Origin of the sequence: Salinarimonas sp., assembly GCF_046292825.1 — a bacterium.
Classification (GTDB): Bacteria; Pseudomonadota; Alphaproteobacteria; order Rhizobiales; family Beijerinckiaceae; genus Salinarimonas.
Window position 1 is genome coordinate 1 of sequence record NZ_JBKBQG010000034.1, and the last position, 45,445, is coordinate 45,445.

The 45,445-nt window shown below is 71.8% G+C and carries 44 protein-coding genes; 20 read left to right on the plus strand and 24 right to left on the minus strand.

What is annotated here, in order from left to right:
• Nucleotides 1-658: 658 nt before the first annotated feature.
• The 11 genes from ACK4UM_RS15165 to ACK4UM_RS15215 form a co-directional block, all read right to left on the minus strand.
• On the minus strand, nucleotides 659-2,194 hold the full coding sequence (locus ACK4UM_RS15165) for an alpha/beta hydrolase (RefSeq protein WP_409800658.1): 1,536 nt from the start codon (nucleotides 2,192-2,194) through the stop codon (nucleotides 659-661).
• Nucleotides 2,195-2,204: 10 nt separating this feature from the next.
• Nucleotides 2,205-3,062, minus strand: a complete 858-nt coding sequence (locus tag ACK4UM_RS15170; RefSeq protein WP_409800660.1) for a C40 family peptidase — start codon at nucleotides 3,060-3,062, stop codon at nucleotides 2,205-2,207.
• The gene (locus ACK4UM_RS15175; protein WP_409800662.1) at nucleotides 3,059-4,576 is read right to left on the minus strand and encodes an ABC transporter ATP-binding protein; all 1,518 of its coding nucleotides are present in this window, start codon (nucleotides 4,574-4,576) and stop codon (nucleotides 3,059-3,061) included. Before ACK4UM_RS15175 ends, ACK4UM_RS15170 begins: the two co-directional genes overlap by 4 nt.
• A 33-nt stretch (nucleotides 4,577-4,609) precedes the next feature.
• The gene (locus tag ACK4UM_RS15180) at nucleotides 4,610-5,623 is read right to left on the minus strand and encodes a BMP family protein (RefSeq protein WP_409800664.1); all 1,014 of its coding nucleotides are present in this window, start codon (nucleotides 5,621-5,623) and stop codon (nucleotides 4,610-4,612) included.
• 104 nt (nucleotides 5,624-5,727) lie between these two features.
• Nucleotides 5,728-6,114, minus strand: coding sequence for a hypothetical protein (locus tag ACK4UM_RS15185; protein WP_409800666.1), 387 nt, complete (start codon nucleotides 6,112-6,114; stop codon nucleotides 5,728-5,730).
• 172 nt (nucleotides 6,115-6,286) lie between these two features.
• Nucleotides 6,287-8,323, minus strand: a complete 2,037-nt coding sequence (locus ACK4UM_RS15190; protein ID WP_409800668.1) for a copper-translocating P-type ATPase — start codon at nucleotides 8,321-8,323, stop codon at nucleotides 6,287-6,289.
• A 140-nt stretch (nucleotides 8,324-8,463) separates the two neighbouring features.
• The gene (locus ACK4UM_RS15195; RefSeq protein ID WP_409800670.1) at nucleotides 8,464-8,751 is read right to left on the minus strand and encodes a DUF411 domain-containing protein; all 288 of its coding nucleotides are present in this window, start codon (nucleotides 8,749-8,751) and stop codon (nucleotides 8,464-8,466) included.
• Between the two features lie 278 nt (nucleotides 8,752-9,029).
• Nucleotides 9,030-9,566 (minus strand): DUF305 domain-containing protein, encoded by a 537-nt coding sequence (locus ACK4UM_RS15200; protein WP_409800672.1) that lies wholly within the window; start codon nucleotides 9,564-9,566, stop codon nucleotides 9,030-9,032.
• Between the two features lie 61 nt (nucleotides 9,567-9,627).
• Nucleotides 9,628-10,029 (minus strand): hypothetical protein, encoded by a 402-nt coding sequence (locus tag ACK4UM_RS15205; RefSeq protein WP_409800674.1) that lies wholly within the window; start codon nucleotides 10,027-10,029, stop codon nucleotides 9,628-9,630.
• 65 nt (nucleotides 10,030-10,094) lie between these two features.
• The gene (locus tag ACK4UM_RS15210) at nucleotides 10,095-10,487 is read right to left on the minus strand and encodes a DUF305 domain-containing protein (protein ID WP_409800675.1); all 393 of its coding nucleotides are present in this window, start codon (nucleotides 10,485-10,487) and stop codon (nucleotides 10,095-10,097) included.
• A gap of 82 nt (nucleotides 10,488-10,569) precedes the next feature.
• Complete coding sequence (locus ACK4UM_RS15215; RefSeq protein ID WP_409800677.1) at nucleotides 10,570-11,187, minus strand: LysE family translocator; 618 nt, start codon at nucleotides 11,185-11,187, stop codon at nucleotides 10,570-10,572.
• Nucleotides 11,188-11,331: 144 nt separating this feature from the next.
• Between ACK4UM_RS15215 and ACK4UM_RS15220 the strand changes: the two genes are divergently transcribed.
• A complete protein-coding gene (locus ACK4UM_RS15220) occupies nucleotides 11,332-11,799 on the plus strand; it encodes an Lrp/AsnC family transcriptional regulator (RefSeq protein WP_409800679.1) in 468 nt (155 codons plus the stop codon).
• A gap of 243 nt (nucleotides 11,800-12,042) precedes the next feature.
• On the opposite strand, the gene ACK4UM_RS15225 is transcribed toward ACK4UM_RS15220, so the two are convergent.
• Complete coding sequence (locus ACK4UM_RS15225) at nucleotides 12,043-12,717, minus strand: DUF1028 domain-containing protein (RefSeq protein WP_409800681.1); 675 nt, start codon at nucleotides 12,715-12,717, stop codon at nucleotides 12,043-12,045.
• Between the two features lie 119 nt (nucleotides 12,718-12,836).
• Between ACK4UM_RS15225 and ACK4UM_RS15230 the strand changes: the two genes are divergently transcribed.
• Entirely contained in the window at nucleotides 12,837-13,130 is a 294-nt protein-coding gene (locus ACK4UM_RS15230) for a hypothetical protein (protein WP_409800683.1), read from the plus strand.
• A gap of 30 nt (nucleotides 13,131-13,160) precedes the next feature.
• Here the strand turns inward: ACK4UM_RS15230 and ACK4UM_RS15235 are convergent, their stop codons facing one another.
• Nucleotides 13,161-13,754 (minus strand): hypothetical protein, encoded by a 594-nt coding sequence (locus ACK4UM_RS15235; RefSeq protein ID WP_409800684.1) that lies wholly within the window; start codon nucleotides 13,752-13,754, stop codon nucleotides 13,161-13,163.
• A 109-nt stretch (nucleotides 13,755-13,863) separates the two neighbouring features.
• Here ACK4UM_RS15235 and hrpB point away from each other — a divergent pair, with 109 nt between their 5' ends.
• The 5 genes from hrpB to flhA all read left to right on the plus strand — a co-directional run bounded on the left by hrpB (nucleotide 13,864) and on the right by flhA (nucleotide 20,256).
• Nucleotides 13,864-16,332, plus strand: coding sequence for an ATP-dependent helicase HrpB (gene hrpB, locus ACK4UM_RS15240; protein WP_409800686.1), 2,469 nt, complete (start codon nucleotides 13,864-13,866; stop codon nucleotides 16,330-16,332).
• Between the two features lie 432 nt (nucleotides 16,333-16,764).
• On the plus strand, nucleotides 16,765-17,346 hold the full coding sequence (locus ACK4UM_RS15245; RefSeq protein ID WP_409800688.1) for a TIGR00730 family Rossman fold protein: 582 nt from the start codon (nucleotides 16,765-16,767) through the stop codon (nucleotides 17,344-17,346).
• Nucleotides 17,322-17,759, plus strand: a complete 438-nt coding sequence (locus tag ACK4UM_RS15250; protein WP_409800690.1) for a hypothetical protein — start codon at nucleotides 17,322-17,324, stop codon at nucleotides 17,757-17,759. Before ACK4UM_RS15245 ends, ACK4UM_RS15250 begins: the two co-directional genes overlap by 25 nt.
• A gap of 85 nt (nucleotides 17,760-17,844) precedes the next feature.
• On the plus strand, nucleotides 17,845-18,003 hold the full coding sequence (locus ACK4UM_RS15255; protein WP_409800692.1) for a DUF3309 family protein: 159 nt from the start codon (nucleotides 17,845-17,847) through the stop codon (nucleotides 18,001-18,003).
• A gap of 126 nt (nucleotides 18,004-18,129) precedes the next feature.
• Nucleotides 18,130-20,256 carry a flagellar biosynthesis protein FlhA gene (flhA, locus tag ACK4UM_RS15260; protein ID WP_409800694.1) on the plus strand — a complete coding sequence of 709 codons (2,127 nt, stop codon included), beginning with the start codon at nucleotides 18,130-18,132 and terminating at the stop codon, nucleotides 20,254-20,256.
• An 18-nt stretch (nucleotides 20,257-20,274) separates the two neighbouring features.
• On the opposite strand, the gene ACK4UM_RS15265 is transcribed toward flhA, so the two are convergent.
• From ACK4UM_RS15265 to araD, 3 genes are all read right to left on the minus strand, one after another.
• Nucleotides 20,275-20,904, minus strand: coding sequence for a glutathione S-transferase family protein (locus tag ACK4UM_RS15265; protein ID WP_409800696.1), 630 nt, complete (start codon nucleotides 20,902-20,904; stop codon nucleotides 20,275-20,277).
• Nucleotides 20,905-21,028: 124 nt separating this feature from the next.
• Nucleotides 21,029-21,745 (minus strand): ribonuclease activity regulator RraA, encoded by a 717-nt coding sequence (locus tag ACK4UM_RS15270; RefSeq protein WP_409800698.1) that lies wholly within the window; start codon nucleotides 21,743-21,745, stop codon nucleotides 21,029-21,031.
• 15 nt (nucleotides 21,746-21,760) lie between these two features.
• The gene (araD, locus tag ACK4UM_RS15275; RefSeq protein ID WP_409800700.1) at nucleotides 21,761-23,494 is read right to left on the minus strand and encodes an L-arabinonate dehydratase; all 1,734 of its coding nucleotides are present in this window, start codon (nucleotides 23,492-23,494) and stop codon (nucleotides 21,761-21,763) included.
• 481 nt (nucleotides 23,495-23,975) lie between these two features.
• Here araD and ACK4UM_RS15280 point away from each other — a divergent pair, with 481 nt between their 5' ends.
• Nucleotides 23,976-24,260, plus strand: coding sequence for a GIY-YIG nuclease family protein (locus tag ACK4UM_RS15280; RefSeq protein WP_409800702.1), 285 nt, complete (start codon nucleotides 23,976-23,978; stop codon nucleotides 24,258-24,260).
• A 434-nt stretch (nucleotides 24,261-24,694) separates the two neighbouring features.
• Here the strand turns inward: ACK4UM_RS15280 and ACK4UM_RS15285 are convergent, their stop codons facing one another.
• The 3 genes from ACK4UM_RS15285 to ACK4UM_RS15295 all read right to left on the minus strand — a co-directional run bounded on the left by ACK4UM_RS15285 (nucleotide 24,695) and on the right by ACK4UM_RS15295 (nucleotide 28,845).
• A complete protein-coding gene (locus ACK4UM_RS15285; RefSeq protein WP_409800704.1) occupies nucleotides 24,695-26,662 on the minus strand; it encodes a TRAP transporter permease in 1,968 nt (655 codons plus the stop codon).
• 98 nt (nucleotides 26,663-26,760) lie between these two features.
• The gene (locus ACK4UM_RS15290) at nucleotides 26,761-27,702 is read right to left on the minus strand and encodes a TAXI family TRAP transporter solute-binding subunit (protein ID WP_409800706.1); all 942 of its coding nucleotides are present in this window, start codon (nucleotides 27,700-27,702) and stop codon (nucleotides 26,761-26,763) included.
• 51 nt (nucleotides 27,703-27,753) lie between these two features.
• On the minus strand, nucleotides 27,754-28,845 hold the full coding sequence (locus ACK4UM_RS15295) for an Ldh family oxidoreductase (protein ID WP_409800708.1): 1,092 nt from the start codon (nucleotides 28,843-28,845) through the stop codon (nucleotides 27,754-27,756).
• A 155-nt stretch (nucleotides 28,846-29,000) separates the two neighbouring features.
• Between ACK4UM_RS15295 and ACK4UM_RS15300 the strand changes: the two genes are divergently transcribed.
• Nucleotides 29,001-29,756 (plus strand): FadR/GntR family transcriptional regulator, encoded by a 756-nt coding sequence (locus ACK4UM_RS15300; protein WP_409800710.1) that lies wholly within the window; start codon nucleotides 29,001-29,003, stop codon nucleotides 29,754-29,756.
• A gap of 246 nt (nucleotides 29,757-30,002) precedes the next feature.
• Here the strand turns inward: ACK4UM_RS15300 and ACK4UM_RS15305 are convergent, their stop codons facing one another.
• Nucleotides 30,003-30,380: a nuclear transport factor 2 family protein gene (locus tag ACK4UM_RS15305; RefSeq protein ID WP_409800711.1), complete on the minus strand. Its 378-nt coding sequence runs from the start codon at nucleotides 30,378-30,380 to the stop codon at nucleotides 30,003-30,005.
• Between the two features lie 150 nt (nucleotides 30,381-30,530).
• On the opposite strand from ACK4UM_RS15305, the gene fliF reads away from it, so the two are divergent.
• The 6 genes from fliF to ACK4UM_RS15335 are packed head-to-tail and all read left to right on the plus strand — an operon-like array spanning nucleotide 30,531 to nucleotide 37,223.
• Nucleotides 30,531-32,195 carry a flagellar basal-body MS-ring/collar protein FliF gene (fliF, locus tag ACK4UM_RS15310; protein ID WP_409800713.1) on the plus strand — a complete coding sequence of 555 codons (1,665 nt, stop codon included), beginning with the start codon at nucleotides 30,531-30,533 and terminating at the stop codon, nucleotides 32,193-32,195.
• Complete coding sequence (locus tag ACK4UM_RS15315) at nucleotides 32,195-32,854, plus strand: hypothetical protein (RefSeq protein ID WP_409800715.1); 660 nt, start codon at nucleotides 32,195-32,197, stop codon at nucleotides 32,852-32,854. The genes fliF and ACK4UM_RS15315 overlap by 1 nt, the downstream gene beginning before the upstream one ends.
• A 23-nt stretch (nucleotides 32,855-32,877) precedes the next feature.
• Nucleotides 32,878-34,284, plus strand: a complete 1,407-nt coding sequence (locus ACK4UM_RS15320) for a MotB family protein (protein ID WP_409800717.1) — start codon at nucleotides 32,878-32,880, stop codon at nucleotides 34,282-34,284.
• On the plus strand, nucleotides 34,281-35,486 hold the full coding sequence (locus tag ACK4UM_RS15325) for a chemotaxis protein (RefSeq protein WP_409800719.1): 1,206 nt from the start codon (nucleotides 34,281-34,283) through the stop codon (nucleotides 35,484-35,486). Before ACK4UM_RS15320 ends, ACK4UM_RS15325 begins: the two co-directional genes overlap by 4 nt.
• A complete protein-coding gene (locus ACK4UM_RS15330; protein WP_409800721.1) occupies nucleotides 35,483-36,718 on the plus strand; it encodes a flagellar hook-length control protein FliK in 1,236 nt (411 codons plus the stop codon). Before ACK4UM_RS15325 ends, ACK4UM_RS15330 begins: the two co-directional genes overlap by 4 nt.
• Nucleotides 36,654-37,223 carry a transglycosylase SLT domain-containing protein gene (locus ACK4UM_RS15335; RefSeq protein ID WP_409800723.1) on the plus strand — a complete coding sequence of 190 codons (570 nt, stop codon included), beginning with the start codon at nucleotides 36,654-36,656 and terminating at the stop codon, nucleotides 37,221-37,223. Before ACK4UM_RS15330 ends, ACK4UM_RS15335 begins: the two co-directional genes overlap by 65 nt.
• On the opposite strand, the gene ACK4UM_RS15340 is transcribed toward ACK4UM_RS15335, so the two are convergent.
• Entirely contained in the window at nucleotides 37,224-37,754 is a 531-nt protein-coding gene (locus tag ACK4UM_RS15340) for a gamma carbonic anhydrase family protein (RefSeq protein ID WP_409800725.1), read from the minus strand.
• A gap of 97 nt (nucleotides 37,755-37,851) precedes the next feature.
• On the opposite strand from ACK4UM_RS15340, the gene murJ reads away from it, so the two are divergent.
• Nucleotides 37,852-39,426 (plus strand): murein biosynthesis integral membrane protein MurJ, encoded by a 1,575-nt coding sequence (gene murJ / locus ACK4UM_RS15345; RefSeq protein WP_409800727.1) that lies wholly within the window; start codon nucleotides 37,852-37,854, stop codon nucleotides 39,424-39,426.
• Nucleotides 39,427-39,561: 135 nt separating this feature from the next.
• On the opposite strand, the gene ACK4UM_RS15350 is transcribed toward murJ, so the two are convergent.
• Nucleotides 39,562-39,921, minus strand: coding sequence for a helix-turn-helix domain-containing protein (locus ACK4UM_RS15350; protein WP_409800729.1), 360 nt, complete (start codon nucleotides 39,919-39,921; stop codon nucleotides 39,562-39,564).
• Nucleotides 39,922-40,270: 349 nt separating this feature from the next.
• Between ACK4UM_RS15350 and ACK4UM_RS15355 the strand changes: the two genes are divergently transcribed.
• Nucleotides 40,271-40,549, plus strand: coding sequence for a c-type cytochrome (locus ACK4UM_RS15355; protein ID WP_409800731.1), 279 nt, complete (start codon nucleotides 40,271-40,273; stop codon nucleotides 40,547-40,549).
• Nucleotides 40,550-40,555: 6 nt separating this feature from the next.
• Here ACK4UM_RS15355 and ACK4UM_RS15360 read toward each other — a convergent pair whose 3' ends face one another.
• The gene (locus ACK4UM_RS15360) at nucleotides 40,556-42,007 is read right to left on the minus strand and encodes a ferric reductase-like transmembrane domain-containing protein (protein WP_409800733.1); all 1,452 of its coding nucleotides are present in this window, start codon (nucleotides 42,005-42,007) and stop codon (nucleotides 40,556-40,558) included.
• A gap of 180 nt (nucleotides 42,008-42,187) precedes the next feature.
• On the opposite strand from ACK4UM_RS15360, the gene ACK4UM_RS15365 reads away from it, so the two are divergent.
• The 3 genes from ACK4UM_RS15365 (at nucleotide 42,188) to ACK4UM_RS15375 (ending at nucleotide 44,347) form a co-directional block, all read left to right on the plus strand.
• Nucleotides 42,188-43,024 carry a cyclase family protein gene (locus ACK4UM_RS15365; RefSeq protein ID WP_409800735.1) on the plus strand — a complete coding sequence of 279 codons (837 nt, stop codon included), beginning with the start codon at nucleotides 42,188-42,190 and terminating at the stop codon, nucleotides 43,022-43,024.
• 64 nt (nucleotides 43,025-43,088) lie between these two features.
• On the plus strand, nucleotides 43,089-43,703 hold the full coding sequence (locus ACK4UM_RS15370; RefSeq protein ID WP_409800737.1) for a DUF1214 domain-containing protein: 615 nt from the start codon (nucleotides 43,089-43,091) through the stop codon (nucleotides 43,701-43,703).
• Nucleotides 43,700-44,347, plus strand: coding sequence for a hypothetical protein (locus ACK4UM_RS15375; protein WP_409800739.1), 648 nt, complete (start codon nucleotides 43,700-43,702; stop codon nucleotides 44,345-44,347). The genes ACK4UM_RS15370 and ACK4UM_RS15375 overlap by 4 nt, the downstream gene beginning before the upstream one ends.
• On the opposite strand, the gene ACK4UM_RS15380 is transcribed toward ACK4UM_RS15375, so the two are convergent.
• Nucleotides 44,331-45,008, minus strand: a complete 678-nt coding sequence (locus ACK4UM_RS15380) for an HAD hydrolase-like protein (protein WP_409800741.1) — start codon at nucleotides 45,006-45,008, stop codon at nucleotides 44,331-44,333. The genes ACK4UM_RS15375 and ACK4UM_RS15380 overlap by 17 nt on opposite strands.
• Nucleotides 45,009-45,445: the final 437 nt, after the last annotated feature.

Sequence of the window (45,445 nt, forward strand, 5' to 3'; positions counted from 1 at the left end):
CCGACCCGTCGGCTTCGCCGCCGGGCCACCTTCCCCTGAGGGGAAGGAGAGCGGCGGCGCCTTTCGATCTCGGTTCGATGCGCAGGTCACGATGTGTGCGGACGGACACGACGCCCCCTTTACCTTCCCCTCAGGGGAAGGTGGCTCCGGACGCGCACGGCGTCCGGAGACGGATGGGGTCTTTCGACCCGAAGGGTCGAAGGGGCGTTGGGAGCCGCCGTACGTAAGGAGCACTACGACGACGCCCCTTCGCCGCTCGCGCGGCGAAAAACCCCATCCGACCCGTCGGCTTCGCCGCCGGGCCACCTTCCCCTGAGGGGAAGGAGAGCGGCGGCGCCTTTCGATCTCGGTTCGATGCGCAGGTCACGATGTGTGCGGACGGACACGACGCCCCCTTTCCTTCCCCTCAGGGGAAGGTGGCTCCGACCCCGAGCAGGGGTCGGAGACGGATGGGGTCTTTCGACCCGAAGGGTCGAAGGGGCGTCGGGAGCCGCCGTACGTAAGGAGCACTACGACGACGCCCCTTCGCCGCTCGCGCGGCGAATGACCCCATCCGACCCGTCGGCTCCGCCGCCGGGCCACCTTCCCCTGAGGGGAAGGAGAAGGGCGGCGTCTTCTCGGTCACATGCGCAGATCGCGATGCCTGGCTCGGATCCCCTCACCGCCCCGAGAGCAGCGGGAAGGTCGCGCCGAGGGCGTAGGCGAAGACGAGGGCGTTGAGCAGCCCCGGCACCGCCGGGTGGCGGGTGGCGCGGCCGAGGACGGCGCCGACCGCGCCGAAGACGATCATGAAGGCGATGACCACCGGCACGATGATCAGGAGGAACAAAAGCCGCTCGAAATCGAGCGCGACCGCGATCCCGAGCGAGACGAGAATCGCCGCCTTCGTCGCCGGATAGGCTCCGCGCGCCGCGTTCGGCCCGTGCGTCGCCCAGGCATCGGCGAGGAAGAACGAGCCCGTGCCGATCAGGATCGCGGCGATGAGCGGCACCCGGTGCGGCACGGGCGCGAAGGCGGTGAGGAAGAGGTCGATCGGGGCGGCGAAGGCGAGCGCGAAATAGGCGATCGCCGCGAGGCTCGCGAGCGCGAAGGGGCCGAAGGCGATCCGCGGGGCGCAGGGCGCGATCCCCGAAAGCCGGCGCGCGAGGACGAGCGACAGGGCGGTGAGGATGCCGTAGAGCGCGAAATGGGCGACGAGGTAGTCCGCCACCAGAACCGGCAGGATCTGCGTGGGGACGAAGGTGAGGACGACCGGCGTCACCACCAACGGCACGACGAGCACGATCCAGAAGAAGCGCCACGGCAGCCCGCCCCCGGCTTGCATCGGCACGACCGCCGGCAGGAGCCGCGAGAGCGGGCGGGCGAGGAGCACGCTGCCGAGGAGGAGGAGCACGACGAAAGGTCCGCGCCCGTCGAGATGCGCATCGGGCGGGCTTGCCCTGCCGAAGGCGGCGTCGAGCCAGGCGCGGGTCTCGGCGAGCGTGACCGCGCTGAAGAGCACGCCGACATGCTCGACATTGGAGGCGAAGACCGCGCGGCGCGCGGTGCCCTCGGCGAAATCGCCGTAGGTGACGCCCTCGCGCGCGACCTCGCCCTCCGGCAGAGCGAGCGCGACGGCGCGCAAAGCCTCCTCGCGCAGCCGCCCCTCCCATTCGCCCGCGATCACGAGGAGATTGGCGGGCGTCTGCGCGGTCACGGCGGGGGAGAACATCGACACGGCGATCGTCGCGGCGATGTCGTCGACCTCCTGGGCGGTGCGCACCACGATGTCGGAGGCCATGGAATGGCCGAGGATCGCGAGCCGCCCGTCGCCGAGAGCGCGGGCGACCTCCGCGACGCGCCGCGTCTCCTCGACGAGCACGCGCGTCGCGCCCTCGAGATCGTCGACCGAGCCGCCGAGCGGGGTCGGGTTGGCGCCGTGGCCGGCGAAATCGAAGGTGACCGCGATATAGCCCGCCCGCGCGAGCGTCGTCGCGAAGGCGCCCATCAACTGTTGCGAGCCGGCGAAGCCGTGGGCGATCACCACCGCCGGCCCCGGCTGCGTCAGCGGTGCGCGATAGACCCGCGCCGGCGTGCCCGCGATGGTGAGCGGCGCATAGCCGACCCCGCGCGTCGCCTCCGCGAGGCCGATGAGCGAGAGTGCGATCGCGGCGATGCCGAGGAGCGCGAGGAGCGGGTCGAGGAGCCGGCGCATGGCCCTCCCCTCAATCCACGATCCGCCGCCACCCGGTGACCGCGCCGAACGACTTCGCGGCGATGCGCGCGATGGCGCCCTCGAGCGGCTCGGCGGCGACCTTCATGTGGTGGCCGTTCGCGTGCAGAAGCGTGCTCTCGTCGAGGAGGAGGCCGACATGGCCGCTCCAGAAGACGAGATCGCCGCGCCGCGGCGCCCCCCTGCCCTCCTCGATCGGGATCGCCGCCCCGAGGCTTCCCGCCTGCATGTCCGAATCGCGCGGAGCCTCGCGACCGGCGCCCTGGAGCGCGATCTGGACGAGGCCCGAGCAGTCGATCCCGAGGGAGGACTTGCCGCCCCAGAGATAGGGCGTTTCCATGAAGCGCTCGGCCAGGGCGACGAAATCGGGCTCGATGCTGTCGGCGGGCGCGAGATGGGCGCCGTGGACGAAGCCGGCGCCGGGCACCTCGGCATAATCCCCGCTCCAGCCGGAGACCGCGACGCGCGCGCCGAAGGACAGATAGCCCGCAATCGGCAGTTTCAGCGACGGACCGGGATAGAGGAAGGTGCGGATCGCGCTCACGCGGTGCGTCGGCACGGGCTCGGCCGCCCCGAGCGCCGCGCTCGGCAGGTAGCCGACATAGGAATCGCGCGCGAGCTGGACGAAGGCGAAACCCTCCGCGTCCTCCTCGAGCACGCGCACCGCCTCGCCCATCAGCGCCTGCGTGTCGATGCCGGAATCGAGGCGCGGCGCGCGGCGCAGGTCGGCGAGAGGCGCGATCACCCGGCGCAGAACCGGCTCGGCGAAGCGCTGCGCCTCGACGCGGCCTTCGAGCGCGACGTCGGCGAGGTCCGGGCGCGCGAAGGTCAGGCGCGGATCGTGGCTCACGACGACACTCCCGCCATCAGGAGGCCGAGCTCGCCTGCATCGGTCTCCGCCGGCCGCCGCTCGCCGGTGATCTTGCCGCCGCACATCGCGAGGATGCGGTCGGACAGGCTCATGATCTCGTCGAGCTCGACCGAGACGAGCAGGATCGCGACCCCCTGGTCGCGCAGGGCGATCAGGCGGCGGTGGATGAACTCGATCGCGCCGATGTCGACCCCGCGCGTCGGCTGGCCGACGAGGAGCACGCGCGGGCCGCGCTCGATCTCGCGGGCGAGCACGATCTTCTGCTGGTTGCCGCCGGAGAAATTCGCGGTCTTCAGGCGCGGCGCGGGCGGGCGCACGTCGTAGGTCTGCATCTTGGCGGCGGTGTCGGCGATCATGCGCCCGTGCGACAGAACCGGGCCGCTCCCATAGGTGGGATCGTCGATGAAGCCGAGCGCCGCGCTCTCGAAGGCCTCGAAGGTCGCGACGAGGCCGGTGCGGATGCGGTCCTCCGGCACGTGCAGGAGGCCGCGCTTGCGCAGAGCGTGCGGCTCGCGCTCGTGGGGCTCGAGCACGCGCCCGTCGAGCGCGATCGTGCCGTGGGCGATCGGGCGCATGCCCGCGAGCGCCTCGAGCAATTCGCTCTGGCCGTTGCCGGCGACGCCCGCGATGCCGACGATCTCGCCCGCGCGCACGTCGAAGCTCGCGTCGATCACCCGCATGACGCCGAGCCCGTCGGCGACCGAGAGCTCGCGCACGGAGAGGACCGGCGCGCCCGGCGCCGCCGCGCCCTTCTCGACATGGAGGAGCACGCGCCGCCCCACCATCGCCTCGGCGATCTCGGGGGGAGAGGTGCGGGCGGTTTCGAGATGGGCGACCATCTCGCCCCGGCGCATCACCGAGACGCGGTCCGTCGCCGCCATGATCTCGTGGAGCTTGTGGGTGATCAGCACCACCGTCTTGCCCTGCGCCTTGAGCGCGCGCAGGAGCTCGAACAGGCCCTCCGCCTCGTGCGGCGTGAGCACGGCGGTGGGCTCGTCGAGAATGAGGATCTCGGCGCCGCGATAGAGCGCCTTGATGATCTCGACGCGCTGCTGGAGGCCGACCGAGAGGTCCTCCACCAGCGCGTCGGGGTCGATCGCGAGGCCGAAATCGCGCGCGAGGCGGGCGAGCTCCGCGCGCACCTTCGCCTCGCCGCCCGCGAGCATGCGCCCGCCCTCCGCGCCGAGCATCACGTTCTCGACGACGGAGAGCGTGTCCACCAGCATGAAATGCTGATGGACCATCCCGATCCCGGCCGCGATCGCATCCGCCGAGGAGCGGATGCGGATCGGCGCGCCGCGCACGCGGATCTCGCCCTCGTCGGCCTCGTAGAAGCCGTAGAGGATCGACATCAGCGTCGATTTCCCCGCCCCGTTCTCCCCCACGATCCCGTGAATGGTCCCGGCCTCGACGCGCAGGTCCACGGCCTTGTTGGCGTGGACCGCGCCGAAGCGTTTGTCGATGCCGACGAGCTCGATGGCGGGGGCTGTCATGGATCGGTACGCAGGCTCACGCTCGGGGGCCGGTCACATCGACACGGCCGGGCAGGAATTGTCCGACATGTAGTCGTGCACGACGATCTCGCCCGACTTGATCGCCTCCTCGGCCTCGGCGACGCGGGTGCGCATCTCCTCGGTGATGAGCGCCTCGTTGTGCTCGTCGAGCGCCCAGCCGACGCCGCCCTCGGCGAGACCGAGCACCTGCACGCCCGCCTCGAACTCGCCGTTCATGGCGGCCGTGAACAGCTGCTCGGTGGCGTTGTCGACGCGCTTGAGCATCGAGGTGAGGACCGAGCCCGGATGCAGGCCGTTCTGGTTCGAATCGACGCCGATGCCGAGCTTGCCGGCGTCCGCCGCCGCGCGCAGCACGCCGATGCCGGTGCCGCCCGCCGCGTGGTAGACGACGTCCGCGCCCTGCTCGATCTGCGCGCGGGCGAGCTCGCCGCCGCGCACGGGGTCGTTCCAGGCCGCGCCCGTGGTGCCCGTCATGTTGATGATGACGCGCGCGTCCTCGGCGACCGCCTTCACGCCCTGCGCGTAGCCGCAGGCGAAGCGGCGGATGAGGGGGATGTCCATGCCGCCGACGAAGCCGAGCACGTCGCTCTCCGACGCCATCGCCGCGATCATGCCGACGAGATAGGAGCCCTCGTGCTCCTTGAAGACGTAGGAGGCGACGTTCGGCAGGTCGACGACGCTGTCGATGATGGCGAACTGGGTCTCGGGGAACTCGGCCGCGACGCGCTCGATCGCCGAGCGATGGGCGAAGCCGACGCCGAGGATCGGCGAGAAGCCGTCGCGGGCGAAGCGGCGCAGCGCCTGCTCGCGCTGGGCGTCGTTCTGCGGCTCGAAATCGCGGAACTCGACGCCGGTCTCGGCCTTGAAGCGTTCGGCGCCGTTGAAGACGCCCTCGTTGAACGAGCGGTCGAACTTGCCGCCGAGATCGTAGACGATGGCCGGACGGACGTCCTGAGCGAGTGCCGGCGCCGCCGCCGCGAGCGCGAGCGCGGAGGCCCCCAGAAGGGCGATCATGGTCTTCTTCATGCAATACCCCTGTTGCGGGGCGGGGGATGGACGCCCCCCCGCCATACGCCAAGGTCGCACGGGTTTTCGCGCACAGTAAAGTGCGAAACGCGCGGCGTCCGGCGTCATGCGCCGGCGAGTCGCGCCCTCTCGCCCGCACGCGGGCCCTCGGAGCCGGCACCGGAGCGTGCCATTCGCGTGAGCGTGGCGCGAATATGGGCAGACGCGACCATCCGGCGCGCCCGACGGGTGTCTCCCGCTTCGAGTTCGCCGATCAGCGACCGGATGTCGCGCAGGGTCGCCTCGACCGCGCCGAGCGCGGGATCGCGGTCGCGGGTGGGGGTGTCGAGATCGTTCGCGTGCATGGGATCGTGATCGCTGGTGTGGGGCCGAATCGCGGGGGCCGCGCGGCTCGTCTTCGAGCAGGCGACGGCGGCGACAGGTGGGCACGATCGTGGCGCGGACGAGGCTGAACCGTTTAAAACGAGGCCGAGCAAAAAAGAGGCAACCATGCTGTCCTTTTCGCCTTTCCTTTTCCCAAGGAGAGGCCTACATATCGTGTGTGCGGTGCAGCGACGTCGTCGCCGCCCCGCCTGCCCTCCTTGGGCGTTTCCTCCCTAGACTTCAAGGCCGCCCCTCGTGGGCGGCTTTTTTTTCGGCCGAGCTCCCCCTGCTCGTCGCGGCTTAAAGTCGTTGCCGCCGCAGGAGCTGCGCGTTGATCGCGACGATCACCGTGCTCGCCGACATCAGCACCGCGCCGACCGCCGGTGCCAGCACGATGCCGGCGAAGGCGAGGGCCCCGGCGGCGAGCGGGATCGCCACGATGTTGTAGCCCGCCGCCCACCACAGGTTCTGGACCATCTTGCGATAGGTCGCGCGGCTGAGCGCGACGATGCGGGCCACGTCGCGCGGGTCGCTGCGCACGAGGACGACGTCGCCGGCTTCGACCGCGACGTCGGTGCCTGCGCCGATCGCGATGCCGACATCCGCGCTGACCAAAGCCGGGGCGTCGTTGACGCCGTCGCCGACCATCGCCACCCGCTTGCCTTGGCGCTGCAGCGCGCGGATCCGCTCCGCCTTGTCCTGCGGCAGCACCTGCGCGAGGACCGTGTCGATGCCGAGCTTGGCCGCGACGCTCTCGGCCACGGCGCGCGAATCGCCCGTGAGCATCGCGACCTCGATGCCGGCCGCGTGCAGCCGCTCGATCGCCTCGCGCGATTCCGGACGCACCGCATCGGCGACGGCGAAGGCGGCGAGGACGCGCTCCTCGTCGAGGAGGTAGATCGCCGCCTGCCCGGCGCGCCCGAACGCCTCCGCGGCCTGCGCGACCGCGGCCGGCGGCGTGAGGCCGGCCCGCTCGAGGAGAGCAGGCCCGCCGACGCGCAGGCGACGGCCCTCGACCCGCGCCTCGACGCCCTCTCCCGCCACCGATCGGAAATCGTCCGAGACCGGCACGTCGAGGCCGCGCTCGTGGGCGCTCGTCATGAGGGCGCGGGCGATCGGATGCTCGGAATCGCGCTCCACCGCCGCCGCGAGCCGCAGGGCTTGCGCCTCGTCGAGCCCGGCGTCGGCCATCGCCGTCTCCACCACGCGATGTTCGCCGAGCGTGAGGGTCCCGGTCTTGTCGAAGACGACGACGTCGAGGAGGCGCGCTTCCTCCAATCCGCGCCGATCGCGCACGAGGAGGCCGTTGCGCGCGCCGATCGTCGTCGAGATCGCGACGACGAGGGGGACTGCGAGGCCGAGCGCATGCGGGCAGGCGATGACGAGGACGGTGACCACCCGCGTGATCGTGTAGTCGAGGCTCGCGCCGAAGCCGAGCCAGGCGACGAGCGTCACGAGACCCGCGCCGATCGCGACGAGGGTCAGGAAGAAGGCGGCGCGATCGGCGAGCGCCTGGGCCCGCGAGCGCGAGGACTGGGCCTGCGAGACGAGCCGCATGATCCCCGCGAGCGCCGTCCGCTCCCCGGTCCCGACCACCTCGACCCGCAGCGAGCCTTGCCCGTTGACGGTCCCGGCGACGACCTCGTCGCCGACGCTCTTTGCGACGGGCTTCGATTCCCCGGTGATCAGCGCCTCGTCGACGCTGCTGCGCCCGGCGCGGACGACGCCGTCCGCGGGAATGCTCGCGCCGGGGCGGACGAGGACGAGATCGCCCGCGGCGAGCGCGTCGAGCGGCACCTTCTCCGTGCGATCGCCGTCGAGGATGCGGATCGCCTCGTCGGGCAGGAGCCGGGCGAGCTCGCGCAGGGCGCCGCGGGCCTGGTCGATCGAGCGCATCTCGATCCAATGGCCGAGGAGCATGATGGTGACGAGGCTCGCGAGCTCCCACCACAGAGCGTGCCCATCGAAGCCCGCGACGACCGCGAGGCTGTAGAGGAAGGCGACCGAGATCGCGAGGGAGACGAGCGTCATCATGCCGGGGCGGCGATCCGCGAGCTCGCCCGCGGCGCCCTTCAGAAAGACCCACCCGCCATAGACGAACACGGCCGTGCCGAAGATCGCGGGGATCGCGTCGGAGCCCGGGAATCGCGGCGCGGCGTAGCCGAACCAGTCCTGGAGCATCGGCTCCCAGACGAGCGCCGGGATCGTCAGGAGGAGCGAGAGCCAGAACTTGCGCCGGAACATCTCGACGCTGTGGCCGGCATGCTTGTCGTGACCGTGCGGCTCGGCGCTCGCCGCGCGCCGACCATGGTCGTCGTTCGCGTGATGCGGTGCCATCTGTCCCCTCACGTGCGCAGGTATTTGACGAGGGCGGCGATCGCCAGACCGAGGAGAACGAGGACGAGGATCCAGACGAGCCCCATCCCACCCCACGCCCAGCCGGTCGTCATGTCTTGATGATGCATGGCCGGGTCCCCTCACTCGTCGAGGAGATCGTGGCCCCGATAGCGCGCGAAGCGGCGCCGCGTGTCGGGTCCGAACAGGACGACCTCGTAGGTGTCCGGATCGGCGTCGGGAATCTCCATCCCCGGCGAGCCGATCGGCATGGCGGGAACGGCGAGCCCCGTCGCCGCCGGCCGTTGCGCGAGGAGGCGCTCGAGCGCGCCCGCCGGCACGTGGCCTTCCAGCACGTAGCCGTCGACGAGCGCGGTGTGGCAGGAGACGAGGTCGTCCGGCACGCCCAAGCCGGCCTTGACGCGGTCCATGTCGGAGCGGTCGTGCGCCTCGACGGGGAATCCGGCGGCGCGGACATGGTCGATCCACGCTCCGCAGCAGCCGCAGAAGGGGTCCTTGTAGACGACGATGTCGGCCGCGCGGCGGCGCGTGTGGAGACGATCGCGGCGGCGCCGAGCGCGGCGGCGCCGATCAGGAAGAAGCGTCGGTTCATGGCTCGTCTCCTCGCGCGCAGGGCGCCTTTTCGGCGTCGCGTCAAAGAGCCGGAGGGCGCACGCGCGCGCACCCTCCGGCGGCGTCGGCGATCGGCTCAGCGGGCGTCGCGCTCGGCGAGCCAATCCTCCATCATCCGGATCTCGTCCTCCTGCGCCTCCACGACGGCATTGGCGAGCTCGCGGATGCGCTCGTCGGTGCCGAAGGCGAGGACGATGCGGGCCATGTCGACCGCACCGCGATGGTGGGCGATCATGGCGCGGGCGAAGTCGACATCGGCGTCGCCCGTGAAGGCGATCGCCATCTCGCGGTGCATCTTCTCGTTCACCGCATTGAGGGCGAGGGACGCGACGCTCTGATCGCCGGCGGGTCCGGAATGGCCCTGCATCGGCATGCCCTGCATGGGCATCCCTTGCATGGGCATCCCCTGCATCATCGGGCAGCGCATCATGCCTTGCCCCATCATGCCGGGACCCATCGCACCCGGGGCCGGCGCGGGCTGCGCCTGCTCGCCGGCCGGCGGCGCAGGATGGTGGGCGTCGTGGCCCGGCATCTGGGCGATGGCGGACGTGGACGGAAGTGACGTGGACAGGAGGCTCGCACAGAAGGCGAGCGCGACGAGACGCGTGTTCATGGAAGTGTCCTCTCGAAGATCGTCGGCAAGCTCAGGCCCCGCGCTCGCGGCGGGACCGATGTCAGCCGAGGACCTTGGGAGGAGGCGTCGCGAGATCCGGCTCGGCGTCGATGGGCCGCGTGCCCGACGGCGCGCGCCAGAGGTCGACATGGTCGAGCAGCAGGTCGGAGGCGGAGGCGCCGGCGAAGAGGCCGCAGGCGACGAGACACCCGCCGATGCAGGGCAGGCTCGAATCCGCCGGCCGGCAGCATTCGTGGTCGTGGGCGCTCGCGCTAAGCTCGTCGCCGAACGCCGCCTCCGACGCGACGTCCGATGCCACGTGACGATGGACGTGGTGGCCAGCCCCCACGTGAGCGCCGGCGATCCCGAGCCCCGGACCCGCGAGCGCCACGAGCAGCGCCAGCGCGACCAGCGCCGAGAGGGCGCGGGCCAGGCGGCCGGAGGTGCTCGAAAGCGGCTTCATGGACGACATGCTCGCACGCCCGCGGGTTTTCCGGTTTGATCTCGGTCAATCGGCCGACAGGTCGATCAGTGCCCGTGGCGCGCGAGCCAGTCGCGCATCTGGGCGATCTCGGCTTCCTGCGCCGCAATGACCTCCTCCGCGAGGGCGCGGACCTCCGGGTCGGTGCCGTGTTCGAGCACGATGCGCGCCATCGCGACCGCACCCTCGTGGTGGGGGATCATGGCGCGCATGAAATCGACGTCGGCGTCTCCCGTGAACGCGATGCCCATGTCGCGATGCATCAGCTCGTTCGCCTCCTGATAGGCGCGGATCACGGGGTTGTCCGAGGCGGCGGCCGCGTGTCCGTGGGCGGCATGGCCGTGCGCCCCGTGGTCGCCGTGGCCGGCGTGCTGCGCGGCGGCGAGGCCGACGGCGCCCACGAGGAGCGTTGCGGCGAGCGTGGCGACGATCGTCTTCATGATGGTCCTCCCGAATTCGCTGAGGCAGCGGACATGCACCTTCCCACCGGGGCAAGGTCAAGGCCCCTTTCTCGACGCTTCGTCACGAGAACAGGGGCACCAGCGAGGCGACGAGCAGCGCCGCCATCGCGCGGTTGAACCACCGGATGCCGCGCTCCGTCCGGATCGCGCGCGCGACGCCGATCCCGACGAGCGTCCAGGCCGCCACGCTCGCGAGCGTCGCCGCGCCGAAGACGAGCGCGAACACGCTCCCGAGCGCGAGCGGATCGAGGTTCGCGGCCGTGCCGTAGGTCGCGACCGCGCCCGCCGCCATCGCCCAGAGCTTCGGGTTGACGACCTGGAACAGCACGCCCGCGAGGAGCCGCGGCGGACGCGCGTCATCACGCTCGCCACTCTCCTCCACCGCGCTCGGCACGCGCGGCGTCGCGGTGGCGATGCGCCAGGCGAGGTAGAGGAGATAGGCGAGCCCCGCGAAGCGCACGACGCCCTGAACGCGCGGATCGGCGACGAAAGCGGTTCCCGCGAGCGCGACGACGAGCATCGCACCCGCCACCCCGATCCCGATCCCCGCCATCAGCGGCAGCGTCTTGCGAAAACCCCAAGTGGCGCCGGCCGCCGTGACGAGCGCATTGTTCGGCCCCGGCGTCGCCGCCATGGCCACGGCGAAGGCCGTCGTCGCCGCGAGCCAGCTCGCATCCATGATTCGATCTCCGGTTTTCGGGACTGACGGCCCTCACCCTGCGGCCATGCTACGGCGCGGCGGGCGCAATCGGGTTGCGAAGATTGCGTGGCATGGCGCGGCGGAGCAATCTGATAGCGTAGGACCCCTGCAACGGAGCACGCGATGGCGCCCCTCATCGACGAGATCGACAAGCGCATCCTGCGCGAGCTGCAGGCGGACGGGCGGGTGCAGAACGTCGAGCTCGCGCGCCGCGTCGGCCTCTCGCCCTCTCCCTGCCTGCGCCGGGTGCGGCGGCTGGAGGAGGCCGGCATCGTGCGGGGCTACGCCGCCCTCGTCGATCCGGCGACGGTGGGCCTGCGCTTTACGCTCTTCGCGCGGATCTGGCTCACCGCCCAGGACGCCGAGACGATCGACCGTTTCGTCGCCGCCATGCGCCGCCTGCCGGAGATCGTCGAGTGCCACATCATGCTCGGCGACAGCGATGCGCTCCTGAGGGTCGTCGTGGAGGATCTCGACGCCTATCGCCGCTTCCAATCGACCCATCTCACCGCGACGAACGGCATCCGCAACGTCAAGACGGACGTGCCGAGCGAGACGGTGAAGAGCGGCGTCGCCCTGCCGATCCGCTGACAGGTCGAAGATCGACGGGTTGGTGTCATCCCGGGCCGCGAAGCGGACCCGGGACCCATACGCTCCGACGACAAGTCCGAGCGCGCATGCCGCGCTCGCGCTGCACCCTCGCAGCATCGATCGTCGGAGAAACGCAGCCTATAGGCTGCGACCGAAGCGTCGTGGGTCTGGGTCCCGGATCGCCTTCGGCGTCCGGGATGACACCAGCGGGGAATATTCACGAAGTCCAAGCCGACCCGCCGATCACACGTCCCATTCGTCGGCGGCGCCGCCGGGATCGGCGCGGCTCGGCATGCGGCAGATCTCGGGGAGGAGCTCGCGGGCGAAGACGTCGTGCAGGCGGCGCAGCTCCGCGATCGGGTCGTCGGCCTCGTCGACGCGGATGTCCCAGAGCGGGTATTCCTCGTCCGCCATGACGTAGATCGTCGCCGAGCGCTCGCCCTCGCGGTCGCCCCCCGCCTCCGCGGCGGCCTCGAGCGTCTCGATGAAGCGCTCGGCGAGATCGACCTCCGCACGCGCGAGGAAGGTCTCGATCATCGCGTCGAGCACCGCCGGACCGACGAGACGGTTGCCCTGGACGGAGAATCCGTCGAGCGCGCGGTGCTCGGCGTAATCGAGGTTCTCCGCGCCCGTATGCGCCGCGGTGCGACCGGCGGCGTCGATCACGGCGACCTGGCGGGCCTCGATGCGCGGATCGCGCGCGCGCAGGCGCTCGAGCACCTCGTGGGCGGACAGGCCCTCGCGCAAGAGCGCGAGCCCGTCGATGCCGAGATAGGGGTTGAGCCGCGCCTGCGTCGCGATCGCGCCGATCCGCGGGGCGGCATGGGTGAGGAGCTTGCCCACCGCCGGCACCGCCGTCGCTGCGGCGACCCCGAACTGCCCGGAACGCGCGCAACGCGCGATGATCGATACGGTCATGAGCCGCCCTCCCCCGCGCCAACCGCGACGCTCGCGCCTCGGTTCCGCGGGCTTTACGCGCGAACCCCGCGCCGCCCCGTTCGTTGCCCCGGCGAGACCCGAAACCGAAGGAGAGCGTCATGGCGAAGGCCGGACACGGAATGGGCAACGACACCACGCGGGGCGTGCAGGGGGTGGGCGATACGCCGGAAGAGATCATGCGCGAGGACGAGATCGGCAATCAGCGCATGGGCAAGAACAGCCTCCAAGGCAACGACGCGGAGGCCGTCACGAACCAGCGCCAGACGATGCCCGCCGAGCGCGCCACCCCGCCGGAGACGGAGGATTTCGTCGAGCGCCACAAGACGGGCCTGCGCAGCGACAAGCTCGCCCCGTCGAAGGAGGAACTCGACAAGCTCGCCCGCAAGGGGTGAGCGGAGGGGGGGGCGCCGCCCTTTTAGGTGTCACCCCTCCCCGCGCGAGCGCGGCTCTGGGCGGACCTCGGTGCCGTAGGGCTTCACGCCGCCCTGGGCCATGTCCATCTCGCGCTTGACCTGCGCCTGGAAGCGCTGGTTGGCGCCGAAGCCGCCGAGCGGGCCGTCGTCGAGCTTGGCGAGCGCGTGGCCGCATTCGTGGATGAGGAGGTCGACGAGGTCGCCCTGGTCGAGGTTGATCACGACCTTCTCGTCCCCCGCCCCGATCGTCGCGCGCGAGAAACCGTTGCCGCGGCCGATCACGACCCAGAGCGTGTCGGCCTGCGCGAAGGACGCCTCAAGCACGCCGCGGAAGGTCGGCGAGTGGCGCGCGAGCCGCTCGAGCGCCGCGAGCGCCTCGTCGGCGCGCTCGCCCGAGACGATCACCCGCTCGTCGAAGCCGACCGCGACGTCGCGCCGACGCGTCTCGCCGCCGCCCGTATGGTGCGCGATGTATTCGCGTCGCAGCGCCGCCTGGAACAGGCGCGCGGATTCGCGCTCGTCCTCGGCGCGCCGCCCGCCGTCCCGCGTCGGCGCGACCGGGCCGACGCGCCCGACCCCTCCCGTTCCGCGCGGACCACGCATGGGCTCCTCCACTACGACCGGGAATGTAGCATATCGGCCGCGCGAACGCGACGCTTGCGATCGCGCGCGCGCTTTGCGAAGAGCGTCGGGCAACGCATGCGGCGCGCCCATGATTTTCGACACGAAGCTCCCCATCGACGAGGCGCTCCCGGCGCTCGCCGCCGCGCTCGACGCGGGCAACGCCGCCGTGCTCGTCGCGCCGCCGGGCGCAGGCAAGACGACGCGCGTGCCGCTCGCGCTCCTCGACGCCGCGTGGCGCGGGGACGGCAAGATCGTCGTGCTCGAGCCCCGCCGCCTCGCCGCCCGCGCCGCCGCCGAGCGCATGGCGAAGACGCTTGGCGAGCGCGTCGGCGAGACGGTGGGCTTGCGCGTGCGGATGGAGACGCGCGTCTCGGCCAAGACCCGCATCGAGGTCGTCACCGAGGGCGTGTTCACGCGCATGATCCTCGCCGATCCGATGCTGGAGGGCGTCGCGGCGGTGCTCTTCGACGAGATCCACGAGCGCTCGCTCGACGCCGATCTCGGCCTCGCGCTCGCGCGGGACGCGCAATCGGGCCTGCGCGAGGACCTGCGCATTCTCGCGATGTCGGCGACGCTCGACGGCGCGCGCTTCTCCGCGCTCCTCGGCGATTGCCCGGTCGTGCGCTCGGAGGGCCGCGCTTATCCCGTCGAGACGCGCCATCTGCCGCGCCGGCCGGACGAGCGGGTCGAGGAGGCGGTCGCGCGCGCGGTCGGCCTCGCGCTCGCGGAGGAGACGGGCTCCGTGCTCGTCTTCCTGCCGGGCCAGGGCGAGATCCGGCGCGCGCATGCGCTCCTCGCGGAGCGGGTGCGCGACCCGGCGGTGATCCTCGCGCCGCTCTACGGCGCCCTCGACCGGCGCGAACAGGACGAGGCGATCGCGCCCGCGCCGCCCGGGCGCCGCAAGGTGGTGCTCGCGAGCGCCATCGCCGAGACCTCGCTGACGATCGAGGGCGTGCGGGTGGTGATCGACGGCGGGCTCTCGCGCGTGCCGGTCTACGAGCCGGCCTCGGGGCTCACCCGGCTCGCGACGGTTCGCGTCTCGCGCGCCTCAGCGGACCAGCGCCGCGGCCGCGCCGGCCGCACGGAGCCGGGCGTGTGCTATCGCCTCTGGGAGGAAGCGGCGACGGGGGCGCTCGAGCCCTTCTCGCGGCCCGAAATCCTGGCGGCGGACCTGTCGGGCCTCCTCCTCGATTGCGCGGCCTGGGGCGTCGCCGACCCGACCGCCCTGCCCTTCCTCGATCCACCGCCCGCGCCGGCGCTCGCGGAGGCGCGGGCGCTCCTGTCGGAGATCGGCGCGCTCGACGCGGACGGGCGGCTCACCGCGCTCGGCACCCATCTCGGCGCGCTGCCGCTGCCCCCGCGGCTTTCCGCGATGACGATCCGCGCGGCCGGGATGGGCGAGGCGGAGCGGGCGGCACGCGTCGCGGCGCTCCTCGTCGAGCGCGGGCTCGGCGGCGACGACGTCGACCTCGCCGCGCGGCTCGACCGGTTCACGCGCGAGCGCGGCGGGCGGGCGGAGGACATGCGCCGGCTCGCGCGCGCCTGGGCCGAGCGCGCGGCGTCGGAGGAGCGCGTCGCGGGCGAGAGGAGCCTCTCCGTCGGCGCCCTCGTCGCTTTGGCCTTCCCCGACCGCATCGCCAAGGCGCGCGGCAAGCCCGGCGAGATCGTGCTCGCCAACGGCCGCGGCGCGGCGCTCGAGCCGCATCTCGCGCTCGCCCGCGAGCCCTTCCTCGCGGTGGCCGAGATCGCGGGCACGGCGGGCGCCGCGCGCGTTCTCGCCGCCGCCGCTTTGTCGCCGGAGGAGATCGAGGAGCTGTTCTCCGAGCGCATCGCGGCGCGCGAGGAGATCGCCTTCGACGCGAAGGCCAAGGCGGTGCGCGGGCGGGCGGTGCGGCGGCTCGGCCATCTCGTCCTCTCCGAGCGCCCCTTGTCGGCCGCCCGCGACGAGCGCACCCCCGCCCTCCTCGCGCGCGGGATCGCCGGGCTCGGCATCGACGCGCTGCCCTGGTCGGCCGCGAGCACGCAGCTGCGCCGCCGCATCGCCTTCCTGCGCGCCGCGCAGGGGGAGATCTGGCCGAACGTCTCCGATGCGGCGCTCGCCGCGTCCATCGAGGATTGGCTCGCGCCGATGCTGACGGGAAAGTCGGCGCTCTCCGAAATCGCGCCCGGCGACGTCGCCGAGGGCCTGCGCACGCTCCTCCCCTACGACCTCGCCCGCAGGCTCGATGCGGAAGCGCCCACCCACTGGACCGCGCCGACGGGCTCGCGCGTCGCGGTCGATTACGACGGCGAGGCGCCGGCGATTTCCATCCGCGTGCAGGAGCTCTACGGCCTCGACGCGCATCCGAGCCTCGCGGGCGGGCGCCTGCCGCTCGTCGTCGAATTGCTCTCGCCGGCGCATCGCCCGATCCAGATCACGAAGGACCTCCCCGGCTTCTGGCGCGGTTCTTGGGGCGAAGTGCGCTCCGAGATGCGCGGGCGCTACCCCAAACACCTCTGGCCCGACGACCCCGCCCGCGCCGCCCCCACCACCCGCGCCAAGCCGCGCGGCACGTGAGGCGCGCGCGATCGCGCTCGCGGAGAGCTTCGTGGTGTTCACCGCCGCGTGAGAGTGACGAGGCGCCTCCGCTCTCCTTCCCCTCAGGGGAAGGTGGCTCCGACCCCGAACAGGGGTCGCCGACGGAGGGGGTCTTTCGACCCGAAGGGTCGAAGGGCCGTTGGGCTTCTCCGCACGTAAGGCGCTCTAGGACGACGCCCCTTCGCGCCTTCGGCGCGAATAACCCCATCCGACCCGTCGGCTTCGCCGCCGGGCCACCTTCCCCTGAGGGGAAGGAGAAGGGCGGCGCCTCGATGTGGGAAACGCGTCGCCCCTGAGGGGAAGGAAACGAAGCGCGTCGGACCTGCATCGGCGCGAAAAATCGGGTAGCACCGCATTTCTTTACCGAATCGCGCCTAGCGTCGGCGCTCGAAAGGCACGAAGGGAAATCCCATGCGTCGCATCTGCGTGTTCTGCGGATCGAATCCGGGCCGGAGCCCCGCCTATCGCGAGGCGGCGATCGCGCTCGGGCAGACGCTCGCGCGCCGGCGCATCGGCCTCGTCTATGGCGGGGCGAGCGTCGGGCTGATGGGCGTCGTCGCCGACACGGTGCTGGCGGCCGGCGGGGAGGCGATCGGCGTCATTCCCGAGATGCTCGTGGCGAAGGAGATCGCCCATCCGGGGCTGACCGAGCAGCACGTCGTCCCCTCGATGCACGCCCGCAAGGCCAAGATGGCCGAGCTCTCCGACGGCTTCGTCGCGCTGCCGGGGGGCGTCGGCACGCTCGAGGAGCTGTTCGAGGTCTGGACCTGGGCGCAGCTCGGCAGCCACGCGAAGCCCTGCGGCCTGCTCGACGTCAACGGGTTCTACGGCAAGCTCGAGGCCTTCCTCGACCATGTCGTGGACGAGGGCTTCCTGCGCGAGGGCCATCGGCGCATGCTGATGGTGGCGGCCGCGCCCGATGCGCTGCTCGACGCCTTCGCCACCTATACCCCGCCGGTGGTGCACAAATGGGTCGAGACCGAGCGCACCTGAGCGCCTGCGCGCTCGCCCTCTGCCTCCTCCTCCTCGCGGACGCGGCGGTCGCCAAACCGGTGGCGCGCGTCGCGATCGAGAACGCGACGGCGGGCCCGATGCGGCTCTCGCCGGGCGCCGACCTCATCGGCACCGCCGTCCCGGCATTGCCCGCCGAGATCGCGCCGGGCAGCCGCGTCGGCCCCTTTTCCATCGCGAGCCCCTTCCCGAGCGCGGCGGGCGGGCGCTTCGCCTATGCGGACGCGCAGGGCCGGCGCTGCGCGGTGATCATCTCGCGGACCCGCACGACCCTGTCGGGTTCTTTTTCCTGGCCGAATGCGGCCGCGAATGCGGATCGCGGCCTCGCCTGCCGCGCGGAGATCCTCGAGGCGACCCCGGACGGCGGCTTTTCCGTGCTGATTCGGCTCGAGTGACGCTTCGGAACCGCCATTCGGCGGACAGCGTTCCTGTGACGAGGTGCGGCAATCCTGCCGCAGGTACAGTCACGGGAAGGCGTTCATGGACATTCTGACGATTCTCCTCATCATCCTGGTCCTCGCCGCGCTCGGCGCCCTGCCGACATGGGGCCACAGCCGCAGCTGGGGCTACGCCCCGAGCGGCATCATCGGCCTCATCGTCGTCATCCTCCTGATCCTGCTCCTGCTCGGCCGCATCTAGCGCGAAGCCGGTGGGCGACGGCTCGGCCCGTCGCCCACCGGCGCCTCGAACCCGATCTTAACCCTTCGCTAACCATGCCCCCGGCAAGAATTGCCCGGTGCGGCGAGAAGCGGGGCGTGGCGGGCGATGGCGGAGGCGGGGGGGAGCGTTGGTGCGCCGGCCGGCGGCATGCGGGGCGGGCTCGCGCGTCTGACGCAGCGCACCGATCTGTTCCTCGCGCTCGGCATGATGGGCATCCTCGTGGTGCTCGTCTTCCCGATGCCGCCGCTGCTGCTCGATCTCCTGCTCGCGGTCTCGATCATCTTCTCCGTCCTCATCCTGATGACGGCCCTGTTCATCGAAGAGCCGCTCGAGTTCTCCTCCTTCCCGACCGTGCTCCTCATCGCGACGATGTTGCGGTTGTCGCTCAACCTCGCCTCGACCCGGCTGATCCTCAGCCACGGCCACGAGGGCACGGACGCGGCGGGCTACGTCATCGAGGCCTTCGGCGCCTTCGTGATGGGCGGCAATTTCGTCATCGGCGTCGTCGTCTTCGCGATCCTGGTCCTCGTCAATTTCGTCGTCATCACGAAGGGCTCGGGCCGCATCGCCGAGGTCGCCGCGCGCTTCACGCTCGACGCCATGCCCGGCAAGCAGATGGCGATCGACGCCGACCTCTCCGCCGGCATCATCGACGAGAAGGAGGCCAAGCGTCGGCGCACCAAGCTCGAGGACGAGAGCTCCTTCTTCGGCGCCATGGACGGCGCCTCGAAATTCGTCCGCGGCGACGCGATCGCGGGCCTGCTGATCACGCTGATCAACGTCGTCGGCGGCATCGTCATCGGCGTCGCGCAGATGGGCATGGGCTTCGGCGACGCGGCGACCTCCTACACGCTGCTGACCGTCGGCGACGGCCTCGTCTCGCAGATCCCCGCTTTGATCGTCTCGACCGCGGCGGGCCTCCTCGTCTCGAAGGCGGGCGTGAAAGGCGCCGCCGACAAGGCGCTCGGGCGCCAGCTCGTCCATTACCCCAAGGCGCTCGGCATGTCGGCCCTGGTGATGGCCGCGCTCGCGCTCCTGCCGGGCATCCCGATGGTGCCCTTCCTCGGGCTCGCCATCGGCGCGGCGCTCCTCGCCCGCCATTTCGGCAAGCTCGCCGATGCGAAGACGAGGGAGGAGGCGGAGCGCGCGGCGAGCGGCGGCGCCGAGGGCGGCGAGGCCGCGGATGCCGAGCCGCCGATCTCGGAGATGCTCAAGATCGACGAGGTCAAGATCGAGATCGGCTATGCGCTCCTGCCGCTCGTCAACGGCGCCGGCGGCGGCGCCGGCGACCGCCTCACCGAGCAGATCAAGGCCCTGCGCCGGACGCTCGCGGCCGAGCTCGGCTTCGTGATGCCGAGCGTGCGCATCCTCGACAACGTCCAGCTCGACGCCAATGCCTACGTCATCCGCGTCAAGGAGATCGAGGCCGGGCGCGGCGTCGTCTTCCCCAACCAGATGATGGCGATCGACCCGATGGGCGGCCAGGTGCAGCTCCCCGGCCAGCACCTGCTCGAGCCGACCTTCGGCCTGCCCGCCACCTGGATCGACGCGGGCCTGCGCGAGGAGGCCCAGGCGCGCGGCTACACCGTGGTCGACGCCGCGACCGTGCTCTCGACCCATCTCACCGAGGTGATCAAGGCGAATATGGGCGAGCTCCTCTCCCATATCGAGGTGCAGAAGCTCCTGCGCGACCTGCCCAAGGAGCACGCCGATCTCGTCAAGGAGATGGTCCCCTCGCAGATCACCGCGACCGGCATCCAGCGCGTGCTCCAGCTCCTCCTCGCCGAGCGCGTCTCGATCCGCGATCTCGGGACGATCCTCGAGGGCGCGTCCGAGGTGGTGGGCGCGACGCGCAATCCGCGCGACATCGTCGAGCACGTGCGCCAGCGCCTCGCCCGGCAGATCTGCGCGCAGTACCAGGCGCCGAACGGGCAATTGCCCATCGTGACGCTCTCCCCCGCCTGGGAGGGCGCCTTCCTCGAGGCGATCGTCGGCCAGGGCGACGAGCGCCAGCTCGCGATGCAGCCCTCGAAGCTGTCCGAATTCGTCAATTCCGTGCGCGACCGCTTCGAGGACGCGGCGCGGATGGGCGAGATGCCGGTCCTCGTCACCTCCGCCCAGGCGCGTCCCTTCGTGCGCTCGATCATCGAGCGCTTCCGCCGCGAGACGCCCGTGATCAGCCAGGCCGAGATCCACCCTCGCGTGCGGCTGCGCACCGTCGGCAGCGTGTGAGCGAGCGCCGCCCCCGCCTCACGGCATCGGGATCTCGCCGACCTTCTTCGGCACGTCGTAGCCGCGCTGAACCGCCGGGCGCTGCGCGATCGCGCCGTACCAGCGCGCGACGTTCGGGTACGCGGCGAGCGCGACGCCCTGCCATTCGAAGCGCGAGATCCAGGGCCAGATCGCGATGTCGGCGATGGAATAGTCCCCGGCCACGAAGTCGCGCTCGGCGAGCCGCTTGTCCAGGACGCCGTAGAGGCGCTGCGCCTCCTTGGCGTAGCGCTCCTCGGCATAGGGCGCCTTGCCGGGGTTGAAGCGCAGGAAATGGTGCGCCTGACCGAGCATCGGCCCGACCCCGCCCATCTGCCACATCAGCCATTCCAGCACCCGGTAGCGCCCCTCCCCCTCCGCCGGCAGCAGCGCGCCCGCCTTGTCGGCGAGGTAGATCATGATCGCGCCCGATTCCATGAGCGCGGTGCCGGTCTCGCGGTCGACGATCGCGGGGATCTTGTTGTTGGGGCTGATCGCGAGGAAATCGGGGGCGAATTGCTCGTCCTTGCCGATGTCGACCGCATGCGCGCGATAGGGCAGCCCGAGTTCTTCCAGCAGGATCGAGACCTTGCGGCCGTTGGGCGTCGTCCAGGTATAGAGATCGATCATGACGTCTCCTCGGATCGTTGCGTGAGGATGGTGGCGGAGGGCACGGCGCGGGGCAATCGGCGGGAGGATCGAGCGCGATCGCCGCTCCCCCTACCCCCGCGAAGCGGCGGGGAGGGAAAGTCCCTCACCGCCCCTGCTCCTTGCGCCAGCGGGCGAAATCCTCGGTCGTCGCGGGGTCGGTCGGCGGGTAGAGGCCGAGGATGGAGCGGCCCTCCCGGACCCGTCCGATGACGAAATCCTCGAAGGCCGTCATCTCGACGGCCTCGTCCGCGATCGCATCGGCGATGGCGGCGGGGACGACCACGACCCCGTCCGCGTCACCCACCATCACGTCTCCGGGGAAGACGGGCGCGTCCCCGCAGCCGATCGGAACGCCGATCTCGATCGCCTGATGAAGCGTCAGGTTCGTCGGCGCGGTCGGGCGATGATGGAAGGCGGGGAAGTCGAGCGCGGCGATCTCGGCAGCGTCGCGAAAGCCGCCGTCGGTGACGATGCCAGCGGCGCCGCGCATCATCAGCCGCGTGACGAGGATCGCCCCGGCCGAGGCCGCGCGCGCATTCTTGCGGCTGTCGATCACGAGGACGGCGCCCGGCGGGCATTCCTCGATGGCCTTGCGCTGCGGGTGAGCGCGGTTTTGGAAGACGCCGATCGGGTTGAGATCCTCGCGCGCGGGGATCGTCCGCAGGGTATAGGCCTCGCCCACCATCGTGCCGGCGGCGGGGTTCAGGGGGCGCACGTCCTGGACGAACTGGCTGCGCAGGCCGCGCTTGAAGAGCGCCGTGGTCAGCGTCGCGGTGCTGACGGTCTTCAGCTTGGCGCGCGTGTCGGGGGAGAGCGGCATCGGGGGCTCCGTCGGTCAGAAGATCACGGGCTCGTCGACCGGGCGGCCGAAGGCGGTCTCGAGATAGTCGAAATCGCAGCCCTCGTTCGCTTGGCGGATGTGGCGGGTGAACATGTAGCCGTAGCCCCGCTCGTAGCGCGCCGGCGGCTTCGTCCAGGCGGCGCGGCGGGCGGCGAGCTCCTCCTCGGACACGTCCATGTCGATGCGCCGCGCGGGCACGTCGATCGTGACGACGTCGCCCGTGCGCAGCAGCGCGAGCGGGCCGCCGACGAAGCTCTCGGGCGCGACGTGCAGGATGCAGGCGCCGTAGCTCGTGCCGCTCATCCGCGCGTCCGAGATGCGGACCATGTCGCGCACGCCCGCGCGCAGGAGTTTCTTCGGGATCGGCAGCATGCCCCATTCCGGCATGCCCGGCCCGCCTTGCGGCCCGGCATTGCGCAGGACGAGCACGTGATCGGGCGTCACGTCGAGATCGTCGCGATCGATCGCCTGCTTCATCGCAGGGTAATCGTCGAAGACGAGGGCGGGGCCGGAATGGCGCAGGAAGCGCTGCTCGCAGGCGCTCGGCTTGATCACGCAGCCGTCGGGCGCGAGGTTGCCGCGCAAGACCGCGAGCGCGCCCTCGCGATAGACGGGGTTGTCGAGCGGCCGGATCACGTCGGCATCGTAGACCTCCGCGCCCGCGAGCGTCTCGCCGAGCGTGCGGCCGGACACCGTGAGGCAGGAGAGGTCGAGGTGGTCCGCCATCTGCGCCATCAGCGCGCGCAGACCCCCGGCATAGTAGAAGTCCTCCATGAGGTAGCGCTCGCCGCTCGGGCGCACGTTGGCGAGGACGGGCACCGTGCGGCTCGCGCGCTCGAAATCGTCGAGGCCGATATCGTGCCCGGCGCGGCGGGCTTGAGCGATCACGTGGATGATGGCGTTCGTCGAGCAGCCCATCGCCATCGCGACCGCAATTCCGTTGAGGAAGGCGGCGCGGGTCTGGATGCGGGCGGGGACGAGGTCCTCCCACACCATCTCGACGATCCGCCGCCCGCACTCGGCCGCCATGCGGATGTGGTTCGCGTCCGCCGCGGGGATCGAGGAGGCTCCGGGCAGCGTCATGCCGATCGCCTCGGCGATCGCCGTCATGGTGGAGGCGGTGCCCATCGTCATGCAGGTGCCGTAGCTGCGCGCGATCCCGCCCTCGACCGCGAGCCAATCGTCGTCGGAGATCGTGCCCGCGCGCCGCTCGTCCCAATATTTCCAGGCGTCCGAGCCCGAGCCGAGCACCCTCCCCTTCCAATTGCCCCGCAGCATCGGCCCCGCCGGCATGAAGATCGTCGGCAGCCCCGCGCTCGTCGCGCCGAGCAGCAGGCCCGGCGTGGTCTTGTCGCACCCGCCCATCAGCACGACGCCGTCGACCGGATGCGAGCGGATGAGCTCCTCCGCCTCGATGGCGAGCAGATTGCGGTAGAGCATGGTGGTGGGCTTGACCGCGCTCTCCGAGAGGGAGAGCGCCGGGAGCTCGACGGGAAAGCCGCCCGCCTGGAGCACCCCGCGCTTCACGTCCTCGACGCGGTGCTTGAAATGCGCGTGGCACTGGGCGAGGTCGGACCAGGTGTTGAGGATCGCGATGACGGGGCGCCCGACGAAATCCTGCGGCCCGTAGCCCATCTGCATCATGCGCGAGCGATGGCCGAAGGAGCGCAGATCGTCGGGGGCGAACCAGCGTGCGCTGCGCAGGGCGTCGGGGGATTTTCGGGTCAAGGCGGGGGCTCCCTACGATCGCGAATCATTATCGTCCGTCATTCCGGGGCGGCGAAGCCGAGCCCGGAACCCAGAACCACGACGCTTGCCCGAGCAGCCTATAGGCTGCGTCCACGGACGCCGGCCGCATCCACCGTGACGCAGCGAGCGCGCATGCGCGCTCGGACGAGCGTCGGGAGTCTGGGTTCCGGGCTCGCTTCGCGCCCCGGAATGACGGAGGTGGGTGGGGGGCGATCAAACCATAGAGGCCGTCATTCCGGGGCGGCGAAGCCGAGCCCGGAACCCAGAACCACGACGCTTGCCCGAGCAGCCTGTAGGCTGCGTCCACGAACGCCCGCCGGCGCCGAGGTCGCGCAGCGAGCGCGCATGCGCGCTCGGACAGGCGTCGGGAGTCTGGGTTCCGGGCCCGCTTCGCGCCCCGGAATGACGGACGTCGAGCATTATTGTAGCATGAACCTAAATACGCTACCTGGAGTTTACCGTGTTCTACGTCTATCTTCTCGCCAGCGGCATGCACGGGACGCTCTATCTGGGGGTCACGAACGATCTGGCGCGACGGGTCTACGAGCATAAAGAGAAGCTGATACGCGGCTTCACCAGCCGATACGGCGTCGATCGCCTGGTTTGGTACGAAGTTCACGAGCGCGCCTACGATGCAATCGTTCGCGAGAAGGACATCAAGAAGTGGCGGCGCGACTGGAAGCTTCGCCTGATCGAGGAGATGAACCCTCATTGGGAGGATCTCTACCGCAGTCTCAACCGCTGACCCGTCATTCCGGGGCGCGAAGCGAGCCCGGAACCCAGAACCACGACGATCGTTCGAGCGCGCATGCCGCGCTCGCTCCGCAACGGAGAGGTGTTTTGGCGTGAGTGGACGCAGCCTAAAGGCTGCTAATCCGGCGTCGGGAATCTGGGTTCCGGGCTCGCTTCGCGCCCCGGAATGACGGTGGGTGTCGACTTCGTGACAGGGTCGAGCCGCAGATGCCGTCATTCCGGGGCGGCGAAGCCGAGCCCGGAACCCAGAACCCCGACGTTTGCCCGAGCAGCCTATGGGCTGCGTCCACGAACGCCGGCCGGATCCACCGTGACGCAGCGAGCGCGCATGCGCGCTCGGACGGGCGTCGGGAGTCTGGGTTCCGGGCTCGCTTCGCGCCCCGGAATGACGGTGGAGGGGAAGGCAGACGCTCATCTCCCCCTCCCTCAATAACGATCGGCCGGGCGGAAAGGGTCGCTCGCGGCGGTGGAGCGGGCGGTGTCCGGGGCTTCGACCGGGCCGTCGGCGGCGACGGCGTCGGCCGGTGCCTGCAGGGGCTCGGGCGGCGGCTCGACCTTGCGGGTCCAGATCTGCAGCGCGATCGCGACGGCGCCCATGCCGAGCCCGATCGTGTCCGTCCACAGGCCCGGCTTGATCAGAACGAAGGCGGCGCCGACCAAGAGGAGGCGCTGGAGGAGGCTCGCGCGCGCGATCATGAAGCCGTGCAGGCCGCCCGCGAGGAAGATCACCCCGATCGCCGCCGTGGTCGTCGTGAGCGCGATCGTCGTCCAGGGGCCGATCATCAGGAGCGAGGGGCCGAAGACGAACATGAACGGGATGATGTAGCCCGTCGCGCCGAGCTTCACCGCCGCGACCGAGGCCGACCAGAGCGGCGCGCCCGAGATGCCGTTCGCCGCATAGACGGCGATCGCGACCGGCGGCGTGATCGCCGACAGGATCGCGAAATAGAACACGAACATGTGCGCGCTCTCGAGCGGCACGCCGAGCCGCACCAGCGCCGGCACCAGGAGCGAGACCTGGATGATGTAGGCGGGCGTCGTCGGCATGCCCATGCCGAGCATGATGCCCGCGAACATGGTCAGGATCAAAGCCGGGAGCAGCATGTCCCGCGCCGCCGAGATCACGAAGCCGGAGAAGGCGAGCCCGGCGCCGGTCAGCGTGATGACGCCGATGACGATGCCCGCCGCCGCGCAGGCGAGCGCGACGACGAGCGAGCCCACGGCGCCCGCCTCCAGCCCGTCGACGATCATGCGCAGCGACACCGCCTTGCGCGTCGTCTTGCGCAGGAGCGCCGTCGGGATCACCGACACGATCCCGCAGAGCGCCGCGAAGGGGGCGCTGTAGCCGGAGAACAGGACGCCGACGATGACGACGAGCGGCAGGAACAGATGCCCGCGCTCGAGGAGCACCTCCGAGAGCTTCGGCAATTCCTCGCGCGGCAGCCCGCGCATGCCGAGCCGGCGGGCCTCGAAATGCACCGCCGAGAAGACCGCGATGTAGTAGAGGAGCGCGGGGATGAGCGCGTAGGTCGCGACCGTGAGGTAGCTCACACCCATGAACTCGGCCATCACGAAGGCGGCCGCGCCCATGATGGGGGGCATGATCTGCCCGCCGGTGGACGCCACCGCCTCGACCGCGCCGGCGAAAGGCGGGCGATAGCCGAGCCGTTTCATCAGCGGGATCGTGAAGGTGCCCGTCGTCATCACGTTGGCGACCGCCGAGCCCGAGACCGAGCCGAACAGTCCGCTCGTCACGCAGGCGACCTTGGCCGGCCCGCCCGCCGTGTGGCCGGTGAGGCTGATCGCGAAATCCATGAACAGCTTGCCGGCGCCGGAGCGCTCGACGAAGGCGCCGAAGAGGATGAACAGGACGACGTAAGTCGCGGACACCGCCACCGGAATCCCGAAGATGCCTTCCGTCGTCAGATAGAGCTGCTCGAGCAGCAGCAGCGGCTCGGTCCGCGTGAACAGGAGCGCGTAGGCGATGAAGATCACGACCGTGATCGGCAGGACGAGCCCGAGCGCGCGCCGTGCCGCCTCGATCACGAGAAGGGTGAGCGCGATGCCGAGCACGATGTCGGCCGTGTGGAGGTCGTCGATGTAGATGAAGCGGCGGTAGATGTAGTCCTTGACCAGCACCGGATAGGCGGCGGCGGCGAGCGAGGCCGCGATCAGCGCCCAGTCCCAGATCCGCGGCCCCTTGCCGCGATCGGCCTCGCGCGCGGGCAGGATGAGGAAGGTGAGCACGAGCGCGAAGCCGACATGGGTCGCGCGCAGGGTGAAGGCGTCGGGCGTGCCGAAGAAGCCCACGTAGAGGTGGTAGAGGCTCATCGCGAGCGCGACGGCGAGCGCGAGCGCGCGCACGCCACGGACGTAGAGCGAGGGCTGCGACATCGCCGCTCGAGCCTTCTGCGGGAGTTGCGGAGGAGGAAGCTCGACGATCGCGCCGGCCGGAGCGCACGGGCTCCGGCAGGCGCTCTCTCAGGCCGCGGTCACATCGCGCCCTGCTCGCGATACCAGCGCTCGGCGCCCTCGTGCATCGGCACGCCGATATCGGCCGCCATCTGCTCGGCGTCGATGCCGCGCATGGCGCCCGCGATCGCCTGCAGGTCGCCGATATTGGCCATCACGTTCTCGAGCATGCCGTAGACGACGTCCGCCGAGAGGTCGCAGCGCGCGACGACGTGGGTGGCGTAGCCGATCGCGGCGACGTCCTCGTCCTGCCCCGGATAGGTGCCGCCCGGAATGGTCAGGCGCTGATAGCCGGGATTGCGGGTCTGCATCTCGCTCATGATCTCCTCGTCGAGGCTGATCACGCGGATATTGGCCGAGTTCGCGAGGTCCATCACGGACGAGGCCGGGATCGTGGTGCCGAGCGTCATCGCGTGGGCGTTGTTGTCCTTCATCAGCGCGACGCCGTCCGAATAGGAGACGAAATGCGTCTGCGAGAGGTCCTCGTAGGCGATGCCGGCGGCGTCCAGGAGCTCGCGGGTGATCTCCTCGGCGGTATTGCCGCGCGGCTGGATCGCGACGGACTTGCCGCGCATGTCCGCCACCGTCTCGATGCCGGCATTGGCGAGCGCGACGATCTGGAAATATTGCGGGTAGAGCGTCGCGACGTTGCAGACGTTGCCCGCGGGCGAGGTGAACGAGCCGCGTCCCTCGATCGCGTCGACGGTCGAGACGGAATTGGCGAAGGCGATGTCGGCCCGTCCGGTGTCGACGCCGAGCACGTTGGCGACGCCGCCGCCCGGCAGGACCTGGATCGACACGCCCGGCATGGCGTTCTGGACGATGTTCTGGATCGCGCCGCCGAGCGGATACCAGGCGCCGCCCTGCGGCCCGGTCATCATGCGCAGGTTCTCGGCCTGCGCCGCGCCGGCCATCGCGGTGGTCGCCAGAGCGACGAGAAGCGTCTTGGTGAGGGCCTTCATGCTCGTTTCCTCCATAGCGTCGTTCGTTCGAGGCCGCCTCTTGCGGGCGACCTATTCCGCCGGGTCGTCCAGCCGGAAATCGATGTCCCATCCGCGCGCGATCGCGCCGATCTGGTCGGCGAGGACGCGCGGGACGGGGATGCCCTCGCGGGAGCGGGTCGCGCGGATCGCATGCTCGGGATCGCCCGGCGCGAGCACCCGCTCGTGGCCGGCCGCCGGCGCGGTCTCGCGCAGGCAGGCGAGGAAGGCGTCGAGATCCTCGCCGAAGCCGCCGCGCGGGCGGAAGGCCTCCGGGTGGATCGCCAAGTGAAAATGGCCGACGTCGTAGCGCTGCGCGTCCGCCGCCCGAAGCGGCGCGTAGCTCGCGCCGGGCAGGAGGGTCGAGAGGATCTCGACCATCGCCGCGAGCCCATAGCCCTTGTGCCCGCCCATGGCGCGCGTGCCGCCGAGCGGCGTCATCAGCCGGTCGGCGAGGGCCTGGTTCGGATCGTGCTGGGGATTGCCCGCCGTGTCGACCGCCCAGCCCTCGGGCAGGCGCGCGCCGGCGCGGGCGGCGAGCTTGAGCTTGCCGATCGCGATCGTGCTCGTCGCGATGTCGAGGAGGAAGGGCGCGCCGCGCGCGCCGGGCGCGGCGAAGGCGATCGGGTTCGTGCCGAGCCGCGGCTCGCGCCCGAAGACGGGCACGATCGAGGGCAGGTGCACGGCGCTCGTCGAGAGGCCGATCAGCCCGGCGCGGGCGGCGCGCAAGGCGTAGACCCCGGCGGCGCCGTAATGGTTCGAGCCGCGCACGGCGACCGCGCCGATGCCGAAGGCGCGGGCCTTCTCGATCGCGAGGTCCATCGCCTCGACGGAGGGCGCGTGCCCGAAGCCGCCGCCACCGTCGATGGTCGCGACCGCACCGAAGGCGTGGACGACGCGGATCTCGGGCTCGCGCGCGATCCGCCCGTCGCGGACGAGATCGGCATAGAGCGGGACGAGGGTGATGCCGTGGCTGTCGATGCCCATCAGATCGGCCTCGACCATGGCCTCGGCCGTGCGCGCGGCATGGTCGGGCCGCGTCCACGCGGACAGGAGCGCCTCGAGCCGCGCGCGCAGGCGATCGGCGGGCACCAGGAGATCGGCTCTCGCGGCTGGCTCGCGCATCGCGCCCATGCTTCCTCCCCGATCTCGATCGGCGTCGTGTCGACGACCCTTGCGAGGTTCACAAGCGCTCGGAAACTTGTCAAGTTGAAAGACAAGTTGCCGAGCGGGCGCTGCGCCCTATGATCGGTCTTGGGCATTTCGCACGGGGAGCGGCGATGCAGGAGCGGCGGGAGATCGCGACGGAGGGCGGCGCGCGGGGCCCCGAGCCCGGCTTCTTCGCGCCGCGCCGCAACGACAGCCTGCCCGATCAGATCTACGAGCAGATCCTGGGGCGGCTCGGCTCCGGCAGCCTCGCGCTCGGGGAGCGGCTTCCCTCCGAGACGCAGCTCGCGCGCGCCTTCGGCGTCTCGCGCCCGGTTGTGCGGACCGCCTTGGCGCGGCTGCGCGCGGACGGGCTGATCGAAAGCCGCCAGGGCGCGGGCAGCTTCGTCCTGCGCCTGCCGAACCCCGCTTTCGTGCGCGAGGCGCCGTCGGGCTCGATCGCCGAGCTGCTGCGCTGCTACGAATTGCGCGTGGCGCTCGAGAGCGAGGCCGCCTTCCACGCCGCCGAGCGGCGCGACGCCCGCGACCTCGCCGCCATCGAGGAGCACGCGGCCGGGCTCGAGCGCGACTTCCACGGCCCGGACGCGGGCTCGGCGAGCGACGTCGCCTTCCACCTCGCCATCGCGCGCGCGGCCCAGAACCACCTCTTCACCGCGACGCTCGAGATGATGCGCTCCTCCCTGCGCGACGGCATCGCCGTCGCCCGCCACATCGCGCAGGCGTCCTCGCGCGCGCGCATGCCGATCGTGCTCGAGGAGCACGCCGCGATCCTCGACGCCATCCGTCGCCAGGACGCGGCGCGCGCCCGCGCGGCGATGCGCGAGCACATCGAGCGCTCCCGCGACCGGATGGTCGGGTTCACCCGCTGAGTTTGAATATGTGGAGGTTGTCATCCCGGGCCGCGAAGCGGACCCGGGACCCATAACCTCGACGCTCGACCGAGCGCGCATGCCGCGCTCGCGTCCCAACCGTAGAGCATCGACCGTCACAGAAACGCAGCCTATAGGCTGCTACTGCACCGTCGGGCGTATGGGTCCCGGATCGCCTTCGGCGTCCGGGATGACACCTCTGAGAGTGATTTACAAACTCCGAGAGGAAGGAGAAGGCCGGCGCCCTCAGCTCTCGTCGATCAGCTCCGCGATCACCCCGTCGCGCAGGCGGTAGAGCGAGGCGCCCTCGAAGGCGAGCGTCTGGCCGGCGGTCCAGCCGTTGGGCAGATCGCGCGCGACGATCGCCCGATAGCCGATGCGCAGGAGGGTCGTGTCGGCGACGGTGATCGCAGCGAGGACGGTCTGCGCGCGCTCGGAGAAGGCGCTCGCGCCGAATGCGGCCATCTCCGCGAACGCCTCGCGACCGTCGGCCTGCGCGTCGACGACGCCGCCCGTGATGTTCCGAAAGCGCACGTCGTGCGCGAGGCAGGCGATCATGCCGGGGACGTCCCGCGCGTCGTAGGCGCGCAGATAGGCGGAAATCGGGGGCGGCAGCTCGGTCATCACTCTCATCCGGAAGCGGCGGGCCGGGAGGATGCACCCGGCGCCGGGAACCCGCAACCCTTCGTTCCGCGCGCGGCGCAGGCTCCGGGCAAGCTTCGCGGGCCACCTTCTCCGCGAGGCCTCGAAACCGACGAGAGCATAGGGACAAGCATGACCGCTTACGAGCAAGCCGATCGCCTGTGGGGCAACCTGCTCGAACTCGGCACGAAGCGTCTGATCGCCCTCGCGGCGGTGGGCATCGCCGTGATCGTCGCCGTCGTCGGCGGCGCCTATTATCTCAGCCGACCGCAGATGACCGTGCTCTATGCCGGGCTCGAGCGCGACGACGTCAGCCGCATCGGCGCGGCGCTCAACGAGGCCGGCATCGATTTCGACGTCGCCGCGACGGGCGACGCCGTGATGGTGCGCCCCGCCCAGACGGCGCGCGCGCGGATGCTGCTCGCCGAGAAGGGGCTGCCCCATTCCACCAATTCCGGCTACGAGCTGTTCGACAATCTCGGCTCGCTCGGCATCACCTCCTTCATGCAGGAGGTGACGCGGGTGCGGGCGCTCGAAGGCGAGATCGCGCGCACCATCCAGCAGATGCGCGGCATCAAGGCGGCGCGGGTGCATATCGTGCTCGCCGACCCAGGCTCCTTCCGCCGCGAGCGCCAGCCGCCCTCGGCCTCGGTCGTCGTGCGTGCGGAGACCGCCGACATCGCCTCGCAGGCGCAGGCGATCCGCCACCTCGTCGCCGCCGCGGTGCCCGGAATGGCGGTCGGGCGCGTCACGGTGCTCTCGTCCGACGGCACGCTCCTCGCCTCGGGCGACGACGCGGGCGGGGCGGGAGCCGCGGCAGGGCGCGCCAACGCGCTCGCCCGCGATCTCAACCGCTCGCTCGAGGACAGCGTGCGCCGCACCCTCGCGCCCTATCTCGGCCTCGACAATTTCCAGGTGAGCGTGAACGCGCGCGTCAACACCGATCGCCGCGTCGTCAACGAGACGATCTTCGATCCCGAGAGCCGCGTCGAGCGCTCGATCCGCATCGTACGCGAAAGCGAGAACGCGCAGAACCTCTCGCGCCAGCGCCCCACCACCGTCGAGCAGAACATCCCCGACCAGCAGGTCGCGGCCGATGGCGGCGAGCAGTCGAGCGAGGAGGCGGAGCGGCGCGAGGAGCTGACCAATTTCGAGATCTCCTCGCGGCAGGTGCAGATCCAGTCCGACGGCTTCGCGGTCGAGGCGCTCTCCGTCGCGCTCGTCGTCAACCGCGCCCGCATCGTAGAGGCGCTCGGCGGGGACCCCTCGCCCGAGGCGATCGCCGACGAGCTGCGCGAGATCGAGGGCCTCGTCGCCTCCGCCGCCGGCATCGTCGCCGATCGCGGGGACACGGTGCGCGTCACGGCCGTCAACTTCCTCGAAGGCGGCGTCGACATGGCGCCGGTGCCGGCCCCGAGCCTCAAGGACCTCTTGATCGCGCAGGGAGGCAACGTGCTCAACGCCATCACCATCCTCGTGATCGCGCTCGCCCTCGTCTGGTTCGGCCTCAAGCCGGCGATGGCGGCGATCCTCGACCGGCCCAAGCCCGCGATCGAGACGAGCGCGTCGACCGCTCTCGCCGACGGCAGCGGTGCGGACGGCGAGGCCGCACCCGCGATCACCGACGCCTCCGCCCAGGCGCAGGCCCAGCTCGCCCGCCTCGAGGCGCAGAACCTCCTGCCGCCCACGACCGTCTCCTCGATCGCCGTCAAGCGCCTCGAGCAGATCGTCATCCACCACGAGGAGCAGGCGGCGCTGATCCTGAAGCAGTGGATGCATGACGAGGAGGCCGCCTGATGCGCGCGCTGGCCGATTACCTCGTCGAGATCAAGCCGGACCCCGTCGGCGCCCAGCCGCGGACCGGCGAGGAGGAGCGCTCCCCCGATCACGGACCGCGGCTCCCCGCCCGCATCGAGCCCGAGCCGCCGCCGGGCCCCTCCCCGGAGGAGGAGCTCGCCTCGCGGCTCGAGGCGGCCTACGAGCGGGGCCTCGCCGACGAGCGCGCCCGCGCCGCCGCCGCCCTCGAGGAGGCCCGCGCCGATGCCCGCGCCGAGAAGGAGGCGGCCCTCGAACAGGCCCGCGCGACCTGGGCGGCCGAAGAGGGCGAGCGCCTCGGCGGCCTCCTCGTCGAGGGGCTCGGCGCGCTCGAGCGGCGCATCGCCGACGAGGTCGCCCGCGTCCTCGCGCCCGTCGTCGAGGCCGCGGCCCGCGAGCGCGCGCTCGCCGATCTCGCCCGGTCCGTCCGCACGCTCCTGCGCAGCGATCCCGGCCTGTCCCTCGTCGTGACCGGACCCGCCGATCTCGGCGAGGCCTTCCTCGCGCGGCTCGGGGACGCGGCGTCCTCGATCCGGTTCACGCCGGGGGACGGCGTCGATCTCGCGGTGGAGGGCGGCACGACCGTGATCGAGACGCAGACACGAGCCTGGGCGCGCGGCCTCGCCGCGGCGATCGCCTGATCTTCCAATAAAGGACGCGAGCCGTGCAGGACGCCCGCCAGCAGCAGCAGCAGCCCCAACAGCCGCACGAGATCGTCATCGTGCGCCATCGGCGCGATCCGGAATCGGACGAGCCGAAGACCGGCGTCTGGAAGATCGCGCATGCCGATTTCATGACGGCGATGATGGCGTTCTTCCTCGTCATGTGGCTCATCAACGCCACCGACCAGGAGACCCGCGAGGTCGTCGCGAGCTATTTCAACCCGATCCGGCTCGCCGAGGCGACGTCGGACCGCAAGGGCCTGCGCGATCCCGACAGCTCCTCCTCCGGCGTCGATCTCGAGCAGCGCTCGCAGGCGCCCATCCTCGATCCGGACGCGGACGCCGAGCCCATCGCCGAGCCGCGCACCCGCCGCTTCAGCGAGGCGGCTCTGTTCCAGGACCCTTACGCCGTCCTCGCCGAGCTCGCCGCGCAGGCGCCGATGCCGGCCTCGAGCCCGGCGGCCGCGATTGACGTGACGCCGGGCGTCTCGGGCGACCCGGGCCTGTTCGGCGGCGAGGCCTATCGCGACCCGTTCGACCCGATCTATTGGCAGCTCGCGGGCGAGCCGCGCGTCGGGCGCGCCGACGGCGACGGCACCGGCGGGCCGCTCGGCACGCCCGACGCCGCAGCCCCGCTCGGCCTCGCCATGCCCGCCCCGCCGCAGGCCCCCGAGGCGCGCGCCGAGCTCGCCGAGGAGAGCTCCGAGGAGGTCGCGGCCGAGATCGCCGCGCAGGCTCCCGCGCCCGAGACGGCGGACGTCGCGGAGGCGTCGACCGCGGTCGAGACGACGTCGGAGGAGGCCTCGGTCGAGGTCGTCGCCACGGGCGTGGTCGCGATCGAAGCCGAAGCGGAGGCGTCGCAGGCGGCCGCCGAGGCGCAGACGGCGACGGCCGAGGCGCCGACGGAGACGGCCGAGACCCCCGATCCGTCGCTCGTCCGGGCCGCGGAGCTGCGCGCGCGCATCGCCGCCGTGGTCGCCGCCGCGTCGGGTACGGAGCGCGGCGCGCAGGCGCCGGCGCTCGAAGTGACCGCGACGCCCGAGGGCCTCCTCGTCAGCCTCACGGACGACGCCAATTTCGGCATGTTCGCGGTCGGATCGGCCGAGCCCAAGCCGCAGGTCGTGCGCATCCTCGAAGAGGTCGCGGCGATCCTCGCGGCCGAGGAGGGCGGCATCGTCATCCGCGGCCACACCGACGCGCGGCCCTTCCGCTCGCGCGAGTACGACAATTGGCGGCTGTCCACGGCGCGCGCGCACATGGCCTATTACATGCTCGTGCGCGGCGGCCTCGCCGAGGAGCGCATCCTGCGCGTCGAGGGCCATGCCGACCGCATGCTCAAGCTCGCCGACGATCCGCTCGCCGATCAGAACCGGCGCATCGAGATCCTGATCCGGGAGACGCGCACGTGACCCGCGCCCTCCTCCTCGCCGCGCTCCTCGCCGCGACCGCGCTCGCCACCCCGGCGACGGCGCAGGAGCCGCTCGCCCCGACCGCCCCGGCGCCGGTCGCGTCCGCGCCGAAAGCGAGCCCGCCCTATGCTCTCGTGCGCACGCTCCAGGCGCTGCAGGAGCGCGTCGCCCACGGCGACGTCGCCGCCCACCAGGCCCAGCGCGGCCTGATCGAGCGGATCGCCCTCGCCTTCGCCGCGGCCGAGCCCGGGACCTGGGCGGAGCCGCGCAACGCGCAGGCCGCGATCGCCTTCGCGCTCGGCGGCGGGCCGCCCTCCGCGCTCGAGGCGCTCCTGTCCGACGACATCCCCTTCGGCGCGGACCGGGCGCTGGCGCAGGGCGCCCTCGCCTTCGTGCGCGGCCGCGAGGCGGAGGCGCGCGCGGCGCTCGACGCCTACGATCCGCGCACTGTCGGCGGGCTCCTCGGCGCGCAGATCGCGCTCGCGCGCTCCGCCCTCGTCGTGCGCGACGATCCCCACGAAGCGCTGCGGCTTCTCGCCGTCGCGCGACTGCTCGCGCCGGGCACCCTCGTCGAGGAGGCGGCGCTGCGGCGGGAGATCTTCGTCGCGGGTCACGTCGGCGACATCGAGCGGCTCGAGCTCCTCTCGGCGCAATACATGCGCCGCTTCCGCCACTCGGTCTATGCCGGCAATTTCCGGCAGCGCTTCGCGGTGCTGCTCACGAGCCTCGCCTACGACGTCGATCTCGCGCGCTTCGAGCGGCTCGAGGCGCTGCTCGAGCGCTTCGACGGAGCGAGCCGGCGCGACCTGTATCTCTTCTTCGCCCGCCACGCGCTGATCCACGGCCGCGACGCGGTCGCGCGGCGCTCCGCGAGCCGGGCAGCGGAGCTCTCCGCCGGGGGCAGCGTCGAGGAGGAGCGCGCGACCTTCTACGCCGCCGCCTCGCAGATCGCGACGCCCCGCCATCGCCTCGCGGCCGAGACCCTCGCCGATCTCGACGCGCGGCGCCTCCCGCCCGCGGACCGCCTCCTGCTCGAGGTCGCCCTCGACGTGGCGGTACGCATCGGCGAGCCGGTGCTGCCGCGCGTCCGCGACCCGGAGGCCGACGCGGAGATCCCGCCGATGGCGCCCACCCCCACCATGATCCGCGCGCAGGCCGCCCTCGGCGCCGTCGACGCGCTCCTCGCGGAGGCGAGACGATGACGACGATCGACATGTCCGCGCTCGTTCAGCCCCGCACCGGCGGAAGCGGCGGGCTCGCCAAGGGCGGCAATGGCGGCAAGGAGGGCGGCGACGTCTTCGACGGCGCGCTGCGCGATCTCGCCCAACGCGGCCGCGGCCGCGATCCGGGCGCCGCGCGCCAGGCGCTCGGCGAGCGTCTGCCGGAGGGCCGCGCGGGCGCTCCCGCAAGCGAGGCCCCAGGCGACGCGGACGGGGAAGAGCAGCGGCTCGCCTCGCTCCTGCGCGAGCGTCCGCGCTCGATGCCGATCCGCCCCGGCGCCCTCGCCTTCGCCGCGCCGCCGCCGAAAGCCGACGCGGAGGAGACGCTCGCGGCCGAAGAACCCGCGCAGATGCTGCTCGCCGCGCTCGGCGCCCGCACTCAGGTCCCCCGCGAGGCTCGCGAGGGCGCGTCGACCGCGGTTCGGACCGGCGACGCCTCCGCCGGCCCGCGCGGCGCCGCGATCGACGCCGGCGCGGAGGGCGCGCAGGGCGATGCGGATGCCGATCCGCTGTCCGCCGAGCGCACGCCGCGCCGCCTGCCGGCCTCGTCCGCCTTCGCGAGCGAGCGCGACCTGCATCTGTCCACCCGCATCGAGGCGACGCCGGGCCAGGCGCTCAAGGCGACCGTCGTCTCCCAGACGACGCACCTGCCCCCGGCGCTCGGCGCGCAGAACCTCCAGGCGATCGTCGACGGCGCGCTCTCGCTCCCGTCGGAGCCCGACGCGCCGGGCCGCGGCGCGCTCGCCTTCGAGCGCCACCTCGCCGCGACCGGCACCCTCGCCAAGGGCGCCGCACCCGTGAAGGTGCTCACCGTGCAGCTGCAGCCGGTCTCGCTCGGCACCGTGACGATCGCGCTGCGCATGACCGCCGACGGCGTCGCGATGGAGATCACCGCCGCCGATGCCAAGGCGGCCGCGATGCTGCGGCAGGACGAGGCGCGGATCGTCGACGCCGTGCGCCGCAGCGGCATCGCCGGCGAGGTGGTGGCGATCCACACCTCGAGCGAGACCGGGGCGGGTCCGCGCGGCACGGGCGAGAGCGCGGCGGGCGCGCAGGCCGGCGCCCAGACGGGCCAAGGCGGCGAGGCCGGCCAGGGTCGCGAGCGCAAGGGCCGCTCCGGCGGCGAGACGGGCCGAGGAGGCGACGAGAATGTGGACACGGGCACGCGCGATTCTGGCGGCGGCAATCGTCCTGACGGGGGCGTCTATCTCTGAGCCGGCGCGCGCCGACGAGAACGTCTGCGAGGCCGAGATGATGCGCGCCTCGCGCGTCCACGACGTGCCGCTCGCCGTGCTCTACGCGGTCGGGCTCACCGAGACCGGACGGCGCGGCAACCTGCACCCCTTCGCGCTCAACATCGCCGGGCGCTCGCATTTCGCCCGCGACGCGCGCGAGGCGCTCGCCGTGTTCGAGCGCGAGCGGGCACGCGGCGTGCGGCTGATCGACCTCGGCTGCATGCAGATCAACCACCATTGGCACGGGCAGGAATTCGAGACCGTCGCGCACATGCTCGATCCGCAGCTCAACGTCGATTACGCGGCGCGCTTCCTCAAGGAGCTGCGCGCCCGCCACGGCTCCTGGACGCTCGCGGTCGCCCGCTACCACGCCGGGCCCAACAACACGCCCGCACAGAAGCGCTACGTCTGCGCCGTCATCCGCCACATGGTCTCGACCGGCATGGGCGCCTGGACCCCCAACGCCCGCGCCTTCTGCGGGTGATCAACCGATGCGCCGCAGCCCCGCCGCGTAGCGCCGCCAATTGGCGACGTAGCGCTCGGCCGACGAGACGAGCTTCGCCACCGCATCCTCGTCGAGCGTGCGGACGGCCTTGGCGGGCGCGCCGACGATCAGCGAATGGTCGGGGAAGGTCTTGCCCTCGGTCACGAGCGCGTTCGCTCCGATCAGGCAGCCCTTGCCGATCCGCGCGTGGTTGAGCACCGTCGCCCCCATGCCGACGAGGGAGCCCTCGCCGACGATGCAGCCGTGCAGGATCGCGTGATGGCCGATGGTGCAGCGCGCGCCCACCACGAGCGGCGCGCCGGGATCGGTGTGGAGCATCGCGTGCTCCTGGACGTTCGAGCCCTCGCCGATCTCGATCGGCTCGTTGTCGCCGCGCAGGACCGCCCCGAACCAGATCCCGACGTCGCGCCCGATGACGACGCTGCCGATCACGTGCGCGTCCGGCGCGACGAAGAACGCGCCGTCCTCGGGCGTCTGCGGCACGCGGTCGTCGAGGGCGTAGAGCGGCATGAGCGTCCTCCTTCTGTCCTTGCGCGCGAGCCTATCGCCGGAGCGCGCGACGCGCTAGGAGGAGGGCTCGTTGCGACATGCGCGAGGCGCCCCGGACATGCTCAAGAAACTCGCCTCCGTCGGCGGCTGGACCATGGTCTCGCGCGTCACGGGCTTCGCGCGCGACGTCGTCATGGCCGCGACGATGGGCGTCGGGCCGGTGACGGACGCCTTCGTCGTCGCGCTGCGGCTGCCGAACCATTTTCGCGCGATCTTCGGCGAGGGCGCCTTCAACGCCGCCTTCGTGCCGACCTACGCGCAGGCGATCGCGAGCCGGGGAACGGACGCCGCGCGGCTCTTCGCCGGGCGCATCGCCGGGCTCGTGGTGGCGACGCAGATCCTGGTGCTCGTCGGCGCGATCGCCTTCATGCCGGGGCTCGTCGGCCTGCTCGCGCCGGGCTTCGCGGACGATCCAGAGCGCTTCGCGCTCGCGGTGAGCCTCACGCGCATCACCTTTCCCTATCTCTTCTTCGTCACCCTGGTGACCCTCGTCTCGGGCGTGCTCAACGCGCACGACCGCTTCGCCGCGGCGGCCGCGGCGCCCGTCCTCCTCAACCTCTCCTTCGTCGCGGGCCTGGGCCTCGCCTTCCTCTTTCCCACCGCCGGCCACGCGGCGGCCTGGGCGGTCGCGGTCGCGGGCGTGCTCGAGCTCGCCCTCGTGATGGCGGATGCCGGGCGCGCGCGGGTGCTGCCGAGGCCGGCTCTGCCCGCCCTCGATCCGGACGTGCGCAAGTTCTTCCGCACGCTCGGGCCCGCTCTGATCGGCTCGGCGGGCGTCCAGATCGCGATGTTCGCCGACACGATCATCGCCTCGATGCTGCCGCGCGGCGCGGTCTCGGCGCTTTATTTCGCCGACAGGCTCTACCAGCTCCCCGTCGGCGTCATCGCGATCGCCGCCGGCACCGTGCTCCTGCCCGAGATGAGCCGCCGGCTCGCCTCCGGCGACGAGGCGGGCGCCTATCGCGCGCAGAACGACACGATCGCGATCACGCTCGTGCTCGCGCTGCCCTGCGCGGGCGCGTTCCTGGTGGTGCCGGACCTCGTCATGCTCGCTCTGTTCGGCCGCGGCGCCTTCACCGCCGCCGATGCCGCGGCGGCGGGCGCCGTGCTCGCGGCCTATGCGACGGCGCTGCCGGCGGTCGTCGTCATCCGCTCGGCGCTCGCGAGCTTCCACGCGCGCTCGGACACGACGACGCCGCTCTACGCCTCGCTCGCGGGGGTGGCGGTCAACGTCGCCTTCAAGATCGTGCTCACGGGTCCGTTCGGCGCGCCTGGCCTCGCGCTCGCCACCGCGATCGGGGCCTGGGTGAACGTGGGGCTCCTCGTCGTCCTCGCGCAGCGTCGCGGCTGGGCGGCGCCCGACGGGCGGCTCGTCCGGATCGTGGGCGCGAGCGTGTTCGCGACGGCGGCGATGGCGGCCGGCGTGTGGCTCGCGCGCGAGCCCGTGGCGGAGATCGCGGCCGGCCTGCCGATGCTCGCCACCGAGGCGAGCCTCGCCGCTCTCGCGATCCTCGGCGCGATCCTCTACGGGGGCATCGCGCTCGGAGCGCTGCGTGTCATGGGGGTGCGCTTGCCGAAGCCGCGCCGACGCGGCGCACGCGGCGGTGACGACGGCGTGGGCGGGAGCGGCTAGGGGCGGCTCCGGCGAGACGGTTCGATTCGGCAATCAGAACGACGTCGGGGCCGGTCGGCGGGACCGACCGGCACCGGACGCTTGGCTCCGAGCGGCGCGCGCGGCCGCGCTCGCGCGCGGCCGGGACACGTCGCCTCAGATGTTGTGGCTCGCGGCGACGAGCGTCTTCACGGTCTGGAGCGCCGCGCCGCGCAGGGAGGGCTGCTTCAATTCGTTGAAGAGCGCGACGAGCGCGATCGCGTCCTCGTCCATCAGCCGCGCTTCCATGTCGCCTTGCCCGCTGAGCAGAGCGGCCGGCGGCACCTGCAGGACGGCAGCGATGTGAACGAGGCGGGAGGCCGCGACGCGGTCGGTACCGTTCTCGTACTTCTGCACCTGCTGGTAGGTAACGCCGATCGCTTGGCCCAGCTCGCTCTGGGACAGCTTCGCCTGCTTGCGCGCGAGACGAATCCGCTGTCCGATCTCACGATCGATCTCGGTAGGTGAGCGAGTCATTTGTGCCCTCGGGTACGAACTCAAGTTCATTAGGTCCGCTTACGTAACGTTACGTCGCCAAAGCGGTGCGGACGTTGGCCGCCGACGACGGTGCCGATACTGTTCCGAATAGCGCCCCGGCACAAGGCACCCGGTGTCGTAACCACACGATTTCAACGTCAGCGTGAGGCTGTTTTTTCGATATCAAAACGGAACGACCAACCTAGGTTAGCCCCGAACGCAACCATTGGCTTCAGAGAGCAACCCTTGCGTTCCGCATCGTCAAGGCTACTATACCATGTGCGAATCACGGCGTCACGGAGAGATTGGTATTCTTCTCCCGCATGCAAGACGCCGAAGGGAGGACGACATGACGCGAAACGCCGCCGTTGCGACCGCGCTCCTCGCGGGGCTGGCTCTGGCTTCCGCCGCGCACGCTGCCACTCTCGATGGTGACGCCGAGCGCGGCGCGCAAGCCTACGAGCGGCTCTGCGCCGAGTGTCACGCGAATGTCGGGCGCCTCGTGCGCCGCCTCGAAGGCGCCGACGACGCCGAAAAGGCGCGCAACCTCGAGGCCTTCCTGCCGCTCCATTATGCCGAGGACGACCAGGAGCGCGCGGACGTCATCGCCTACCTGCTCGCCCAGTGAGCGCCCTCAGCGCAGCGCGAAGGCGAGCGCGGCGGCGATCGCGACGGCGCCGATCAGCCTGAAGCGCAGGCGCTCGGCGCGGTCGATCCGCGAGAGCCCCTCCTCGGCATAGTCGAATCGCTCGTAGAGGACCGCGTCCTGGCGCAGGCCGATGGCGAGGAGCCCGTCGGCGATGGCCGCGGTGAAGGGTCCCGGGCCGCAGATCATCGCGAGCGCATTGCCGGGCTCGATGCCCTCGAGCAGGCTCTCGAGACGCGCGGGCTCGGGCCTGCCGATCGCGACCCCCTCTCGCGCCCCCTCCCCCGCCTCCTCGACCATGGCGAGGACGCGCAGGTCGAGCCGCTCCGCCATGCCCGCGATCTCGTCGAGCCCGACGAGCTTGTCCGGACGGCCGGCGGCGAGGAGAACCCGGACGGGCCGCCTGTCGCCGCGCGCGGCGAGGTCGCGCAGCACGCCGAGGATCGGCGCGACGCCGACGCCGCCCGCGCAGAGCACGAGCGCGGAGGCCTCCCGCCCCTCCTCGTAGAAGGCACCGTGCGGCCCGTCCATGCCGGCGAGGAGCCCGATCTCCCAGGTGGGAATGGTGCGCGTGTAGTCGCCCACCTCCTTGATCACGAGCCGCAGATCGCGCTCGCGCGGGGAGGAGGCGATCGAGAAGGGGTGGTCGAAGAGCGGAAACCGTCGCGGCGCGGTGGCGAGCCAGACGAATTGCCCCGCGCGATAGGCGAACGCCTCCCCGCTCTCACGCCGGAAGGCGAGCTCCCACAAGCCCGTCCCGACGCGCCGGCGCTCGACGAGCCGCCAGACGTCGCGCGTGTAAAGACGCGTGCGCCCGACATAGACGACGGCGAGGCTGCCGATCGCGGCGACGGCGAGCACGATCCAGAAGGTCTGCAGCGCCGCCGTCTCCGAATAGACGCCCGATACGATCGCGTGGTGGATGCCCGCCACGAGCGCGAGGATCGCGAGGAGCGCGTGCGAGGCGCGCCAGATCTCGTAGGTGAAGGCGACGCGCTCGCGCAGGACGGCGAGCCCGACGAGCGCGAGGATCGCCACCCAGGCGACGACGCCCGAGCGCAGCCGCTCGGAGGTGAACATCCGCTCGAGCACCGCGAGCCCCCGCACCGGGTCGGCGAGCGCCGCCGGGACGGCGTAGAGGAGCGGGTGGAGGACGAGCGCGAGGAGAAGGAGCCGCGCCGCCCATTTGTGGAAGCCCATCGTGCGGTCGATCCCGATCCGCCCGGACAAGGCCTCGAAGCGGCCGGAGGTGGCGAATTGCAGAGCCATCATCGCGAGCGCCGCGAGCCCGAGCGCGCTCGCCGCCTCCCGCCAGGCCGCGTCGGGCTCCTCGCCGGTCGCGAGCGCGAGGAGGAGGGGCGCTGCGACGAGCACGAGATAGAGGGCGGCGAGGACGAGCCCGGGCAGGCCCGGAACGCGTCGGCTCGGTTCGGTGGTCATGCTCTCCCCTTCCCTGGCACGAGCGCCTTTCGTCTCCCCGCGCGAACGGTTAGGCTCCGTTGCGTCAACCCGCCGCGCCGTGCGGCGGGACGACGCGAGATGCTCGCGAAAGGCTCGGGAGCAGACAAGCCCGATCGCGCGGATGCGTCGATCGGGGAAAATCCGGAGGGATGACAAGCCATGTGCGACCGTTGCGTGATCGATCGTGTGAAGTCCCGCATGATGAGCCGCCGCGACCTGTTCCGCGGCATGGGCACCGGCGCGGCTGCCGTCGCGGCGGTCACGGCAGGCGGAATCGCCGCGCGCCCCGCCTTCGCGCAGGACGCCGCCGCCGTCGGCGAGGTGACGGACCTGACGCACGAGCTGCACGAGGACTTCCCGACCTATTTCGGCGAGCAGCAATTCTTCGTGGAGAACCGCTTCAACTTCGCCGAGCACGGCTTCAACCTGCACGTCCTCACCGTCAACGAGCATACCGGCACCCATGTCGACGCGCCGCTCCACTTCTCGGCGGACGGGCAGAGCGTCGCCGAGATCCCCGTCCGCGACCTCGTCGTGCCGCTCGCGATCGTCGACATCCGCGCCAAGGCGGCGGAGGATCCGGACGCGCAGGTGACGCCCGACGATCTGCGGGCCTGGATCTCCGAGCACGGCCCCCTGCCCGAGCGCGCCTGCGTCGCGATGCTGTCGGGCTGGGACAAGCACGTGAACGACGCCAAATTCCGCAACGTCGACGGCGACGGCCGCATGCGCTTCCCCGGCTTCCACGTGGAGGCCGCGCAGATGCTGATGGAGGAGGCGGACGTCGTCGGCATCGCCGTCGACACGCTCTCGCTCGATTACGGGCGCTCGGAGGATTTCGCGACCCATTACGCGTGGCTCCCGACCAATCGCTGGGGCCTCGAATGCATCGCCAATCTCGAGGCGTTGCCGGCGCGCGGGGCGACGCTCGTCGTGGGTGCGCCCAAGCACCGCGCCGGAACCGGCGGCCCCGCTCGCGTGTTCGCGCTGGCCTGAGGGCGCGCGGGGGGTTAAGCCTCGGGCGGGGCGTGAACCGATCGACGAGGAGGCGAGGCGAACGTTGCGCGATTTCCTGCGAGGCGCCTACCACCTGCTGCTCGTCGTCTGGACGGTGGCGCTCGGGGCCGGGCTCGGGCTCGGCTCCGTCTGGCTCACGGTCGAGAGCCGGGCGCCGTTCGGCGAGCGCCGCGTCCAGGCCTGGACCGCCTGGCCGAACGTCGGCGCGCCCGAGAACGACCCCTATGCGCGCGCGATCGTCGCCCGCACCGGCGACGTGCCGCTCGCGCAGGGCGAGGGCATCGCCTTCCACGCCCTCGTCGACGACGACGGCCGCGCGCTCGACGCGGCCTGCGTCTATCGCATCGCCGGCGAGACGCCGGCCGCGCGCTATTGGACGCTCACCATCGCCGACGAGGAGGGACGCCTCGTGCGCACGGCCCAGGGTCGCCCGAGCCTCACCTCGGCCGAGATCCTGCGCCAGGAGGACGACACCTTCGTGATCTGGCTCTCCCGGCGGCCCCGCTCGGGCAATTGGCTGCAGCTGCCCGAGCGCGGCCCCGTCCAGCCGATCCTGCGCCTCTACGACACCCCCGTCTCCGCCGCCTTCGGCTGGCTCGCGGAGGGCGGCCTGCCGAAGGTCACGCGGATCTCCTGCGCGCCGGAGGCCGTGTCGTGAGCCGGCGTGCGGTCCGTATCCTCGATTCGCTGCGGCGCAATGCCGGCAAGCTCGTCCTCGCGACGATCTGCGGCCTCCTGCTCGCGGGGATGACCCACATCGTCGCGATCATCGCGATGCCCCGACTGACCGAGCGCGACGCCTTCGCCCTTCTCGCCGAGCGCACCGGGACGGCGGAGAACGCGGTTCTCGTCGTGCCGGCCCGCGGCGAGGGCGCCTTCGCGCTCGAGGCGCCGACGCAGGGCGAGCCCGCGCGCTTCATGCCCTCGCGCGATCCGGCGGTCGCGGTCGCCGCCTGCGCCTACGATCTCGCCGAGGGGCCCTTGCGCGTCACCATGCGCACCGGCGACCTGTTCCAGTCGATCGCGCTGCACGCCCGCGGCACGGGGGCGTTCTACGCGATCACCGACCGCGCGGCGGTGCGCGGGCGCCTCGATCTCCTGGTGCTCACCCGCGCGCAGCTCGACGCGCGCATCGCCGCGGAGACCGACGTCGTCGATGCGGCGAGCCGCGACTACATCCGCGTCGTCGCGCCGGCGAGCGAAGGCTTCGTCAGCGTCCGCGCGCTCGCCGCCTTCCCGAGCCAGCAGAGGCAAGCGGCGGCGCTCGCGACCTCCGTCACCTGCGTCAGCGAGCCCCCGTGACGCCTTCCGTCGCCGCGCCGGCCGCGGCGGTGGAGATCGGGGCGAGCCGCTCGGCGATCTCGGAGACGCTGGTGAAGAGGTAGTCGGGCCGTGCCCGCGCCTCGAGCGTGTCGCCGTCGGTGAAGCCCCAGGCGACCGCGCCGAAGGCGAGGCCGGCCGCCCGCGCGGCCTCCGCGTCCCGCAGCTCGTCGCCGATGCAGATCGCCGGCGATACGCCGACGCGGCGCACGGTGTGGCGGAACGCGCTCGACTTGCCGAAGATCGCCGCCCCGCAGGAGAAATGCCGGAAGCGCGCCGCGTTGCGCGGCCCCAGCGCGCCGCGCACCGCCGCCTCGCCGTTCGAGCTGACCAGAGCGAGCGCGACCCCGCCCTCGTCGAGCCGCGCGAGCATCTCCTCGACGCCCTCGAAGAGCCGCATCTCGCCGGCCGCGAGCGCGGCGCGCCGGCGCATGTCGCGCGCGACGAGCGGCAGCTTCCAGGCGGGGATCCGCAGGGTCTCGATCACCTCGCGCGCGGACAGGCGCCGCATCTCCGCGAGCGGCGGACGCGCTTCCGGATCGAGCCCCCAGCGCCTCCCGACCTCCTCGATCGTGCGCGAGAACCAGCCGAACGTGTCGGCTAGCGTGCCGTCGAAATCGAAGATGGCGAGGCGGTAGGTCAAGGCGGGCTCCTCGTGCGGCTCCTTCCCCGAGCCGCGCCCGGACAACGCGCATGCGACCCGGACGCGTCGCAGGGGACGCGGAAATGCGCGCGTGCGCCCGTGGCAGATCGCGCGTTTTCCGCCAAGACGCAAGCGCGGCCCGGCGGCGCAGGGGGGGTACGTCGCGCTCTGCGCATCCGATGCCGATCGAGAGGCGCCGCCCCTCTCTCCTTCCCCTCAGGGGAAGGTGGCCCGGCGGCGAAGCCACGGGTCGGATGGGGTTTATTCGCGCCGCAGGCGCGAAGGGGCGTCGTCGTAGAGCGCCGTACGTACGGAGAAGCCCGACGCCCCTTCGACCCTTCGGGTCGAAAAACCCCATCCGTCTCCGACCCCTGTTCGGGGTCGGAGCCACCTTCCCCTGAGGGGAAGGAGAGGGGGGCGTCGTGTCCGTCTGCACA

What these genes read in the sequence shown, in the direction of transcription:
- ACK4UM_RS15220 (WP_409800679.1), top strand. Translation starts at nt 11,332, where the DNA reads ATGGCGCCCCTCATCGACGAGATCGACAAGCGCATCCTGCGCGAGCTG.
- ACK4UM_RS15295 (WP_409800708.1), bottom strand. Translation starts at nt 28,845, where the DNA reads ATGCGCGAGCCAGCCGCGAGAGCCGATCTCCTGGTGCCCGCCGATCGC.
- ACK4UM_RS15210 (WP_409800675.1), bottom strand. Translation starts at nt 10,487, where the DNA reads ATGAAGACGATCGTCGCCACGCTCGCCGCAACGCTCCTCGTGGGCGCC.
- ACK4UM_RS15200 (WP_409800672.1), bottom strand. Translation starts at nt 9,566, where the DNA reads ATGAACACGCGTCTCGTCGCGCTCGCCTTCTGTGCGAGCCTCCTGTCC.
- ACK4UM_RS15190 (WP_409800668.1), bottom strand. Translation starts at nt 8,323, where the DNA reads ATGGCACCGCATCACGCGAACGACGACCATGGTCGGCGCGCGGCGAGC.
- ACK4UM_RS15255 (WP_409800692.1), top strand. Translation starts at nt 17,845, where the DNA reads ATGGACATTCTGACGATTCTCCTCATCATCCTGGTCCTCGCCGCGCTC.
- ACK4UM_RS15205 (WP_409800674.1), bottom strand. Translation starts at nt 10,029, where the DNA reads ATGAAGCCGCTTTCGAGCACCTCCGGCCGCCTGGCCCGCGCCCTCTCG.
- ACK4UM_RS15340 (WP_409800725.1), bottom strand. Translation starts at nt 37,754, where the DNA reads ATGCCGCTCTACGCCCTCGACGACCGCGTGCCGCAGACGCCCGAGGAC.
- ACK4UM_RS15185 (WP_409800666.1), bottom strand. Translation starts at nt 6,114, where the DNA reads ATGGTTGCCTCTTTTTTGCTCGGCCTCGTTTTAAACGGTTCAGCCTCG.
- ACK4UM_RS15215 (WP_409800677.1), bottom strand. Translation starts at nt 11,187, where the DNA reads ATGGATGCGAGCTGGCTCGCGGCGACGACGGCCTTCGCCGTGGCCATG.
- hrpB (WP_409800686.1), top strand. Translation starts at nt 13,864, where the DNA reads ATGATTTTCGACACGAAGCTCCCCATCGACGAGGCGCTCCCGGCGCTC.
- ACK4UM_RS15235 (WP_409800684.1), bottom strand. Translation starts at nt 13,754, where the DNA reads ATGCGTGGTCCGCGCGGAACGGGAGGGGTCGGGCGCGTCGGCCCGGTC.
- ACK4UM_RS15175 (WP_409800662.1), bottom strand. Translation starts at nt 4,576, where the DNA reads ATGACAGCCCCCGCCATCGAGCTCGTCGGCATCGACAAACGCTTCGGC.
- ACK4UM_RS15245 (WP_409800688.1), top strand. Translation starts at nt 16,765, where the DNA reads ATGCGTCGCATCTGCGTGTTCTGCGGATCGAATCCGGGCCGGAGCCCC.
- ACK4UM_RS15300 (WP_409800710.1), top strand. Translation starts at nt 29,001, where the DNA reads ATGCAGGAGCGGCGGGAGATCGCGACGGAGGGCGGCGCGCGGGGCCCC.
- ACK4UM_RS15225 (WP_409800681.1), bottom strand. Translation starts at nt 12,717, where the DNA reads ATGACCGTATCGATCATCGCGCGTTGCGCGCGTTCCGGGCAGTTCGGG.
- ACK4UM_RS15285 (WP_409800704.1), bottom strand. Translation starts at nt 26,662, where the DNA reads ATGTCGCAGCCCTCGCTCTACGTCCGTGGCGTGCGCGCGCTCGCGCTC.
- ACK4UM_RS15315 (WP_409800715.1), top strand. Translation starts at nt 32,195, where the DNA reads ATGCGCGCGCTGGCCGATTACCTCGTCGAGATCAAGCCGGACCCCGTC.
- ACK4UM_RS15290 (WP_409800706.1), bottom strand. Translation starts at nt 27,702, where the DNA reads ATGAAGGCCCTCACCAAGACGCTTCTCGTCGCTCTGGCGACCACCGCG.
- ACK4UM_RS15330 (WP_409800721.1), top strand. Translation starts at nt 35,483, where the DNA reads ATGACGACGATCGACATGTCCGCGCTCGTTCAGCCCCGCACCGGCGGA.
- flhA (WP_409800694.1), top strand. Translation starts at nt 18,130, where the DNA reads ATGGCGGAGGCGGGGGGGAGCGTTGGTGCGCCGGCCGGCGGCATGCGG.
- ACK4UM_RS15230 (WP_409800683.1), top strand. Translation starts at nt 12,837, where the DNA reads ATGGCGAAGGCCGGACACGGAATGGGCAACGACACCACGCGGGGCGTG.
- ACK4UM_RS15305 (WP_409800711.1), bottom strand. Translation starts at nt 30,380, where the DNA reads ATGACCGAGCTGCCGCCCCCGATTTCCGCCTATCTGCGCGCCTACGAC.
- ACK4UM_RS15165 (WP_409800658.1), bottom strand. Translation starts at nt 2,194, where the DNA reads ATGCGCCGGCTCCTCGACCCGCTCCTCGCGCTCCTCGGCATCGCCGCG.
- ACK4UM_RS15335 (WP_409800723.1), top strand. Translation starts at nt 36,654, where the DNA reads ATGTGGACACGGGCACGCGCGATTCTGGCGGCGGCAATCGTCCTGACG.
- fliF (WP_409800713.1), top strand. Translation starts at nt 30,531, where the DNA reads ATGACCGCTTACGAGCAAGCCGATCGCCTGTGGGGCAACCTGCTCGAA.
- ACK4UM_RS15265 (WP_409800696.1), bottom strand. Translation starts at nt 20,904, where the DNA reads ATGATCGATCTCTATACCTGGACGACGCCCAACGGCCGCAAGGTCTCG.
- ACK4UM_RS15270 (WP_409800698.1), bottom strand. Translation starts at nt 21,745, where the DNA reads ATGCCGCTCTCCCCCGACACGCGCGCCAAGCTGAAGACCGTCAGCACC.
- ACK4UM_RS15360 (WP_409800733.1), bottom strand. Translation starts at nt 42,007, where the DNA reads ATGACCACCGAACCGAGCCGACGCGTTCCGGGCCTGCCCGGGCTCGTC.
- ACK4UM_RS15195 (WP_409800670.1), bottom strand. Translation starts at nt 8,751, where the DNA reads ATGGACCGCGTCAAGGCCGGCTTGGGCGTGCCGGACGACCTCGTCTCC.
- ACK4UM_RS15365 (WP_409800735.1), top strand. Translation starts at nt 42,188, where the DNA reads ATGTGCGACCGTTGCGTGATCGATCGTGTGAAGTCCCGCATGATGAGC.
- murJ (WP_409800727.1), top strand. Translation starts at nt 37,852, where the DNA reads ATGCTCAAGAAACTCGCCTCCGTCGGCGGCTGGACCATGGTCTCGCGC.
- ACK4UM_RS15250 (WP_409800690.1), top strand. Translation starts at nt 17,322, where the DNA reads ATGGGTCGAGACCGAGCGCACCTGAGCGCCTGCGCGCTCGCCCTCTGC.
- ACK4UM_RS15350 (WP_409800729.1), bottom strand. Translation starts at nt 39,921, where the DNA reads ATGACTCGCTCACCTACCGAGATCGATCGTGAGATCGGACAGCGGATT.
- ACK4UM_RS15355 (WP_409800731.1), top strand. Translation starts at nt 40,271, where the DNA reads ATGACGCGAAACGCCGCCGTTGCGACCGCGCTCCTCGCGGGGCTGGCT.
- ACK4UM_RS15180 (WP_409800664.1), bottom strand. Translation starts at nt 5,623, where the DNA reads ATGAAGAAGACCATGATCGCCCTTCTGGGGGCCTCCGCGCTCGCGCTC.